General features: G+C 44.6%; 62 protein-coding genes and 2 pseudogenes (1 of these 64 running past the window's edge). 19 read left to right on the plus strand and 45 right to left on the minus strand.

The window, feature by feature from the left end; all coding sequences use genetic code 11:
- The first annotated feature begins 335 nt into the window (after window positions 1-335).
- The gene (locus HOP45_RS18285) at window positions 336-1205 is read left to right on the plus strand and encodes an AraC family transcriptional regulator (RefSeq protein WP_181350831.1); all 870 of its coding nucleotides are present in this window, start codon (window positions 336-338) and stop codon (window positions 1203-1205) included.
- Window positions 1206-1303: 98 nt separating this feature from the next.
- On the opposite strand, the gene HOP45_RS18290 is transcribed toward HOP45_RS18285, so the two are convergent.
- The 4 genes from HOP45_RS18290 to HOP45_RS18305 form a co-directional block, all read right to left on the minus strand.
- On the minus strand, window positions 1304-3322 hold the full coding sequence (locus tag HOP45_RS18290; RefSeq protein ID WP_181350832.1) for a penicillin-binding transpeptidase domain-containing protein: 2019 nt from the start codon (window positions 3320-3322) through the stop codon (window positions 1304-1306).
- A gap of 224 nt (window positions 3323-3546) precedes the next feature.
- Window positions 3547-4101 carry a DUF1697 domain-containing protein gene (locus HOP45_RS18295; RefSeq protein WP_181350833.1) on the minus strand — a complete coding sequence of 185 codons (555 nt, stop codon included), beginning with the start codon at window positions 4099-4101 and terminating at the stop codon, window positions 3547-3549.
- A gap of 215 nt (window positions 4102-4316) precedes the next feature.
- Complete coding sequence (locus HOP45_RS18300) at window positions 4317-5177, minus strand: AraC family transcriptional regulator (RefSeq protein ID WP_181350834.1); 861 nt, start codon at window positions 5175-5177, stop codon at window positions 4317-4319.
- A gap of 150 nt (window positions 5178-5327) precedes the next feature.
- On the minus strand, window positions 5328-6125 hold the full coding sequence (locus tag HOP45_RS18305; RefSeq protein ID WP_181350907.1) for an AraC family ligand binding domain-containing protein: 798 nt from the start codon (window positions 6123-6125) through the stop codon (window positions 5328-5330).
- A 110-nt stretch (window positions 6126-6235) separates the two neighbouring features.
- On the opposite strand from HOP45_RS18305, the gene HOP45_RS18310 reads away from it, so the two are divergent.
- A complete protein-coding gene (locus HOP45_RS18310; protein WP_181350835.1) occupies window positions 6236-7156 on the plus strand; it encodes an EamA family transporter in 921 nt (306 codons plus the stop codon).
- 6 nt (window positions 7157-7162) lie between these two features.
- Here HOP45_RS18310 and HOP45_RS20805 read toward each other — a convergent pair whose 3' ends face one another.
- Window positions 7163-7264, minus strand: a complete 102-nt coding sequence (locus HOP45_RS20805) for a hypothetical protein (protein WP_370458064.1) — start codon at window positions 7262-7264, stop codon at window positions 7163-7165.
- A 16-nt stretch (window positions 7265-7280) separates the two neighbouring features.
- Window positions 7281-7577, minus strand: coding sequence for a YrvL family regulatory protein (locus HOP45_RS18315; protein WP_370458065.1), 297 nt, complete (start codon window positions 7575-7577; stop codon window positions 7281-7283).
- A 300-nt stretch (window positions 7578-7877) separates the two neighbouring features.
- Here HOP45_RS18315 and HOP45_RS18320 point away from each other — a divergent pair, with 300 nt between their 5' ends.
- Window positions 7878-8150: a hypothetical protein gene (locus HOP45_RS18320; RefSeq protein ID WP_181350836.1), complete on the plus strand. Its 273-nt coding sequence runs from the start codon at window positions 7878-7880 to the stop codon at window positions 8148-8150.
- A gap of 55 nt (window positions 8151-8205) precedes the next feature.
- Here the strand turns inward: HOP45_RS18320 and HOP45_RS18325 are convergent, their stop codons facing one another.
- The 13 genes from HOP45_RS18325 to HOP45_RS18385 form a co-directional block, all read right to left on the minus strand.
- The gene (locus tag HOP45_RS18325) at window positions 8206-8427 is read right to left on the minus strand and encodes a hypothetical protein (protein ID WP_181350837.1); all 222 of its coding nucleotides are present in this window, start codon (window positions 8425-8427) and stop codon (window positions 8206-8208) included.
- Window positions 8428-8454: 27 nt separating this feature from the next.
- Window positions 8455-8826, minus strand: coding sequence for a cytochrome C oxidase subunit IV family protein (locus HOP45_RS18330; RefSeq protein ID WP_181350838.1), 372 nt, complete (start codon window positions 8824-8826; stop codon window positions 8455-8457).
- Between the two features lies 1 nt (window position 8827).
- The gene (gene qoxC, locus HOP45_RS18335; protein ID WP_181350839.1) at window positions 8828-9433 is read right to left on the minus strand and encodes a cytochrome aa3 quinol oxidase subunit III; all 606 of its coding nucleotides are present in this window, start codon (window positions 9431-9433) and stop codon (window positions 8828-8830) included.
- A gap of 1 nt (window position 9434) precedes the next feature.
- The gene (gene qoxB / locus HOP45_RS18340) at window positions 9435-11369 is read right to left on the minus strand and encodes a cytochrome aa3 quinol oxidase subunit I (RefSeq protein ID WP_181350840.1); all 1935 of its coding nucleotides are present in this window, start codon (window positions 11367-11369) and stop codon (window positions 9435-9437) included.
- A 23-nt stretch (window positions 11370-11392) separates the two neighbouring features.
- The gene (gene qoxA, locus HOP45_RS18345; RefSeq protein ID WP_181350841.1) at window positions 11393-12331 is read right to left on the minus strand and encodes a cytochrome aa3 quinol oxidase subunit II; all 939 of its coding nucleotides are present in this window, start codon (window positions 12329-12331) and stop codon (window positions 11393-11395) included.
- Window positions 12332-12866: 535 nt separating this feature from the next.
- Entirely contained in the window at window positions 12867-13355 is a 489-nt protein-coding gene (locus HOP45_RS18350) for a cupin domain-containing protein (RefSeq protein WP_181350842.1), read from the minus strand.
- Between the two features lie 74 nt (window positions 13356-13429).
- Complete coding sequence (locus HOP45_RS18355) at window positions 13430-14917, minus strand: tripartite tricarboxylate transporter permease (protein ID WP_181350843.1); 1488 nt, start codon at window positions 14915-14917, stop codon at window positions 13430-13432.
- A 26-nt stretch (window positions 14918-14943) separates the two neighbouring features.
- A complete protein-coding gene (locus tag HOP45_RS18360; RefSeq protein WP_181350844.1) occupies window positions 14944-15465 on the minus strand; it encodes a tripartite tricarboxylate transporter TctB family protein in 522 nt (173 codons plus the stop codon).
- Window positions 15466-15523: 58 nt separating this feature from the next.
- A complete protein-coding gene (locus HOP45_RS18365) occupies window positions 15524-16513 on the minus strand; it encodes a Bug family tripartite tricarboxylate transporter substrate binding protein (protein WP_181350845.1) in 990 nt (329 codons plus the stop codon).
- A 22-nt stretch (window positions 16514-16535) separates the two neighbouring features.
- Complete coding sequence (locus HOP45_RS18370; protein ID WP_181350846.1) at window positions 16536-17567, minus strand: 4-hydroxythreonine-4-phosphate dehydrogenase PdxA; 1032 nt, start codon at window positions 17565-17567, stop codon at window positions 16536-16538.
- A gap of 28 nt (window positions 17568-17595) precedes the next feature.
- Complete coding sequence (pdxA, locus tag HOP45_RS18375) at window positions 17596-18579, minus strand: 4-hydroxythreonine-4-phosphate dehydrogenase PdxA (protein WP_255437757.1); 984 nt, start codon at window positions 18577-18579, stop codon at window positions 17596-17598.
- Between the two features lie 19 nt (window positions 18580-18598).
- Window positions 18599-19921: a four-carbon acid sugar kinase family protein gene (locus tag HOP45_RS18380; RefSeq protein WP_181350848.1), complete on the minus strand. Its 1323-nt coding sequence runs from the start codon at window positions 19919-19921 to the stop codon at window positions 18599-18601.
- A 4-nt stretch (window positions 19922-19925) separates the two neighbouring features.
- Window positions 19926-20660, minus strand: coding sequence for a DeoR/GlpR family DNA-binding transcription regulator (locus HOP45_RS18385; RefSeq protein ID WP_370458066.1), 735 nt, complete (start codon window positions 20658-20660; stop codon window positions 19926-19928).
- A gap of 675 nt (window positions 20661-21335) precedes the next feature.
- Between HOP45_RS18385 and erm the strand changes: the two are divergent.
- The 3 genes and pseudogenes from erm (at window position 21336) to HOP45_RS18400 (ending at window position 24345) form a co-directional block, all read left to right on the plus strand.
- Window positions 21336-22176 (plus strand): annotated as a pseudogene (gene erm / locus HOP45_RS18390) (23S ribosomal RNA methyltransferase Erm).
- Between the two features lie 148 nt (window positions 22177-22324).
- Entirely contained in the window at window positions 22325-23281 is a 957-nt protein-coding gene (locus HOP45_RS18395; protein ID WP_181350850.1) for an L-lactate dehydrogenase, read from the plus strand.
- Between the two features lie 137 nt (window positions 23282-23418).
- A complete protein-coding gene (locus tag HOP45_RS18400) occupies window positions 23419-24345 on the plus strand; it encodes a prenyltransferase (RefSeq protein WP_181350851.1) in 927 nt (308 codons plus the stop codon).
- Here HOP45_RS18400 and HOP45_RS18405 read toward each other — a convergent pair.
- Both HOP45_RS18405 and HOP45_RS18410 read right to left on the minus strand, forming a co-directional pair.
- Window positions 24338-24820, minus strand: coding sequence for a DinB family protein (locus HOP45_RS18405; protein ID WP_181350852.1), 483 nt, complete (start codon window positions 24818-24820; stop codon window positions 24338-24340). The genes HOP45_RS18400 and HOP45_RS18405 overlap by 8 nt on opposite strands.
- Window positions 24821-24833: 13 nt before the next feature.
- Entirely contained in the window at window positions 24834-25328 is a 495-nt protein-coding gene (locus HOP45_RS18410; RefSeq protein WP_181350853.1) for an NUDIX hydrolase, read from the minus strand.
- A 151-nt stretch (window positions 25329-25479) separates the two neighbouring features.
- Here HOP45_RS18410 and HOP45_RS18415 point away from each other — a divergent pair, with 151 nt between their 5' ends.
- Window positions 25480-26022 carry a PadR family transcriptional regulator gene (locus HOP45_RS18415; RefSeq protein WP_181350854.1) on the plus strand — a complete coding sequence of 181 codons (543 nt, stop codon included), beginning with the start codon at window positions 25480-25482 and terminating at the stop codon, window positions 26020-26022.
- 11 nt (window positions 26023-26033) lie between these two features.
- Window positions 26034-26516 carry a DUF4188 domain-containing protein gene (locus tag HOP45_RS18420; RefSeq protein ID WP_181350855.1) on the plus strand — a complete coding sequence of 161 codons (483 nt, stop codon included), beginning with the start codon at window positions 26034-26036 and terminating at the stop codon, window positions 26514-26516.
- A gap of 36 nt (window positions 26517-26552) precedes the next feature.
- Here HOP45_RS18420 and HOP45_RS18425 read toward each other — a convergent pair whose 3' ends face one another.
- The gene (locus tag HOP45_RS18425) at window positions 26553-27026 is read right to left on the minus strand and encodes a GNAT family N-acetyltransferase (protein WP_181350856.1); all 474 of its coding nucleotides are present in this window, start codon (window positions 27024-27026) and stop codon (window positions 26553-26555) included.
- Between the two features lie 189 nt (window positions 27027-27215).
- A complete protein-coding gene (locus HOP45_RS18430; protein WP_181350857.1) occupies window positions 27216-28748 on the minus strand; it encodes a BCCT family transporter in 1533 nt (510 codons plus the stop codon).
- 552 nt (window positions 28749-29300) lie between these two features.
- Between HOP45_RS18430 and HOP45_RS18435 the strand changes: the two genes are divergently transcribed.
- From HOP45_RS18435 to HOP45_RS18465, 7 genes are all read left to right on the plus strand, one after another.
- Entirely contained in the window at window positions 29301-30371 is a 1071-nt protein-coding gene (locus HOP45_RS18435) for an amidohydrolase family protein (RefSeq protein WP_181350858.1), read from the plus strand.
- 3 nt (window positions 30372-30374) lie between these two features.
- A complete protein-coding gene (locus tag HOP45_RS18440; protein ID WP_181350859.1) occupies window positions 30375-30734 on the plus strand; it encodes a Rieske (2Fe-2S) protein in 360 nt (119 codons plus the stop codon).
- Between the two features lie 21 nt (window positions 30735-30755).
- Window positions 30756-31757, plus strand: coding sequence for an NAD(P)/FAD-dependent oxidoreductase (locus tag HOP45_RS18445; RefSeq protein ID WP_181350860.1), 1002 nt, complete (start codon window positions 30756-30758; stop codon window positions 31755-31757).
- Between the two features lie 4 nt (window positions 31758-31761).
- Window positions 31762-32346: a chromate transporter gene (locus HOP45_RS18450; RefSeq protein WP_181350861.1), complete on the plus strand. Its 585-nt coding sequence runs from the start codon at window positions 31762-31764 to the stop codon at window positions 32344-32346.
- A gap of 5 nt (window positions 32347-32351) precedes the next feature.
- Window positions 32352-32885 carry a chromate transporter gene (locus HOP45_RS18455; RefSeq protein WP_181350862.1) on the plus strand — a complete coding sequence of 178 codons (534 nt, stop codon included), beginning with the start codon at window positions 32352-32354 and terminating at the stop codon, window positions 32883-32885.
- A gap of 16 nt (window positions 32886-32901) precedes the next feature.
- Entirely contained in the window at window positions 32902-34371 is a 1470-nt protein-coding gene (gene betB, locus HOP45_RS18460) for a betaine-aldehyde dehydrogenase (RefSeq protein ID WP_181350863.1), read from the plus strand.
- Window positions 34372-34521: 150 nt separating this feature from the next.
- Window positions 34522-35397 carry a vanadium-dependent haloperoxidase gene (locus HOP45_RS18465; protein ID WP_181350864.1) on the plus strand — a complete coding sequence of 292 codons (876 nt, stop codon included), beginning with the start codon at window positions 34522-34524 and terminating at the stop codon, window positions 35395-35397.
- Between the two features lie 310 nt (window positions 35398-35707).
- Here the strand turns inward: HOP45_RS18465 and HOP45_RS18470 are convergent, their stop codons facing one another.
- The 7 genes from HOP45_RS18470 to HOP45_RS18500 form a co-directional block, all read right to left on the minus strand.
- Window positions 35708-36259 carry an NUDIX hydrolase gene (locus HOP45_RS18470; protein WP_181350865.1) on the minus strand — a complete coding sequence of 184 codons (552 nt, stop codon included), beginning with the start codon at window positions 36257-36259 and terminating at the stop codon, window positions 35708-35710.
- A gap of 90 nt (window positions 36260-36349) precedes the next feature.
- The gene (locus HOP45_RS18475; RefSeq protein ID WP_181350866.1) at window positions 36350-37042 is read right to left on the minus strand and encodes an alpha/beta fold hydrolase; all 693 of its coding nucleotides are present in this window, start codon (window positions 37040-37042) and stop codon (window positions 36350-36352) included.
- Window positions 37043-37079: 37 nt separating this feature from the next.
- Window positions 37080-37538: a GNAT family N-acetyltransferase gene (locus tag HOP45_RS18480; RefSeq protein WP_181350867.1), complete on the minus strand. Its 459-nt coding sequence runs from the start codon at window positions 37536-37538 to the stop codon at window positions 37080-37082.
- Between the two features lie 36 nt (window positions 37539-37574).
- Window positions 37575-37784, minus strand: a complete 210-nt coding sequence (locus tag HOP45_RS18485; RefSeq protein ID WP_181350868.1) for a hypothetical protein — start codon at window positions 37782-37784, stop codon at window positions 37575-37577.
- Window positions 37785-37821: 37 nt separating this feature from the next.
- A complete protein-coding gene (locus HOP45_RS18490) occupies window positions 37822-38580 on the minus strand; it encodes an aminoglycoside adenylyltransferase domain-containing protein (protein WP_181350869.1) in 759 nt (252 codons plus the stop codon).
- 138 nt (window positions 38581-38718) lie between these two features.
- The gene (locus tag HOP45_RS18495; RefSeq protein ID WP_181350870.1) at window positions 38719-40176 is read right to left on the minus strand and encodes an MDR family MFS transporter; all 1458 of its coding nucleotides are present in this window, start codon (window positions 40174-40176) and stop codon (window positions 38719-38721) included.
- 31 nt (window positions 40177-40207) lie between these two features.
- Entirely contained in the window at window positions 40208-40828 is a 621-nt protein-coding gene (locus HOP45_RS18500; protein WP_181350871.1) for a TetR/AcrR family transcriptional regulator, read from the minus strand.
- Between the two features lie 167 nt (window positions 40829-40995).
- Between HOP45_RS18500 and HOP45_RS18505 the strand changes: the two genes are divergently transcribed.
- Complete coding sequence (locus HOP45_RS18505) at window positions 40996-41427, plus strand: VOC family protein (protein ID WP_181350872.1); 432 nt, start codon at window positions 40996-40998, stop codon at window positions 41425-41427.
- Window positions 41428-41474: 47 nt separating this feature from the next.
- Here the strand turns inward: HOP45_RS18505 and HOP45_RS18510 are convergent, their stop codons facing one another.
- From HOP45_RS18510 to HOP45_RS18565, 10 genes and pseudogenes are all read right to left on the minus strand, one after another.
- The gene (locus HOP45_RS18510) at window positions 41475-42047 is read right to left on the minus strand and encodes a GNAT family N-acetyltransferase (protein WP_181350873.1); all 573 of its coding nucleotides are present in this window, start codon (window positions 42045-42047) and stop codon (window positions 41475-41477) included.
- 137 nt (window positions 42048-42184) lie between these two features.
- A complete protein-coding gene (locus tag HOP45_RS18515) occupies window positions 42185-42451 on the minus strand; it encodes a CD3324 family protein (RefSeq protein WP_181350874.1) in 267 nt (88 codons plus the stop codon).
- Window positions 42452-42689: 238 nt separating this feature from the next.
- Entirely contained in the window at window positions 42690-43721 is a 1032-nt protein-coding gene (locus HOP45_RS18520) for a MerR family transcriptional regulator (protein WP_181350875.1), read from the minus strand.
- Between the two features lie 110 nt (window positions 43722-43831).
- Window positions 43832-44425 (minus strand): ATP-dependent Clp endopeptidase proteolytic subunit ClpP, encoded by a 594-nt coding sequence (gene clpP, locus HOP45_RS18525; RefSeq protein WP_181350876.1) that lies wholly within the window; start codon window positions 44423-44425, stop codon window positions 43832-43834.
- 18 nt (window positions 44426-44443) lie between these two features.
- Window positions 44444-45247, minus strand: coding sequence for an RNA polymerase sigma factor (locus HOP45_RS18530; RefSeq protein WP_181350877.1), 804 nt, complete (start codon window positions 45245-45247; stop codon window positions 44444-44446).
- Window positions 45248-45338: 91 nt separating this feature from the next.
- Window positions 45339-45860 carry a GNAT family N-acetyltransferase gene (locus tag HOP45_RS18535; protein WP_181350878.1) on the minus strand — a complete coding sequence of 174 codons (522 nt, stop codon included), beginning with the start codon at window positions 45858-45860 and terminating at the stop codon, window positions 45339-45341.
- Window positions 45861-45882: 22 nt separating this feature from the next.
- Window positions 45883-46893: a phosphotransferase family protein gene (locus HOP45_RS18540; RefSeq protein WP_181350879.1), complete on the minus strand. Its 1011-nt coding sequence runs from the start codon at window positions 46891-46893 to the stop codon at window positions 45883-45885.
- 88 nt (window positions 46894-46981) lie between these two features.
- Window positions 46982-48214, minus strand: a complete 1233-nt coding sequence (locus HOP45_RS18545) for a dicarboxylate/amino acid:cation symporter (protein WP_181350880.1) — start codon at window positions 48212-48214, stop codon at window positions 46982-46984.
- A 390-nt stretch (window positions 48215-48604) separates the two neighbouring features.
- Window positions 48605-49776 (minus strand): annotated as a pseudogene (locus tag HOP45_RS21125) (IS3 family transposase).
- A 174-nt stretch (window positions 49777-49950) separates the two neighbouring features.
- Complete coding sequence (locus tag HOP45_RS18565) at window positions 49951-50463, minus strand: RDD family protein (RefSeq protein WP_181350884.1); 513 nt, start codon at window positions 50461-50463, stop codon at window positions 49951-49953.
- A gap of 247 nt (window positions 50464-50710) precedes the next feature.
- On the opposite strand from HOP45_RS18565, the gene HOP45_RS18570 reads away from it, so the two are divergent.
- From HOP45_RS18570 to HOP45_RS18580, 3 genes are read left to right on the plus strand one after another with little or no spacing between them, the layout of a single operon-like run.
- Window positions 50711-51286 carry a TetR/AcrR family transcriptional regulator gene (locus HOP45_RS18570; RefSeq protein WP_370458068.1) on the plus strand — a complete coding sequence of 192 codons (576 nt, stop codon included), beginning with the start codon at window positions 50711-50713 and terminating at the stop codon, window positions 51284-51286.
- 14 nt (window positions 51287-51300) lie between these two features.
- Entirely contained in the window at window positions 51301-52200 is a 900-nt protein-coding gene (locus tag HOP45_RS18575) for an ABC transporter ATP-binding protein (RefSeq protein WP_181350885.1), read from the plus strand.
- Window positions 52201-53805, plus strand: a complete 1605-nt coding sequence (locus HOP45_RS18580) for an ABC transporter permease (protein ID WP_181350886.1) — start codon at window positions 52201-52203, stop codon at window positions 53803-53805.
- 71 nt (window positions 53806-53876) lie between these two features.
- On the opposite strand, the gene HOP45_RS18585 is transcribed toward HOP45_RS18580, so the two are convergent.
- The 5 genes from HOP45_RS18585 to HOP45_RS18605 form a co-directional block, all read right to left on the minus strand.
- Window positions 53877-54641 (minus strand): hypothetical protein, encoded by a 765-nt coding sequence (locus HOP45_RS18585; RefSeq protein WP_181350887.1) that lies wholly within the window; start codon window positions 54639-54641, stop codon window positions 53877-53879.
- Window positions 54634-55560, minus strand: coding sequence for an ABC transporter ATP-binding protein (locus HOP45_RS18590; RefSeq protein WP_181350888.1), 927 nt, complete (start codon window positions 55558-55560; stop codon window positions 54634-54636). The genes HOP45_RS18585 and HOP45_RS18590 overlap by 8 nt, the downstream gene beginning before the upstream one ends.
- Window positions 55557-56324: a MerR family transcriptional regulator gene (locus HOP45_RS18595; protein ID WP_181350889.1), complete on the minus strand. Its 768-nt coding sequence runs from the start codon at window positions 56322-56324 to the stop codon at window positions 55557-55559. Before HOP45_RS18595 ends, HOP45_RS18590 begins: the two co-directional genes overlap by 4 nt.
- 226 nt (window positions 56325-56550) lie before the next feature.
- Window positions 56551-57048 carry a DinB family protein gene (locus HOP45_RS18600; RefSeq protein WP_181350890.1) on the minus strand — a complete coding sequence of 166 codons (498 nt, stop codon included), beginning with the start codon at window positions 57046-57048 and terminating at the stop codon, window positions 56551-56553.
- A 15-nt stretch (window positions 57049-57063) separates the two neighbouring features.
- Window positions 57064-57671, minus strand: partial view of a metallophosphoesterase family protein gene (locus HOP45_RS18605; RefSeq protein WP_181350891.1) — the 3' portion only. The gene runs 1 nt beyond the window's last position; only the last 608 of its 609 coding nucleotides appear in the window; only part of the start codon is in view: it crosses the right edge, with 2 bases visible at window positions 57670-57671; it ends in the stop codon at window positions 57064-57066.

Below are 57671 nucleotides of genomic sequence, written 5' to 3' on the forward strand. Positions count from 1 at the left end.
TCTTGCGTTGATGATCTTTATTTAACTATACCATTATCCATCCAATTAATTCCATTATCGATCAAAGTAATTATTTTTGTAATTATCTCGAAACTGAGTCTTCCACAAACCTGCCCTATTCTTTAAGACTCAGTTTCGAGATAAATACCTTTGAAGAACGACTTTAAGTTACAATGAATAAATAACCCGCCATTACCCAAATAAATTGAGTATACGAGTATTTATAATATGTACTGACGACCCCTACAACTCTAAAACCTGCAATAACGGGCACGGATTGTCGGGTTTTTCGATCCTTGCCTTGGTAAGCTGTTTATGAAGAAGGAGGGCATAGTATGGATTCACTTTCAGGTATGAACCGCGCTTTAGCGTACATTGAAGAGCACCTTGCGTGGGAAATCGATATCAAAAAAGCTGCTGAACTGGCGTTATGTTCTGAATATCATTTCAAACGGATGTTCTCGACGTTGGCGGGCGTGACAATGTCTGAGTATATTCGGCTGAGACGATTAACCTTAGCGGGGCTTGAATTAAAGAATGAGAATACGCGTGTCATTGATCTTGCGCTAAAATATGGCTACACTTCACCGGACGCGTTTACCAGAGCTTTTCACCATGTACATGGCATCACGCCAACGGAAGCGCGGCACAGCAATCACTCTCTGAAAGCGTATCCTCCGATGTCCTTCCAGCTTACAGTCAAAGGAGGGCAAGAAATGAACTATCGTATTGAAGAAAAAGAAGCGTTTCGGATTGTTGGGCTCAAAAAAAGGATTCCTCTGATCTATCAGGGGATGAACCCGGATATCGTGGCGTTATGGAAATCAGTAGATGCAGATACAAAACAACAGCTTGAGCAGCTCTCGAATGTTACGCCGCGTGGTTTGCTGAATGTGAGCGCAAACTTTTCAGAAGACAGGTCTGAACAAGGCGAGCTGGATTATTATATTGGCATCGCTACAACGCATGCGGCCCCTGCCGATATGGCTGAGCTCGAAGTCCCGGCGCTGCAATGGGCTGTTTTTGAACTGGAGGGTCCCTACCCTGAAACCATTCAAAATGCCTGGGCCCGCATTTTCTCAGAATGGCTCCCGTCTTCAGGGTATGAGCTGGTGGAAGGGCCAGAAATATTATGGAATGAAGATAATTACCCGGAGTCCACAACCTTAAAAAGCGAACTTTGGATACCTGTGACAAAAAAATAAGTCTAACGTTTAATCGGAGAGCTGCACACATGCAGCTCTCCGATCTTTAATTCAACGAGAAGCTCTTCTCATGCGGAAGAGCTTCTTCTCTCTCTCAATCATCTTGATTGATCAAATACGTTTTTCACTTTCGGGACGACATAGCCGCTCCCGCCTTCAACATCTTCTATCATCATAGAAATCAGTAAATCCTGTGATTCCGTATTCCAGGCTGTGAACCAGCCATTTTCCTGGCCATTTTTATCCTCCAGGGACTGCTTCAGCTCGGCTGTACCGGTTTTTCCTGCTAAATCCATTCCCTGCAGCTGGGGTTCATATCCGGAACCTGCTGAATTCTGAACAACCGCTGTTAAATCATCTTGTATAATCGAAGCCGTTTCGGCGCTCATCACATTTTCATGCCAGGCTTGCCCCGTTTCTGCATCAGCCCGAAGCGTCGGCTTTAACAACGTTCCCTCTGTAATAAAAGGCGTATAGGAGAGCGCGAGATGAAGGGCGCTCATTTGTACCTGACCTTGCCCGTACCCTGTATCGGCTAGTAACACTTCGTGATCGCCGAACGACTCATCATTTAAAATTTGCGACGGGTCGGGCGGATAAGCAAATGGAATTTCCTCATCAAAACCATACGAGCTGGCTTCATTCAAGAAGGTATCTCCTCCTATTTCAAGAATGGAACGGGCGAAATAAATATTATCGGAACGAAGCAGTGCATCGCGAAGATTCACCTGTTTTTCCACATTAGCGCTGTCCACCCGTGTTACAGAGTAGCCGCCCCAGCCGTCCTGGGTATACGTTTTTTCTGGGATGGACATTTCGGCTTCTGGGTCGATTGCCCCTGACTCCAAACCAATGGCCGCGGTAATCGGTTTAAACGTGGACCCCGGTGCATACGTTTTGGTGAATTTATTGATCAACGGACGTCCATCACCCTCCTGCAAGTTCGTGTAGCGTTCGTTGCTCATCCCTAAAATAAATTCATTCGGATCATAGGCAGGCGAGCTCACCAGGGCATTCACTTCGCCAGTTGAAGGGTTTAACGCTGTAGCTACGCCGGAATCTCCCTTCATTTCGTTGTAGAGAGATTGCTGCAAGTCGGCACGAATCGTCAGCTTGACATCTTCCCCGTCCACAGCAGCGGTTTCCGCTAAGACTTCCTTTTCCTCATCATCCTCATTTAAAATGGATACTCTCCCTCCGGAAGTCCCTCTCAATTCATCTTCCAGTACACTTTCTAAACCTGTCTTGCCAATTTGGTCATTTGCTGTATAGCCTTGTCCCTCGTTATCTTCCAGATCTTGTGCTGTAACATCCTTCACGTAACCTGTTAAATGGGCAGCTGCTTTGCCAAGCGGATACACGCGTGCGGTCTTTTCCTGAAATTTCGTGCCATTTAATGCTTTGATTTTTTCAATCTTTTTCTTAGCATCATCTGAAACCGAAGCCAATGGTACAAAAGAGGAAGCTTGCACCCAGGATTGATCCAACTGCTGATCAATATAATCCACGGATATGTCTAGTATGTCGGCGAGCTTTTTCTTCATCTCTTTTTCATCATCTTCTATCCATTCCGGCACCAGTCCGACTTCCTGAACGACACCATTAACAGCCAGACCTTTTCCTGACTGATCCATAATTTCCCCGCGTTCAGGTGAAAGCGTCTGGGCACGGATCGTATCGCCTTCCTCCATTCCGGCAAAAATCATGGAAGGGCTCCATTCGATCTTCCACTGGCCGTCTTCTTCATTTTCTTCAAAAACGAGTTCAGCTGTGTGAGGGAATTCAATACTGCCCGCTAATGAATCCATGCTCACATTGTAATCAAAGGTTTGTTTCTCTTCTTGATCGTATTCCTGTTCTTCTTCAGGCAAGTTATATGTAACCGAAAGGTCGTCCATATTGATTCCGCCGTATATCGTGGTGTACCTGTCTTTGAAATCCTCCTGACTAATGGTCTCCTTGGAACGTTCACTAAGCAAGGCGTACATCTCGTTGTATTGTTCGTTCTCCCAAGCGTCCATATATGATTCCAGCGTCTCTTCAGGTTTGGGTTGTTCAGAACAGCTGACCAATCCCAGAAACGCAAGGAAAAAGACAAGCATTTTAAGTTGCTTCACGTTGAGGCCCCCTAACTTTCACATGAGTTTAAAGACAAAATCTTCCTTCATACGAGTTATTATATCAAAAATCTTTCCACTTAAGGGCTGTAACGCCTTTCAATTATCACATTATCATATGAAAGAGCCTGTTTCGTTATGTAACATCCCTTAAGTCGAGAACGCTCGAATGTGAAAAACCAACCACCTCGCGCAATAGAAAGGGGTTGGCTTCATTCCTGCATTTATTCCATTGACTTGGCCATCTCATCGAGCTTGTTCATCGTTTTCCAATTTCGTACAGTTGCCGGAACGCCTAATTTGTGCAAATTATTCGCTAACTTAGAGTTTCTGATGCTCTCACTGAAAAGCAGGTAGACGACTCGACCTTCAAGCCGGAATGTTTCCTTATCACTTTTCAAAGCCGTGATAGCATCTACTCCTTCCTGCAAAGGCTCATCCAGTAACAAGGCAACATAAAGACTTTCTCCCGTTGAACTCGCTTCTGCTTTGGCAATGGCGTCGTTTGAGAAAGGACATTGAGCGAGAACATGCGCTACTTCACGCGCCGTTCTGATGACTACGGAAACCGTAAAACCGAAATCAGTCAAAATGGCATCCTCGATTTTATCACGCAGCACCTGTTCTGTTTCATCTGATTCAAACAATACATTACCGCTTTGGATATACGTTTTCACCTTGGGAATACCCATTGATTCGAAGGTGCCCCGTAATTGTGCCATCTTAATCTTATTCTGTCCGCCTACATTGATCCCTCTTAAAAACGCGATATAAATCATCCGCGTGTGCCCACCCCTTTTTGCGATGACGTCGTAGAGCGAAAATCAAGCTGTTACTCCTTAATTTATCACAAAAAAAGAGGCATGTGTTTACTCATCGTAATGATTATCTTCTGTTTCAACATAGTGTTTAAGCATGGACAGCTTGTTGTCATCCTCCGCCAGCAAAAAAGCGCCTTTTCAGCCAACTGAAAGACGCTCTTTCAAACGATAGGTTATTTTATGGGCACCCAAATTTCCGAATAAAAATCAGGACGCGAAGGATCTTCTTCAGGATGTACTTCTAACTCCGGTCCATCAGCGTGCTCATAGTGACTGGATGGAAACCACTCTGAGAAAATCTGCTTCCACGCTTCTTGCATCGCATCCGGCATCGGGCCATGCACTTCAAACACTGCCCACTTTGAGGCAGGGATCGTGCGTTGCGAGTAACCCGCCGGCGCATCACCCTCATGGGCAGTCGCGATCCAATAATCCATTTGCTGGGAGGACGATCCCTTGTCGGCGACACACACGCCCAACACACCCTTCACTGGGCCATTGTTTAACTCGAACAATACGCCGTCTGTACCATTTTCATTTACCTCCTGCCACATCTTCGGAATCTCTATTAAATTTTCATTGTCACGTAATGAAAATTCCCGTTTGAGACCAGTAATGTGAAACGATTCTTGCTCAACGATTTTGTACTGCATGGGGTCTGCTCCTTTCAGATTCACCTGAATCATCAGGCGGTTATAAGATTTCAGCTTTCCCGTATAGTTCCGAGCTTCGCGTGGTGATACCCCGTGCTGCTTGCGAAACGCTTTTGAAAAAGCCTCAGGAGTGTCATAACCATAGGTGTAGGCGATATCAATAATCTTGTGGTGTGAACGCTGGAGATCGCAGGCTGCCTGTGTTAAGCGACGACGCCGCACATATTCTCCGACTGTCATATCAGTCAAAATAAAGAAGACGCGCTGGAAGTGAAACACAGACGTATGAGCCTCCCTGGCTATATCGTCAATCGAGAGATCTTCCAGCAGATGTTCTTCCATATAGTCGATAGCCTTTTGCAACGATTCCACCCATGTCATGTCACTTCACTCCTTCTTATTTATTCTAGCAAGGACCTGCTTCATAATCCTGTCAACGTGTGCTTTGCTTGGACAGTTTATGGATAAGGTGAACGCGCCATTTTCCCACCATCTAAGCCTTATGGAATTTCTTTTTGTAAGCGAGGGGAGTCATATGCATTTTATTCCGGAAACTTCGGTCACGTTGCGCTCAGGTTGCTGAATAAGTACTAAACTTTGCTGAATCCGATAGTCTGTCACGTAGGTTAGTGGTGTTTTCCTAAGCATTGTTTTGAAATATCTACAACATTCGGCACGACTTAATTGCCCAGCTGTGGCAATATCGTCTAACATGATTTTTTCCCCATAATGCAGATGGATGTAATGTAGCATGTGCTTCATACGGCTTTGTTTTATCGCTTCTACTTCGTCATACTGTAATGGCATTCCATTTATTATAAGTTCTTTCCACGTTTGATTAATCAGCATAAATGTGTCCAGTTCAAAATAGAGGGGCTCTTTTTCAATTAATCGATGAATGCTAAGAATAGAGTTCAATATGAATTGCTCCCAGGCAGTGTTTGGCCCAATCCATAGGTAAGGCAAATTGGTTGCTTTGACATAAGGATAAACATACCTTGGATATAGCTCATGAGACAGCAAATAAAGGGGGGATATATTCAAGCAAATATAGTCACAGCCTGATTCCGGGTTTTCTTCAGCCATGTGCAGCTGCCCACTATTTATGAACAACCCCTCTCCCTCTTTCAATCCAATTTTCTCTTCATTAATTTGAAAAACACCTTCTCCCCTTGTTATAAGCACCAACTGTATCTCCTCATGCCAATGAAATGGAATGAAACCATTCACATTCCTAGAAATAGTTGTTTTATAACAAGCTATAGATAACTCAGTGGTTCGGTGATCAGTAAGTTCTTTTAATTTTTCATCTAACTTAAAATCTTTTATTTGCACCTAACCACCTCAATATAGTTATATTATTACATTCGATTTAAGTATTATCGTCTTCGTTTTGTAATTATTATAACACTATCGTTATATTATAGAGGTGATAGGAAATGTTACACACTCATATGAGAAGCAGAGGGTTGTTACTCGTTATAACAGGTGCCATTTTTTGGGGAATCGGGGGAACAGTTTCACAAAAACTCTTTCAGGATCACGCTATTGATGTCAATTGGCTCGTAACGGTCCGGCTGCTCTTAGCTGGCTGTTTACTTTTAATTTTGCAATGCTTTCGGAAAGATTATGCCCATATCATCCGTATTTGGAAGAATAAAAATACAGCTGTGCAAATGATCATTTTTGGATTGCTTGGTATGCTGGCGGTGCAGTATACCTATATGGCCTCCATTCATTATGGAAATGCAGCGGTTGCTACACTATTGCAATATCTCGCACCCGTTATGATTATCGTTTACTTACTCCTCCGTAAACAAACTGCCTTCGAAAAACGTGATGCGGCGACTGTTACGATTGCTTTACTCGGCACCTTTTTATTGCTTACAAACGGGTCAATTTCCGAATTATCAGTACCAGGTACCTCTATCTTTTGGGGCTTATTATCAGGGGTATCCCTTGCCTTTTATACCTTATATGCCATTCCATTACTTAAAGTATTTGATTCCCTAATCATTGTTGGATGGGCCATGGTCGTTGGAGGAATTTCCTTAGCGTTTATCCACCCTCCCTGGCAAGCGGAGTTTGTAGCCTTTACAACGGAAATGTATATGTATCTTATTTTTGTCATTATATTTGGTACAATGGTTGCTTTCTGGTTTTACATTGCGAGCCTCCAATATCTATTACCTAAAGAATCCAGTCTAATCGGCAACTTGGAACCCCTTTCCGCGGTATTAACAATGGTTATCTGGCTAAATGAACCCTTTGGCTTTTTTCAATGGGTCGGGATGGCCTGTATTATAGGGATGACGCTATTAATTGCTTTTAACAAAAAAGCTGCTCCTGCAGATCACTAGAGACATTCAATCCTTTTCATCGAAAACTATTTCTAATATAGCAAGCAGTAAAGCAACAATGATTTCTGTACTCATGGAGAGTGTCATGCCCCTCATAAACTCATCCACTGTAAACAGGACCAGCCTAGTTCGATATACTTTCAAAACCAATTCTAATAGCAAACACCTTTATATTTCCTTTTAAATTTCGAACGGTTAGCTTGAAAATTGCTTTGGAAAACAATTCGGCAATCATCCCTAAAATAAAGAAGCTGACTACAAAAACAGTTAAAGACCAGATAGATTCGTACTGAACGCCCAGCAATTCAAAAACCCCTGCAAAACCAACGAAGAAAAGCCCTACCACAAAGCCTGCCACCATTATAATAAGAAGTGCAATTCCAACAACGGCTGCACTCTGTTCCTTTATTTTTTTGAACACATTATTCACCCCAATAAGACATCAGGTTTTTTTCACATAAAATAATAGCGCTAAATCCTATTGGATAAAAGCCCATATTTTGGAAAATTCAGCATTAAGGTCATTGAATTTTAAAGAACAACTCCATGTTATGCCCTTGAGGCAGACGGATGTTATAGCTGTTTTCAAAACGTATTATTAAATTGGCACAATTTCTCATTAATTTGTGAACTTTCTGTGTCATTCATTTGAATAATTTGTTACAATTATAATAAGAATACGCTTACAAACAATTTCTTCCAACGAGAGGAGATGATTTTCATGGGTATGGTATTGTTATTTTTAATACTTGGAACAGCTTCCCCATTCCTATTTCTTGAAATGAAAAAAACTTATTGGGCAGTGGGCCATACGATTCTGCTTATCGGCATGTGGATGTATTTCTTTGAAACCATGTTCGTCTCAGCACCAACTGCCTTCTCCATTTTATGGATCATGTTCTATGCAAGCTTAGTCGTTTCACACGTAGCCTGGGTCATGTTCACGTTATACACGGTGAAAGAACATCAAGCTTACCAAAAAAGTTTTTCATAAAAAAACCCGCCATCTACTATTGTAGAGATTGGCGGGTTTCATTTTATATCAACGGCTATGGCCGTGTTTGAACTTTAAATAGCTGCAGCATAGCCTGGACAAAAGCCAGGACTGAAATGCCTGCAAACAAAGGTTTCGGCGTATAATTTGAATAGAATAAGCCCCACAGTGAAATGGATGTTAAGATGATCATGAGAGCGAAAATCACGACACTTTTCCATTCCATACTGCCTGCGTCGGTTTGGTAGACTTCAAAGACGTCCTTCTTTTTTTCCACTATAACCACTCTCCGTTTACTCGAAATTTAATGACCACCATGCTGTTCTTGTTGTTCCTGCTGCTCATGTTGATTATGGTCCTCCTCATCATGGTCATGACTGAACCCGAATGACATGGTAAATAGTGAACCTGCAACAAGAATCGCCGCCAAGACGAAGCCGTGCAACATCATGTTCCATGGTACGTGACCATTTTGGCTTTTGAATTCAACCATATGCATGAACATGAAAAGTTGAATACCTGCTTGAATAACGGCCAGTGTCAAAATCGCTATTATAATCCAAAGCGTTGGTAAACCGGAGCCAAGTGCAGCCCATGCAGCAAGCAGTGTCAGCGCAATGGATAGCACGAAGCCAACGAGGTGCTGGACAGGGATACGTTTACGTTGTTCTGTCATATTAAACCACCATCCCGATTAAATAAACACTCGTAAAAATGAAAATCCAAACGACATCAAGAAAGTGCCAATACAGACTGATTATAAAGAATTTTCGGCTTGTCACAGTTGTCAATCCTCGCTGTGCCAGCTGAATTAACAGTAAGATCGCCCAGCCTATACCTACCGTGACGTGCAAGCCGTGCGTTCCGGCCAGGGTGAAAAAGCTGGACCAGAATGCACTCGCCTGTAATGTTGCCCCTTCGTGCGCGTAATGAAAAAACTCATATATTTCGAACCCAAGGAAACCGAGTCCGAGGATTAAGGTGATAATCAGCCAAGTGGCGAGACCTTTTACTGACCCATGACGCATTTCATGGACCGCGATTCCACAGGTGAAACTGCTTGTCAGCAATAAAAATGTCATGATTAACACGGTTTCCAGCTCAAACAGTTCAGCTGGTGCAGGGGAATCTGCCGTGCGTCCGAACAAAACAGCGTAGGTAGCAAAGAGGGTCGAGAAAAGGACAATTTCTGCGCCTAGGAAGATCCAGAAACCGAGGATGCTCGATTGACCATGCTCGGTACGGTATTCCATCGGCCCTGATTGCAACTCGTGTGAACTCATGTTATAACCCCCTTGCTGAGCGTTCAGTACGCTTGATTTCATCGACTTCAACATGGAAGCCATCATCATAATCAAATGATCGAATTACCATCATGATAATGACACCAATCAGACTTGCTATGGCCAACCATATCCACTCAAACACGAGGAAGAAACTTGCCATGAACATAATCGCCATCATGATAATGGGCTGACCTGTATTGCTTGGCATATGAATCGGTTCAAGGTTCTTCTCGTCAAAGGTGGTTTCGCCTTTGCTTTTCATTTCCACATAAGCGTCATTACTTCTTATATGGGGAACTGTCGCAAAGTTATAGAACGGCACCGGCGTAGGAGTCGCCCATTCCAGCGTACGTCCATCCCAGGAATCGCCTGTCGTTTCCCTTTTGCTGTAACGGAAACTGTAATACACGTTGTAAATAAAGATTGCAAAGCCTGCACCCATCAGGAACGCGCCACAGGTTGAAATAATGTTCAGCGGCATCCATTCCAATACGATGGCGAAGGTCCGGCGCGGCATGCCGTCTAATCCAACAAAGTATTGCGGGAAAAAGCAGACATGGAAACCAATTACAAAGAACCAGAAACTGAGTTTACCGATTTTCTCATTGAGCTTGTGCCCGAACATTTTCGGATACCAATACACAAGACCTGAGAAGCAGGCAAACACCGTGCCGCTAATCAATACATAGTGAAAATGGGCAACTAAGAAATAGGAATTGTGAAACTGATAGTCCGCAGCAGCCATGCCGAGCATGACGCCGGTGACACCGCCGATGACGAAGCTTGGGATAAAGGCCAGCGACCACATCATGGCGGTTGTCGCTTGAATTTTCGATTTATATAACGTTCCTAACCAGTTGAATATTTTCACGCCGGTTGGAACTGCAATCAGCATCGTTGACACGGAGAATACCGAGTTCACAAATGCGCCTGCACCCATCGTGAAGAAGTGGTGCACCCAAACGAGAAAGCTCAATCCGGCAATTAAAATCATCGACCAGACCATGGCCTTGTAACCGAAAAGCTGTTTCCGGGCAAAGGTGGCGATCACTTCAGAAAAGATGCCGAATGCAGGCAGGATGACAATGTACACTTCTGGGTGACCCCACATCCAAAACAGGTTTGCCCACATCATCGGCAGGCCTTCGCCTGTCAGGGTAAAGAACTGCGCTCCAAAAATACGATCAATGGTCATTAGAGCAAGGGCCACAGTCAAAATCGGAAAAGCAAAAACGATGATGAATGATGTGACGAAAGTGGACCATGTAAAAATAGGCATTTGGAACATTTTCATACCAGGGGCACGCATTTTAATGATCGTGACCATAAAGTTGATACCGGTCGCTAATGTGCCGATACCTGAGAGCTGGAGTCCCAACAAGTAAAAGTTTTGCCCGGGGCCAGGGCTCATTGCAGCACCGGCTAGCGGCGTGTAGCTTGTCCAACCTGCGTCTGGTGAACCGCCGATGACAAATGAAATATTAAATAACAATGCCCCGAATAAAAAGGACCAAAAACTCATTGCGTTCAAATAAGGAAACGCGACGTCGCGCGCCCCGATTTGGAGCGGAACCACAACGTTCATTAACCCGATCAGGAACGGCATGGCCATGAAAATGATCATCACGGTACCATGGGTCGTAAAAATTTCATTATAGTGCTGAGAATTTAGGAAATTCATATCCGGAAAAGCCAGCTGGGTTCTCATCATGAGAGCATCCACACCGCCCCGGAATAACATCGCAAGCGCACTTAATATATACATGATTCCGATTTTTTTATGATCGACAGTCGTCAACCACTCCCGCCATAGCCATTTCCACTTTTTATAATACGTTAAGATGAACAGAATGGCAGCGGATACGAGCACTATAGACACCATAGCGCCGTATATTAGTGGTTCACCTGTGACAAAAAACTCATCTAGTTGCATCGTTGCTCACCTGCTTTCTGGAACTACTCATCTTGATCCTCTTCACTTGGACCGTTTTTTAAATGCAATAACTCACCGTAAGCATCGCGGTGACGTTCAATCGCATAGTCACGCCCAGCGTTTGACCCGTGGTCCACCCATTCAAGGTGCGTTGAGGAGAATTCCGCTTCTTCAGTCAATCCCGGCTCCAACAATGTCGTGTATTGGTCTTCTGTCAACTCTGGCGCCTGACTTTGTGTCTCCTCGACCCACTCTGAGAATGCTTCCTCACTCTCGGCATGAACATCGAACGTCTGCTTGGCAAAGCCTTCACCATTGAAGTTGGCGTTCCGACCGTCGTAAACACCCTCTTCATCGGCTTCGAGATAGAGCGTATTTTCCATTCCGGCCATGTTGTACTTTTGCCCGCCTAGCGCCGGAATCCAAAGGGCTGCCATAGAATCCGCAGAGGATAGCTTGAACTCAATCGGACGATCTGTCGGGATGTGCAAGTAATTCACAGACTCAATCCCTTGTTCCGGATAACTGAAAAACCACTTCCAGTCAGCAGCCGTGGCATACACGACAAGCGGCTCTTTTTCTTCTGCCGATTCCGGCGGTTTTTCCAAATCGAACAAGGTCTCGACCGTTGGGATGGATAATGCAACAACAATAATAAATGGAATGACCGTCCAGACGATCTCAATTTTTGTATTGCCGTGCATTTCAGGGTCATAATCCTGATCGCCCCGCTCCGGACGATCACGGAATTTCACTATCATATAAGCGAATAAACCGAAGACAACGACCACAATTACGAGCATAAACACGAGGGAATACATGATGAGGTCTTTTTGACTTTGTCCGACTGGCCCCTTCGGATCAAGTACTGTCAAGTCTCCACAGCCAGTTAAAAACAGGACAAAACTGAGGGACAACAGAGTGAGCCATCGTTTCACCTGATGTGTTCTTCTATGTTTCACTTGGCCATTCACTCCTTTTTGCTAAATTTTTTTATATATAATTGCTTTGAGTTTACTTTTACGAAATCACTGATACCAGTATATCAAAGTCATTCAACCTCACCACCCTCACAACAAAAATGTCATATAACAATCACCATTTATATAAAAAATCGCCACAAAATCTTCACACATCCGTCACATTTTTTCGCCTAATTTCGCGTACCTGGTACAAAAAGCGATATTTCAAATGAGCCGGGTGTGTCGTATTTGGGCATAAGAAGAGCGCTCCACGGTGTGGGGCGCTCGGATTGATGTTCGCTTTATTTTAGTTGTAAAGATGTTGTTAACGGACCCTGGCTGATAAATGAGTAGCGTCAGCTGATATATGCAGATTTAGGCTGATATTATGCTGTTAGACCGATATTTCCAGTTTGCGACTGATAAAAAGGGCAAATTGACCGATATAATCGGACTCGGACTGAAATATCTCACATTAGACCGAAATACTCAGCTAAAAGACTGATATGTCCTAGCCCACTCTCACAAACATAGGTCATTTCCGTTCATAGGCCATTTTCATGATGATGTCCTTATGCTGGGGGTATTGTTCCAGCAGCTCTGCTTGTGAAAACAGTTCGAAATCTTCAAAGTCAAAACCGGGTGATACCATACAGCCCACCAGGGAATAGTCCTCCTGCGCAGGCACGGACGACCCAAAAATAGTGTGCTTTGGCACGACAAACTGCGGTACTTCACCATTTTCAATATGTAATCCCAGGGTTATTTCCTCGTACTTTCCTTCCGGTGTAATCATATGGATTTTTAAAGAGCTTCCGGCATGGAAGTACCAGAGTTCGTCAGATTGTAACCGGTGGAAGTGAGAGATGTCCTCTGAACGAAGTAGAAAATAAATGCTCGTATACAATTTCCGTTCCCGGTTTTCCTGCGCTGTCCAACGACCAGATTCATAAGTCGGCCTATAAAAGCCACCTTCCGGATGCTCTGACAAGTTAAGCCGGTCGATCCAGTATTCAGCACTCATACGGTCTCCTCCTATTATATGTCCTAACACTTATATCCTAACATAGTCAGAAAACCGTCTGCCTTTTGTCACATTCAGGATGCTGCACCTGTTTTCTTTCTAAATCTATTCAATAAAGGAAGGATTAATGCAAGGAGGGCTAATCCTAACAATGTTGCACTGATTGGACGCGTAAAGAAAATACTCAGATCCCCATTTGCCATTTGCAATCCTCTTCGAAATTCCTCTTCGGCAATCGGGCCCAATACGACACCAAGAATAACAGCTGCTAAAGGAAACTTCATTTTATCCAAGTAAAATCCTAATACCCCGAACAAGAGCATGATCCAGATATCGAAGACAGAATTTCGAACCGCATACGTCCCGATGATACAAAAAATAACGATTGCCGGGCCTAACACTGAATAAGGAACTTTCATTATTTTGGAGAAGGCCATAATGAAAGGCTTGGAAAATAAAATTATTAAAACATTGACGAATAGCAAAGAGAGAAATATCGTGTAAACTAAGTCTGGCGAATCACTCATGAGCATCGGGCCAGGCTGCAGTCCGTGGAGGACAAATGCTCCTAAAATAACGGCGGTTGTTGCGCTTCCCGGGATCCCAAGTGAAAGTAACGGGACCATGGCTCCCATAGCTCCTGCATTGTTGGCAGACTCAGGGGCTGCAATGCCTTCCGGTACGCCTGTGCCAAATTCTTTTGGATTTTTGGACCATCTCGTCGCTTCACTATAACTGACCATCGCCGCCGTTGTTGCGCCTACGCCAGGTAAAATTCCTATAGCTACACCTAATAAAGAAGATCTTCCTATTGTTACTCTTATCCGCTTGAATATCTCTCTATCAAATATCTTCGTTTTAATCTTGTCCATTTTCTGTTGGATGGTATGGTCCTCTTTGCTTTTCCTAAGGACCTCTGATATCGCAAACAGCCCGATCAACACTGGAATGAGGTCTATTCCGCCGATTAACTCGAGCCTCCCAAAAGTGAAGCGCTCCACCCCTGTTAAAGGGTCCATTCCAAAAGTCGCTACGAATAATCCCAGACCTACGCCAATGAATCCTTTTATTAAATCCCCGCCACTTAGCGAGACGACCACGGTCAGCCCTAATACGGCCAAGGCAAAATATTCAGGGGATGAAAATTTCAACGCAAATGCAGCAAGTAACGGCGTAAGAAAGATTAAAAAGAGCGTTCCGATAATCCCGCCCGTTGCCGAACTTAATATTCCAATCCCTAAAGCCTGACCAGGTTTGCCTTTCTGGGCCATCGGATATCCATCTAAAACAGTGGCCACGGCTTCAGGCGTCCCCGGCGTCCGGAACAGGATCGCGCTGATTAATCCAGAGAAGACAGATGAGGCATAAATTGTGGTTAGCAAGATAAACGCAGATATTGTGTCTAAACCATAAGAGACAGGCAATAATATGATTACTAACATGGTTCCGCTGATGCCTGGTAACGCACCACCCAACAAGCCAATCATCATGGCAACCAATAAAATCAATAAATGAATTGGCTGCAGGAGGTTGTCCAACCCTAATAGGATCCCTTCTATCATCACTCATTTCCTCCTTTCTGAATCTATTAATAAACAAATAAACTTAGAGCACGGAACACACCTGTTCCTCTGGGAAACGGAATGCCGAGCAAATAAATAAACAACACCAGAAATCCCGCGCTTCCAGCAACTGTCATCGTAACCAGATGAGAAATCCTCCTTATGCCTAAAAACCACGCCAGGAAGACAAATAGTAAAGGCGTCACAATTAGAAACCCGACGATCGGCAATAAAAACACATAAGCAGCTATGGCCGCTAAAATAAACCAGTGACTATGGTCCATTCCTTCCTTTTCTTTCGCATTTACGTCCAATTCAGGATCTTGTCCAGTAGATTCCTCCGATACGTTTGTGCCTCTTTTCACCTCTAAAAAAGTCTTAATGAATAACATGATCCCCATGATCAGCATGAATGTTAAAACTATTATCGGCCATTCTGCCGGTCCTACAGGAGTTGATGAATTCGTTTCGGGCATTCTCAAGGCAACGACTAAGAAAAATAGTGAAAACAAGATCGTCATGATGGCCAAGGTGAAGTTCGCTTTCATAATCTAAGCCCCCTGTTGAAGAGGAGGGGGCCCTCCTCTTCTTTTTTGCATGTCCCTATTATTTAATGTCTTCAACGATTTTTTCATATTTTTCGATATCCTGTTTAAGTTTCTCGGTAAATTCTTCAGATCCCATCCAGCCATCACGTAAATCTAAGTAAGCATCAGCAGCATATTTTTGATATTTTTCTGTTTCCATCGCTTTTTTAGCTTCTTCCTCTAACAAATCAACAATTTCCTGAGGTGCATCAGCATGGATCATCAGATAACGTTCAACACCATCCGTCAGGTCCCAGCCGTTTTCAATTGTGGTCGGAACATCCGGGAAATCGTCGAGCCGTTCTTCAGCGAAAAATACGAGGGGTTGAAATTCGCCTTCCTCGATATAGGAAGCAGTCGGGCCTACTTCTTCCAAAATGACATCAATATGACCGCCAAGCAGGTCGGAATGCATTTGACCGGCCCCTTCCATAGGCACATAATTCATTTCGGCTCCTGTTTCTTTAATAAAACGACGTGCTGTAATTTCATCAATTCCCATCGTCCCTACGGCTCCGAGACGAACTTCTCCAGGGTTCTCCTTAGCGTAAGAAACCAATTCGTCGATGCTTTCAAACGAACCGTTCTTCACTTGCAAGGCGTACGTATCACTTTGAACGCGGGCAATAGGTTTCACTTCATCAAGGCCATATTCATTTGTGCCTGCTGCCGTCGTTACAGCATAAGCTGAATCCCCAACCAACGTGTAACCATCTGATTTTTCCTGCATGGCTGTCTGCATGGCGATAACACCAGATCCGCCTTCTTTATTGATGATATTAAAATCAGCATCCATACTGTCGGCCATAATGTCTGTAATCGTCCGGACGAATGTATCCGTACCCCCGCCAGGTCCATGGCCCACATACACTTGTATTTCTTGATCAGGGTAAGACTCCGCATCTCCATTTGCACTGCCACCTGCACTGTTTGCACATGCACTCGTCACTAAAAGCACTAACGTTGCCACCACCATCAGGAATGAACGCGTTTTCAATTTTGCTGTCATTTAAGTTTCCCCTCTCTAAATTTTATTGATCAAGCTGAGTTTGATACGCTTTCCTATTTGAACTCATTTGAACCACCATTTTCACCGCTTCTTTTGTTGCTCCCGGATCCGCAATTCCTTTTCCGGCGATATCGAATGCTGTGCCATGCGCAGGCGTCGTCAGTGTAACCGGCAAACCTCCACTCATCGTTACTCCTTTATTAAAACCTAATAATTTCATCCCTGTTTGGGCTTGGTCATGATACATCGCGAGCAAACAATCAAATGGATCTTTGCTCAACCGTAAAAATAGCGTGTCCGCCGGATAAGGGCCGGTGACATTTATCCCTGCCTCTTTCATTTCATTTATGGCTGGAATAATCGAATCGATCTCCTCATTCCCAAGCATTCCTCCCTCGCCGGCATGGGGGTTCAAGGCTGCTACTACAATCTTCGGGGCGTTGTAACCGGCTGTCGTTAATGTATCATGGGCAAAACGGATTCGTTCCATCACTTTCTCTTTTGAGATGTTATCGCTTACATTTTTTAGTGGAATATGGGAGGTTACCCGCGTCACCCAAAGGTCTTCCATCACATTAATTTCGCTGAACCCTTCCTTGCAGTCTAGTAAATCGGCGAAAAAATGAAGTTCATCCTGAAAATGATGGCCGCCGCGATGGAGAGCTTCCTTATTCAAGGGAGCGTACATGACCCCTTCAATGTGCTTGTCCTTTGCTAGTTGTAAAACATACTGCAGCGTTTCACCGGTCACCTTCCCTGACTCATTTGAAAGCTTGCCAAGTTCATAGTTTTCCGGGTTCATGTTTTGTAAGTCGATCAAATGGATCGTGCCCGCTTCTCTTCCAATTTCCTCCACCCGGTCTATCTCTTTCACATCTAACGTCAAGTTTGCTAAAGCTTGAGCTTGCAGGAGAACGCGTTTGTCTCCTACAAGCACCCAAGAAGCCAACGTTCGGGTATTTTCGTCTTGAAAAGCTTTAACGACCAGCTCGGGCCCAATACCGGTAGCATCACCCAATGTCAGGCCTATAACAGGTGTGTCTGGATTCTTCATGAAAGAACCTCCCTTTCATCTCACGTTTTTAACTTTGACTCACTTGGAAAAAAGACTGACTATATTTGGCTGCTAACTTAATACATTCTTCCATACTTACACTGCTTGCGATGCCTTGACCTGCTATATCAAATGCTGTGCCGTGGTCGACAGATGTTCTTAAGAACGGCAGTCCATTTGTAATGGAGATCGTGCGTTCAAAGTCTGTCATTTTTGAAGCTATGTGGCCCTGATCGTGGTAAAGCGAAAGGACGGCTGCATACCGACCATTCAAGGCATGATGGAAGACCGAATCAGCGGGAACAGGTCCTACCGCTTTGATGCCTTCCTGCACAGCTGCTTCAATGCCTGGGTTGATTTCTTCTATCTCTTCATGACCGAACAGTCCACTTTCTCCTGCATGCGGATTCAATGCTGCAACCGCAATCGTACGATCTTCTACACCTAATCGCTGCAGTGCTTCATCACAACGGTGCAAGTAATTTCGAACACGTTCCTTGGTCATTTGATTAATAGCATCCTTTAAGGATAAGTGTCTGGTTAAGAAGAAAATGCGCATATCTCTAACCTCAAACATCGTCAAAGGATCTTTGGAATCTGCTAAGGCTTCAAGCATTTCCGTGTGACCGATAAAGGGCACCTCACCGGCTTTCAAGGATTCTTTGTTGATTGGCGTGGTCGCCAAAGCTGAGACCTTCCCATCCAGTGCGAGCTCCACAGCCAATTTGATATAGTCATAGGCGGCTTTCCCGCACGTGGCGGATACTTCACCAATGGTCAACGTAGATGCATCAATATTATCTAACGAAATAACATCAATGGTTCCGTGTTCAAATTTTGCTTCACTAACGGAAGTAATCGCATTAATATCCACCTGGACATCTGAAAAAGCTTTGGCATTGGACAGCACAGCTGCATTGCCAATCACGAGCGGGTTACAAGCATCATAGATATCTTTTTTTTCTAATGCTTTCACTGTTATTTCCGGGCCAATTCCCGCAGGATCACCCATCGGTATAGCTATAATGTTATTAGTCAACTAAGACCCTCCTATTGTTGTGAATCTTTTTTCTCAAGAATTGTACACTGTCATATATGGCTCGTTTGTCTCCAACTAATCCGCCTTTTGTTACAAGGGACAGCCCATCGAATTCGCCTCCCATTATTTCGCCATAGGCTGCAAGCGGCATGACTTCATCTAGCAGAACAATCCCTTCAGCCTCAGCGCGTTCACAAAAGGAAGCTGTTACATCTCCTCCACTAAAAAAGCATCCCCCGATCTGCCCGTTTGCTTGGCGGAGCAGCCGCTTGCTGATTTCTGCCAAACCTGACGTGATGCGTTTGGCCAACTTATCTTCGGAGACACCTTCCTGCTTTGCAATAACTTTAAAATCAACTAAGCAATGGTCCGGATGATTGGTCGTAATCACAATAAGAGAATGGTCCTCCAGTACACGGATCGCTTCATCTGTTGCACGAATGATTTCCTGTTCCCAGGTTGCACTGTAGGTAGCTAACCGATCTGGTTTGACGTAAACCGGCTGCATCTGTAATTCACTTGTCAAGTAGTCAAGCTGCTGCTTTGTAACAGACGTCACGCTACCAACCGAAACCAGCATTTTAGGAGAGCGCACAGGCTCTTGCCGTTCTCTGGTTTCCTGGATGTAATAATCGGTGAGCGGACCGGGATCTATCGGCACGAGCCGATTCGCTTTTATCTTCCTCATAGCACTGGCGATCATCTGAATGTGCTCCTCTGTCACGGCATCGCAGATAATAAGACGAGCACCAGCGTTTATCCTTTTAGCAATTTCTTGTTCAATCCCGTCACTTCCATGACTTATCGTATCAATTTCGATCAGTTCAATGGCATGCTTCGTTTGCTCACTTAAAATGTGTGGCAAAAACGAATGCTTCAGGGGTTGAACTGGATCATTTGCAACATCCGTTTCTTGGAGCGGAACGCCATTGACGAATAGATAACCGCCTGTAAGTACGCGTTGGGAAGCTGGATACGAGGGTACTAAAATGCCGACAGCACCAGATTCTATACTTTCTAATAATGCATCGACTTCCTGGCCGATATTGCCTCTAAATGTGCTATCGATGCGTTTGCAAATGATATCGGCGCCCCAGCGCTGCAATTCTTTGATCGTTCCTACTACTCGTTCTCTCGCCCTTTCTTGAGATATGTAACGACTGTCCGTATCGATGCAAACCGCTATATTATCCTGTTTGGCCTCTGTGATACGAGAAGTATGAAAGTGCGTAACGACTCGCAAGCCTTGTTTTGCCAACTTGACTCCTGTTCCGTTCGCACCTGTTAAGTCATCTGCCACTACACCGATTTTCATAGAATCAATCACCCCCTACCCAAATTGATATCTTACTCTCATAGTCTCTCAGGATTTCACCCTCAATTTGATCGTCGGTAATCAAACCTTCAAGTTGTGATAGTGCACAGACATTCGCAAAAGCTTTATTGTCAAATTTGCTATGATCAGCTAACAACCATGTCCGTTCCGCTGCTTTGATCATCATCTGCTTGATCAAAGACTTTTCAAATGTGGGCGCCGTCACGCCGTTATCTTTATCAATAGCATGAGCACCCAAGAAGAAAATGTCAGCGTGGATGACGTTTAACATTTGCTGAGTCGCTGAACCGTAAAGAGCTCCTACACCTTTCTGCAGTTCTCCACCGGTAACGATCACTTTCAAGGGGCTATCCAACAACTCGTTCGCAATTTTAATGTCATTCGTAACGACTGTTAAATCACTTCTGAGCTTTAAGAGCTTTGCCAATTCCAATGTCGTCGTGCCAGAATCCAGAATGATCGTAGAGCCTTCCTCAATCAGTGTCACCGCTTGCTTTGCAAGCGCTTTCTTTTGGGCGTTATGTTGACTCTTCTTAGATGAATACGACATTTCTTCCGTCAGTGATTTTGGGGAAATCGCGCCGCCATGAGTCCGGATAACTTTCCCTTCACTTTCTAACTCTTTCAAGTCCCGGCGAATGGTCATCTGGGACACATTCAATTGATGAGATATTTCTTCAATGTCTACCTTTTTATTAAGGAGGACTTGTCGTTCCAACCAACTTCTTCGTTCCAGTGGCAACATCTTAATCAACTCACTTACATTGTTAATTTCAAACATTCTGTATGTTATATTATGTTCGTTTTGTTTGTTAATGTCAATAAGTATTTTAAATATTTTAATATTTGGCGTCGATTAATAGAATTGAAAACGTGATTTATAGGGAGTTTTGAGGCGAAGGATGAGCAACGAAGTCCGCCGTTTCCCGCAGGAAATCGTGTTGTTGCATATAGGATCCGGAACAAGTGAGCTCATATGATAATTCAAATGTTCACTTTTAACATCTCACATTATTTCAGGGAAAAGGACTGCTTCTTGCTGCCCCACATAAACTTTTGTATAATGAAACTGCATTCCCATCAAAGGAGGATTATTAAAAAATGATTCATTCGATCAGACTACGTTCCCTAGCTTTGAACTCGTAACTTCATACGTTCAAAGGCTCTGTTTGTGTAGACAGAGTAAACGGGATAAGTCTGACCTTTTTTAATAATCTGTAATAACCAAAAGGAAGGTGACTCAGTCACCTTCCTTTTTTGTTGGAAAAAATTTCATCCGTTCGTGACAGGAGACGTGTCTCTTGTCTATGTCACTGTTCATCATCTCTATGTACGCCCGTTTACTCTGAATCACTGACATCCTGACATTTTTAATTTTGGAAGGGATGGCGTGATGATGAATAAGAAGCATAAAAAGAAGTTAGGTCGAAGCAAGCCCCCTAATTTTTCCGGCCAGCATTTCATGCATAATAAGAAGCTCGTAAATGAAATTGTGAATAGGGCTCATATAAAAAGCAATGAAGTCGTCATGGATTTAGGAGCAGGAAAAGGAGCTCTGACCATGGCTCTCAATAAAAAAGCGCTCCGCGTATTAGCGGTGGAATACGATGGTAAGCTTATCAATTCGCTTAAACGAAAGGCGATGGAAGAGGAAAATATTAAAGTCATTCATCAAGATATCAGGAGTATCTACCTACCGAATGAACCTTTCGTAGTTGTGTCCAACATTCCTTATGCCATCACCACGCCGATTATGAAAATGCTGCTTGGCAACCCTTCGAGCGCTTTCCAGAGAGGGTGCATTGTAATGGAGAAAGGCGCAGCAAAACGATTTACGTCAGCGTATGTAAAAGATGCTTATGTGCTGACTTGGAAAATGTGGTTTGATATTCACTATATAAAAGGAATTTCCAAAGTTAATTTCTCCCCGCCTCCAAAAGTGGATGCTGGCTTGATTAAGATTACAAGAAAAAAGAAACCGCTCATTGCATATAAACATGCTAAAACGTTCAGGGGGTTGGCGCAATATGGCATGAGGTACCCTAACGCCCCTGCTGAATCTGTGCTGAGAAATATTTTCACAGCCCCGCAAATGAAACATTTAAAACGAAATTTAAACTTAGATGAAGGTGCAACAATTACAAGCCTAAACAAGTGAACAATGGGCGCTTGTTTTTCAAACAATGATTCGGTTTGTTGAACGCCCTCTCTGGCCAAAGGCTAGGAAACATTAAACAAGTATCACGGCTGTCCATTATCCTCTAGGACAGCCGTTTCTATTAAAGCATCCCCTTATTATTTAAATTGACTTTCCATAAAAAAAAGGATACATTTTAATTGTGATATATTTCACAAATGATAATAAGAAACGGAGGGTCAACTATGGGACAGGAACATGTTAATCGCGTGGTTGTCATTGGAGCTGGGGCAGTAGGAAGCAGTTATGCTTTTTCTTTGCTTAATCAATCCATAACTGAGGAGCTCGTCATCCTTGATTTGAATGAAGATAAAGCGATGGGCGATGCGATGGATTTGAATCATGGAAAAGTCTTCGCTCCACATCCAACGAAAACGTGGTATGGCCAATACGCCGATTGTAAGCATGCCGATATTGTCTGTATTTGTGCCGGAGCCAATCAAAAGCCGGGGGAAACACGGTTAGACCTGGTGAAAAAGAACGTGGGAATTTTCAAGGGAATCGTTGAGCACGTCATGGCGAGTGGGTTCAAGGGCATATTCTTAGTGGCAACCAACCCTGTAGATATTCTCACCCATGCAACGAGGGCATTCAGCGGGCTGCCGAAGGAACGCGTTATCGGCAGTGGTACGATCCTGGATTCCGGTCGCTTTCGTTTCTTATTAAGTGAATACTTTAATATTGCACCTGCTAATGTGCATGCCACTATCATCGGGGAACACGGCGACACTGAATTACCCGTATGGAGCCATGCGTACATCGGGGGTACACCTATACGTGAACTCATTGAAAACCATCCCGAATATAGCATGGAAGATCTCGAAGACCTATTCATTAACGTTCGCGATGCAGCTTATCATATTATCGAGAAAAAAGGGGCGACCTATTATGGGATTGCTATGGGGTTGAGCCGAATTACGAAAGCTATCCTGCATAACGAAAACAGCATTCTGACGGTCAGCGCTCATCTTGATGGAGAATATGGCGAAAACGATATCTATATCGGGGTGCCGGCCGTTATCAATCGGCACGGTATCCGTGAAGTGATTGAATTGTCCCTTAACGCACACGAACAACAGCAATTCCATCATAGCGCCTCAGTTTTAAAAGATATAATCAGTCAACACGTTCAAACCAGCTAGGAACCACTTGCTCCCCGTTTCATCTGATACAATAGGAGTGCCGGCAATTAACCGGCACTCTATATTTTCGGCTTTATTTTCGTTGCAAAAGGGAATAGCCTTACATATGTAAAATTGCTCATAAGGGGGCGTAAATATTGTCTAATCAGGCCTTAACCTCACTTAAAGGAGTTTGGCTGCTCCTTCGATCCATCGCCGTCATATCATCAAGTGTGGCCACCATCATATCGACTATTCTTCCATTGTACCTCTATTTCCCTGCCACAGCTGATACATTGCTCCCGATTTTTTTGATGTTAGTCCTGGGTGCCTTCATCATTCACGGCGTGCTCACCCATATCCTGAATGACTATGTGGATGATCTATCAGGTACGGACGCTGAAAGCCCGGCTATATTATCAGGTGGCAGCCGGGTGATCCAAACAGGCTTCATTACCTCCGCCAACCTCTGGAAACTGGGAAAGGGACTCATTGTGCTATTAAGCATGGTCACCCTTGTGTTCATTATATTCGGTTATTATAAACTGGCCCTATTATTGGGAATTGGCTTGTGGGGGGCTATCTCTTACTCACTTCCCCCGTTACGTCTGAGTTACCGCCCGTTTATCGGCGAGTTGCTCTCCACGTTTCCATCGGTTCTATTTCTCGGTTTAGCAGGGGCCTGGCTTACATTAGACTCTATGCCAACATGGGTTTTGCAAAATGCCGTCATCAACGCTTTGTTTTGCGTCGCCTGGGTGATGGTCCATCACATACCTGACCGTGAGGCTGATAAAGGCGCAACACCGATGAAACAAACGAGTGTCGTATGGGCTGCGGATAAATTCGGAACGCCTTTCAGCCGGTTACCCGCATTATTGTATTTTGGATTAGTAGGGGTATGTGCTTTGTGGCTGGGTGTAGAGCGACTGTGGGCAATGGTAGGGTTGTTAGTGATTGTCGGTGTGGCTTATGCCTTAATTATAACGATGGACATCCATAATCATCAGCAAGTATCCGCTTACGAAAAGCTGTTGCTTATTTTAGCAATGGTCAACGCCGTGTGGCTTGGTATTTTCATATAACATCTGGTGAGGTTTTAGGAGGCTGAGTGATAAAAAAAGGCGGATCGGTTACACCGGTCATTCGGGCGTATGTAAACAGCTGGCCTTTGTGATGGATTTCATGATCCCTTGCGTTTTCGAGCCACTCCCCTGCTGGTGCATAAAAGTGATTCATTTCAATGATCGTTTTCAATTGAGCATCTGAAATCAAGGCCATCTGCTGGCGTGTAAAATTGGTGTAATCGTGGACGATTTGACGAACATCGCGCATCGTTTCAAACTCAGGGGTATGTTCCGGTAGCATTAATTCACCGCTTTTAATCGTCTGGACGAACATGTCCATGGACGTTGCAATATGGACGCCAAGCTCCCCCATTGAAAAGGCACCCTCCCAAGGCTTGAAGTGGGTATGTTCATCACCGATTTGTTCAAGTAACTTATGGAGCACAAGCCTGTGACGCAGCCATCCTTCTTGAACCTCAGCAACTTTACTCATGTGCAAACCTCCATTAATTTTTGTCGGATGTGGCATCCGCTAATATGTGCTGATAGACATCATGCCAATTATGAGCGTAATCATTAATTTCTATGGGGTTAATAAACTGCCGCTTACGTGATTCGTGCTCTGCTTTAAAAGGATGGAGGTAATGAATCTGCATGCGGTAGAATACTTGATATCCAACCTTAGGATAGGGGCTTTTATGATCCCACCCAGGGTTTTCGGTATGATCAACTTCAATATACCCGAGCTGATGACAATCGCCTTCCACATAGCCTTCTTCCATGACTTCACGTTTACAACAGTCAAGCGGGGACTCGTGTGCTTCGATATGTCCTCCAGGCAGATCCCAGCCTCTGTTTGCCAAATCTATCACCATCAAGCTATCTTCATAAAAACACACCCCGTGAACGCTCGTCACATTCGCTATGTCCGGGAGTTCCTGAGTAGAATGCCAGGTTAATTTAACAGTTGACGTGCCCCAGTTCACATACGATGTTGTCATGTGATCTCCTCCCCCTTATTTACTTACTTCTCTCTCCTTCGTGTATTTCCTCTTTTCTGTTCTTGAAAAATGTCGACTTTACACGCTATGTTTCTTCATGTATCATATAGCTAACTGATATATATCTTTTTGATACATGGAGGTGAACGTAATGAAAGAAAGTCATACTAAATACGCTGTACTCGGCCTATTGACCACCGGCTGCCATACTGGCTATTCTATCAAGCAAATGATTGATGGGAGTTTAAACCATTTTTGGAAAATCAGCTATGGTCAAATTTACCCCACCTTAAAAAAGCTGACCGATGAAGGGCTGGCAACAGCAAAAGATACGGCGCAATCGGGCAAACCTGACAAAAAGGAATATGCGATCACGTCTGCTGGCAAAGAAGCTTTGCAAACATGGCTGCAATCACCTGTGGAGACCCTTTCAACAGAAAAAAACGAATTTTTATTGAAGTTGTTTTTCAGCCGCCACCAGCCTCACGAAACCACCCTGATGCATCTAGAGCAATACTTAGCAAAGCTGCACGAGCGGTACGAAACCTATCAAGCGATCGAACGCATGATCAACGAAACGCTCTTTGACAAACAGGATGCTGATTATTGGTTAATCACACTGAATTACGGTAAAAAAACGACGCAAGCCGCCATCGAATGGTGTGAGGAAACCATCCAATACTTTAATAATTAGGAGGAGTACCCATGAAACCGTCGATTTTCACAGGGCGTTATACGTCATGTCAGGAAGACGATGTCGTTGTTTTTATCATTGGGATGCGGGTCAATAAGCGGTGGGCTGTCCATAAATGGCTCCCTGTGTTCGCAGCCATGCCAACGATGATTCGAGAGCTTTCTATTCAAAAGGAACATGGATGTTTATCGATGGAATCCTTCTTTGGCCTGCGTACCACGTTAATGGTCCAGTATTGGCGATCCACAGAAGACTTAATGGCCTACGCACGAGGCCCAAAACATGCCTCTGCCTGGAAACGATTCAATCAAAAAGCGAGAAACAATGATGCGGTCGGCATCTACCATGAAACGTACAATGTACCAAAAGGATCGTATGAAAGTATCTACGCCAACATGCCGCAATACGGACTCGCCAAAGCTATCGGGCATCACCCCATTACCCCGTCCCTGCACACAGCCCGCCAAAACCTTGACACACATAAAACATACTAGCCATTCTGATCACTGTTTTTACTATCTCACTATAATTTAATCCATTGATTCACTAAGCCGTTTCGCCATCATGTGATCCGTCATTTTATAGCCCATTTGTTCATAAAGAGAAATCGCATGCTGATTGTGAGCGAAGACATGCAAACGGACTTGTTTGACGTTATTAGCACGACAAAAGGAGTCGACCGCTTGGATGGCCCCTTTGCCGAACCCCTTACCGCGATGCACCTCTTCCACTTCTATATCATAAATGAAAGCATCCTGAAGCGTGATGTTGAGCCACAAAATGCCGACATCACCTTCTTTTTCATCGTGAAGCTTGAATAGATGATGCTGCTTTGTATGTACTCCGTCAGGTAATAACGAATGAAACTGCTCATCGGCAAGGCGAGGAGCTTCATCGTCTTGCCAATTTCCCGCTTTTACATGTTCATCGGCGTAATTTTTTACTGCGTATTCGCGGTATTGTTGGAAATCAGCGTCTGTCATCGGTTTTAACAATTTGGTCATATCTATCTTCCACCTTTCCTTTTCATATGTAAAATTCGACGGGAACTGTCTATTTTCCTTCACTGAACGTTTCATCTAACACGGGGTTATTTTATTGGGAAAGTTTTTTGGCATGGGATATAGAACTCACAAAATAACAAAAAACAGGCCGCCTCAAACATTCTGAGACGGCCTGCTTTTTGTTTTATGTTACTGTGCTTGCGCTTCATTTGCTTTCTTTCGTTTCCTTAACTTTCTCTTCTCCACTTTCACTTCCTGGTTCGCTGCTCGATAGAACGAGTAGCCCATCAGAAGGACTATCACGGAGAACGGAAAGGCGGCAATAATGAGCACATTTTGTAAGCCCTGTGTCCCGCCAAAGTACATAATGACCGCAGCCATTGCTGACAGGCACAATCCCCACAAAATTTTCACCATGCCTGAAGGGTTGATTGACCCATCCGTCGACAACATACCTAAGACAAACGTAGCCGAGTCGGCAGACGTTATGAAAAAGATGGCGATGACGAATATGGTGATAAACGACATGAGCGCTCCAAGCGGATAATGCTGTAGAACGGCGAACGTAGCGGTTTCTTTCGGATAATCCGAGATGGCTTCAAGGCCTTGCTGCTGGATGTCCAATGCTGATACACCGAACACCGTAAAGAAGATGAAGCAGACGATCGCGGGTACGAATAAAACCCCGAGCATAAACTCTTTGATCGTACGACCTTTTGAAATCCTGGCGATGAAGATACCGACGAATGGTGACCAGGAAATCCACCAGGCCCAGTAAAAGATTGTCCAGCTGTTAATCCAGGAGCGATTTTCATCGTTTAATGGGGCGATCCGAAAGCTCATATCAAAAAAGTTCGTAATATAACCCCCGACAGAGTGGGTGAACATGTTCAATATATACAATGTCGGACCGACGATAAGAAGCATGAACATCAGCACAAATCCAAGGATCATGTTGACGTTACTCAAGTGTTTGATCCCTTTGCTTACACCGGACCATGCCGAGAAAATGAATAACACGGTCGATATAACTAAAATCGTCAGTTGGACGCCGTAATTACTTGGAACATTAAACAGATAGTTAAGTCCTTCGTTTATTTGAGCCGAACCAAATCCTAGCGTGGCGGCCACACCCACGACTGTGGCAACGACTGCCAGGATATCAATGATTTGACCGAGGGGACCTGCCATCCGTTTTTCCCCGAGTACAGGTCTCAGTGTGGCACTGATCAAACCCGGATACCCTTTATGAAACTTGAAGTAGGCAAGCGCCAATGCGACGAGCGCGTAAACCGCCCACGCGTGAATGCCCCAGTGGAAAAAGGCGAATTGCAGTGATTCTTTGATGGCTTGAGCGGAGCCCTCTTCGGCGTTCGGGCTGCTTTTGAAGGCGTGGGAAATCGGCTCAGCTGTCGTCCAGAATACCAGCCCCATGCCCATACCTGCACTGAATAACATTGCAAACCAGGTGGGAAGCTTGAATTCGGGCTTGTCGTTTTCCTTTCCGAGCTTTATTTTATTGAATCGTGAAAAGATCAAATAAACACAGAACGCAAGCATCACCATAATAATTAATAAGTAATACCAGCCAAATCGATTAGATATAAACGCGGTGGCACTAGACGTCACGCTTTGCAAATTCTCCGGAGCCACTGACCCCCATAGTACCACGAGGCCGCACACAGCTAGCCCGTACCAAAAAACGAGTGTTGCATTTTTCATATACTCACCTCTCATATAGATTTTTTTAATGAAAAAAATGCTTGTACTTCAGCCGGAATTCTTCAACATTTTCACATGTTACATACGTCAACTAGGAATTGCAAATCCACTTCCCCATTTTTTGTAAAGGAAATTGGCTGATTGACCCCCACTTTTCTATTCATCTGCTGAGCACTTTAAACCCCGCCATGACGCATTTCTATCTCACTTACTCTGTTAATCTGACAAAAAACCAGAAATTACAATAAATTTTTTATCACGCACGGATAAAATTCGGTTTATTCATAAAGTAGATTTCGAGAGTACGACAACGTTTCGCCTTTCTTACGAGGGTGAACGAGGCCCGGCAATGAGAAGGCGTCGGCATAGGGAAAGGTTGTTCAGTGCCAACTTTATAAAAAAAACAAATAGTTGTCACTGAACGTTACTGAGCTTCACTGAACGTCACTGAGCTATCTCAATGCCACTGAATGCCACTCAGCGAGTTTGGTGATCTTCACACGGCATTGTTACGATTTAAAGTATCGTCAACAAAACAAGGAGGAATTGACATTGCCAAAACACCAGATTCCCATTATCGATACTGACATTCATGAACGTGTCCAATACGAGGATATTCTAGATCGGTTGGAGGAACCGTTCAGACACTATATTGCTAATTGCCATTGGATTCAGGAAAAACATATGCCTTATACTCAGCCATCCGTGGCCGGAGTTGACCGGGCTGACGCTAAACTGCCTGATGGACGGCCTGCCGGTTCAGACCTTCCTTTCATGCAGGAGCAGCTGTTAGACGACATCGGGCATGAAGCTGGCATCCTAACGAGCGCCCTTGACCCATCCCCGTCATCGATGCACGGGTGGCATGAAATGGCCGCTGCGTTAGCAACGGCTTATAATGACTGGCAAATTGAAACGTGGCTCGATAAAGATGAACGCATTTACGGGTCTGTTCACATTGCAGCTCAAGAACGAGACGCAGCGGTGAAAGAAATTGAACGCGTAGGTCCGCATCCTAAAATGGTCCAGGTCCTGCTTCCGATCGACGACATTATGTGGGGCGACCCCTACTATCATCCGATCTTCGAAGCGGCGGAAAAGCACAACTTGATGATCGGCATGCACCATAATGAGCCGCCTGTTTATTACGGGAAATGGCCGCGCTATTTCATCGAGTGGCATACCTTGATCCCGACGGCTCACATGAAGCAGATTACCAATCTCATGTTCAACGGAGTGTTCGAAAAGTTTCCAAACCTCGGGTTGATCATGATCGAAGCCGGTTTCACTTTCATTCCGCACTTGATGTGGAAAATGGACCAACAGTATCGCGATTTACGCCATGAGGTCCCATGGTTGAAGCGGAAGCCGAGTGACATTATGAGAGAACAGGTTCGCTTTACAACACAGCCTGCCGAGGAGCTGACGAAAAAAGAATTCATGTCCTTGATTGAGCAAATGGGGTCAGATGAGATGCTCTGTTTCTCAACAGACTACCCGCACTGGGACTTCGATGCTCCCGATCGCGCTTTGCCGAACATGGACCCAGAACTGAAGCAAAAAATATTTGCTGATAACGCCAAGAACTTTTATCCGAAATTGCCGAACCCGAAGGAGGGATAATCGATGAAAGAACAAGTTGTATGTAAAACGTCGGAAATTCAACCGGGTGAAATGATGAAGTCGACGTTCGGCAAACAAAATGTTTTAATTTGCCGAACGCCTGATGGCGATTTTCACGCCTTTATGAACCAATGTATTCACCAGGGCGCGCCGCTCGATAAAGGCATGATGTGCGGTGCCACCACTGAATCTAGTGAACCCGGCGATTATCAATACTGTCATCAGGGTGAAATTTTGCGCTGCCCCTGGCATGGAAGAGAATTTGATATAAAAAACGAAGGCAGAATGCTCGCGAACCCGGACAAAAAGATTCCAAGTTTCAAAGTGCGCGTTGAAGATGAAGACGTGATCGTATATAAATAACCACGCAAGAAGGTGATACCCATGCATAATACAGAAAATATAGACGATACCATTATCATTGGCGGAGGTCCCGCTGGATTGTTTGCTGCCTTCTACGGCGGCATGCGGGAAATGTCCGTCAAAGTCATCGACAGTCTGCCACAGCTGGGAGGCCAGCTGATGGCGCTGTACCCGGAAAAATATATATACGATGTGGCCGGATTTCCTAACGTCTTAGCTAAAGATCTGGTCCATCAGCTTGAAGAACAAGCGAATCAATTCGACCCAGCGTATTGCCTGGAAGAAAACGTACAAAACGTCGAAAAACTAGAAGAGCAGCTCTTCAAAGTCACCACCACTAAAGACGTTCACTACGCCAAAACTGTGTTGATCACCAGCGGCGCAGGGGCGTTCCAGCCGCGTCGTCTCAAGCACGAAAGAGCAGCCCAGTATGAAGGGAAAAACCTGTTCTATTCCATTACGGATTTAGAAGCGCACAAGGGCCAACGCGTCTGCATTTCAGGAGGCGGTGACTCCGCAGTCGACTGGGCACTTATGCTCGAAGGAGTAGCGGATGAAATCACGCTCGTTCACCGCCGTAACCAATTCCGAGCCCATGAACACAGTGTCAATCAATTGAACAATTCCAGCGTGCAAGTCAAAACACCTATGATGATCGAGGAACTAGTCGGCACCGAAGAGTTTATCAACTCCATCGTGCTTAAAGAAAATAAAGGCGAGTCTTCCGAGAACCTTGATGTTGACTCATTGATTGTCAACCATGGCTTTTTATCGAGTCTAGGAGCCATTAAAGAATGGGGCCTTGAGCTTGATAAAAACTCCATTGTCGTCAATCAGAAGATGGAAACCAACATCCCCGGTATTTACGCAGCCGGAGATATCACCACCTATGACGGTAAAGTGAAATTAATCGCAACTGGATTCGGCGAAGCTCCCACGGCCATCAGTCAGGCAAAACATTACATTGACCCGGATACGAAAGTCCAGCCGCCTCATAGCACTCGCGTGTTAGGCGGAGCATAAACGCGTGCATCTCCAAGGGGATAAAAGCAGCGCATCCGGAACATGGGCGCACGATTTGCTTCACATTTTCATTAGCTTTTTGAAAATCAGTCCCCTCACCTTTGGGGGCGGGATTGCCATGATTCCTCAAATAGAAAGTGAAATAGTGAACAAAAGAAACTGGCTGAGCAGCGCCGAATTACCCAATATCCTAGCGGTGGCGCAATCCGCACCAGGCTCCATCGCCATCAATGCCGCTATTTATATTGGTTATACTGTAAGAGGCGTATGGGGATCACTTGCCGCGATGTTCGGCATGTTGTTACCGGCGAATCTGATTATTATCCTATTAACCTACTTGTTTCTTACCTATCACAACCTGCCCATGGTACAGGATGCGTTCCAAGGTATTCGCCCTGCCATTATTGCGCTCATTTTATTTGCTGCCTTTAAAATTGGCCGTCATGCGATTCAAGATCGGTTAACTGCCGTTTTGTTTATCTTGGCGGTCAGTCTGCTGGTAGGGCTTGCCATATCTCCTGTTTTTATGATTATCGGAGGCGGTTTAATCGGGTGGATGCATCATTTATGGAGCCGTAAAAGGGGTTAACGTTTATGACGATGCTCTATCTGTTTCTCGAGTTTTTTAAAATAGGCTTATTTGGCTTCGGCGGCGGTTATGCCATGATCCCTCTGATGGAACAAGCCGTCAGAGACCACGAATGGCTATCCCAACAGCAATTCACCGATATTATCGCAATCGCCGGATCATCTCCCGGGCCGATTGCTGCGAATTCTGCTTTATTTATTGGCTATCAAACTGCTGGTGTGTGGGGAGCCATCATCGCAGCGGGAAGCAACGTGCTTCCCTCTTTAATTATTGTGCTCGTGCTGATCAAATTGATCGCCCGCCACGCTGACACCCACATTCTAACGTCCAGCTTATATGGGATACATCCCGTGATTACAGCACTTATTCTCTATGCCGGCATTCGGATGGGTATTCAAATCGACTTGTTTTCCTTATCAGCTGACTACTCCCAGTATGTCATCATGCTTGGAGCACTAGGGTTGTTGTTTAAAAAGGTCTCCCCTGTTTGGGTCATTAGTCTGGCGGGAATTATAGGAATGGTCATTTACGGAATATAACGAAGGAGGTCATGACATGAAAGTAAAACAGATGTACATCAATGGTACCTGGCTAGATGCACAGAACGGGGAACGACGTACCATCATCAACCCTTACAATCAAGAAGCCATTGCAGACGTACCTGAAGGGGATGAAACAGACACCCAGGCAGCCATTGACGCTGCCCGAACGGCTTTTGATCAGGGCGAATGGCGCCAAACCCCTGCATCTGACCGCGGACGCATTGTTTTAAAAATAGCCGAATTGATTGAACGCGATAAACAAGAATTGGCTGAACTTGAAACATTAGATTCAGGTAAAACCGTCAGTGAAAGTTTGGATGATATGAGCGATATCGCTGAAGTGTTTCGTTACTATGGCGGTCTTGCCGACAAAGACGGTGGTGAGGTCATCGAATCTCCTATTCCTGATTCGAGAAGTAAAGTCGTGCGGGAGCCAGTCGGCGTTTGCGGCCAAATTACACCGTGGAACTACCCGTTACTCCAGGCTTCATGGAAACTGGCCCCAGCTTTGGCAGCAGGCAATACCATCGTTATTAAACCAAGTGAAATCACACCGCTTACGACCATTAAAGTAACGGAATTGATTGAAGAAGCTGGCGTTCCTCAAGGCGTCGTCAATCTCGTCTTAGGTGCCGGAGCGAAAACCGGTCAATTGTTGGCTGAAAGTCATGCCGTTGATCTCATATCGTTTACCGGGGGCATCGAAACGGGGCGCAAAATCATGACCGCCGCTACGGGGAACTTCAAAAAGATTGCGCTGGAACTAGGCGGTAAAAACCCTAACGTTGTCTTTGCAGATTCCGACTTCGAAACCGCGCTCGACCAAGCTTTGAACGCCGTCTTCTTTCACGCTGGCCAAGTCTGCTCTGCAGGGGCACGCTTGATTATCCAAGACGACTTGCACGATCAATTTGTTGAAGCGTTAGTGGAACGCACCAAACGAATCAAGCTTGGCAGCGGCTTTGAGGAATCAACCCAATCAGGTCCGTTGATATCCCGAGAGCACCTCGAAAAAGTTGAGAATTACGTTAAATCTGGAATAGAGGAAGGCGCCAACCTGTTAATCGGAGGGAAACGACCTGAAGACCCAGAGCTGCAGAACGGTTTCTTTTTCGAACCGACAATTTTCACTGATTGCGATGCTTCCATGCAAATTGTACAAGAAGAAACCTTTGGCCCGATTTTAACCATTGAACGCTTCCATTCCGAAGAAGAGGCTGTCCAACTCGCGAATGACTCCATTTACGGTTTGGCCGGAGCTGTCTGGACCACAGATATTCGCAAAGCCGAAAGGGTCTCCCATCAATTAAGAATGGGCACCGTATGGATTAACGACTTCCACCCTTACTTCGCCCAAGCGCCATGGGGAGGCTATAAATCCTCCGGCATCGGCCGTGAACTCGGCAAACAAGGGCTTGAAGAATATACTGAAGTCAAGCACATCTTTGAAAATACCCATCCGCAACCGCTTCATTGGTTTTAATAACAGACAGGCTGCCTGGCATGATTTCACCCCTCATGCCGGGCAGTCTATTTTTGTAATAACTTCCTCTATAGGCCATTATCCCTTACAAATCGTATGGCGTCCGCATTTACTAATAGATGACAGTAAATTGAAAATAGGTGATAACGTATGGTAAACGATATATTATACTGGTCCGACCTCCCATATGGCGGCGAAGACCATCCGCCGCATGACCCCGTCGATCCCGAAGCAGGCTCATGGCCAACCTTTTATTTAACACGAACCGGCAACCGATTCGCAGGTCCTCGAGGCCCGATCGATTTCAAAGTGCGCCACCCCGATACCATTGATTGGCGAGAGCAATTACACCTCGTGCACGAAACCATCGCCAACTTGACCAAAAAACAAATCCAGATCGCAAAATACTGGGGAACCGGCCCCGCCACAAAACAATGGACCCCGATCATCGACCGACTCATTGACACATACAACCTCACGCCCACACGAGCCGCACGCGTTTTAGCCGCCGTCCAGGCAGGCATCAACGATACGTTCGTCGTCGTCTGGCACTATAAGTACCTGTGGAACATCGCCCGCCCGAATCAATATGACCCATCCCTAGCGCCCGTGCTATGCACACCACGCTTCCCGACCTATGTATCAGGGCACGCCTCGATCTCCGGCTGCGCCGAAACCATTTTAAGCTACTTTTTCCCAGGCGAAGCCAAACGCCTAAAAGCCCTGGCCGAAGAAGACGCAATATCCCGACTATACGGCGGCGTACACTTCCCGATTGATAATGATGAAGGCCTCTCATTAGGAAGACAAATTGGCACCATCATTACCAAAGAACTGGCACGCCAGCGCGATAAAGAAGGGAATCGCATCGACACACCATTCCGAACCGATTTAAAAGCTGAATTGCAGCCACCGCCTTACACCCAGGGCATTCCGTATGAGTTTGACAACTCCTGCAGTTCACGAACGGCTCAAACGGAGCGCCCCCATACTGATGGCCCTTCGCATCCGAGACTCTACATTTAATGATGGGGCACTATAACCGACCAAATAAAGATCAGAATCGCCCATGCTGGGGGCAAAATCGCCCAAGGTGGACGTAGAACCGCCCATGCGAGGACGAATTGCCCAAGCAGTGGGGATAACCGCCCAAATAGAGTTCACAATCGCCCATGTTGAGTGCAAAATCGCCCAAGGCAGGCGCAGAACCGCCCATGCGAGGACGAATCGCCCAAGTAAGACGAAAAACCGCCCATGCGGAGCCGAAGCTCACTTAATCTGTGGTCAATCCTATCTTAATCCCTAAACATAACGGCTAGAGCGTCAAACAACTGCTCTAGCCGTTATGTTTCATTAAGAACGCTTTTGCCATATAAAAAGCACTGACGGTAAAAAATTGCTGGATATCTTGTTGAGCAATCATTCCCTCGACTTCATCGAGATCGACCAAATGAACATCGATAAACTCAGTCGGGTCAAGCTCCTGTTCGTAATTATGGTACGCGTCCACTATAAGGTACGAGATGACTTTATTCGTTTGGGTAGCGGGGTTTACAAAGAATTCACCTAGTAAATGGGGAGCCTGTTCAGAAACAAAACCAGTCTCTTCTCTGACTTCCCGCATAACTGCATGGTCATTTGGCTCCTCGCCTTCTGGTTTCCCGGCTGGGATCTCTAAAAAAAAGTCCTCACCTGCCTGGCGATACTGCTGCACAAGTACCACCTGGTGAGCCTTCGTCAGAACAATCGCATTCACCCAATCGGGATATTCATTCACATAGTAATCGTCTATGATTCTTCCATCTGGCAGTTCACACGTATCTTTTCTTATGTTTCCAAATGGGGAATTAACCACATAGTTCGATTCTAACGTCCTCCACTTACTCATTCGTAAGCCTCCTCCTTATCTAATGTTATTTATCGTTACCCTTTCGCTCATTCATAAGCCTCTTTAAGTTGGCGTTGATATTATTAAGACTCAACAAGATAAACCCCAGCATGACGAAGGAACGCAATTCTTCTTCGATATGTGAATAGTGAGCGGAATGCTGCAATCTTCTAATGCTTGCAATAAATAGTCAGGGTATTCGACTCTACAATAAAATAGCCTGTTACACTTATTTGTAAACTTTTCCATTTCTTTCGAGGAAGGTTTATACCCTTCTCTTACGATCTTCATAAACTGTTGCAATTCATCAGGAAGATGCGCCTTTTCAAACGTTTCTCTTTCCTCCAGGCACTTTTGCCAGTGAGCAATACCGCTATGTAATATGAGGCTCTTTGTTTTGTCTGGATATTCCAAAGCAATGTTTGCGCCTAAAATTGTACCCCAAGAATGACCCAGAAGATGGAATTTGTTTAAAGCTAATTCTGACACGATCGCATTAAATTGTTCCATAAAATCCTTTATATGTAACGAGCTGAAATGTCCGGACCGCGTTGTTTTTCCGCTTCCTAATTGGTCATAGCCTATGACTTGTCTTCGTTCAGCTAAATTAAACAACGGGGTTAACGTGGTAAAGGAGAGTCCAGGGCCACCAGCCAATAGTATAATGGGAGCTGAATCATCGAAGTTATTGCATGGCGTATGGATCTCGTAGTAAGTTTTGTCGTTTTTACTTTCTATTAATCCTTCTTTCTTTTCGACTAAAACCCGCATTTCACTACTCAATGTCCCCCTCCTAGCGACTACTATTTAAATTTGAGACTTATAAACTCTTTTCCATTTTAATATTTTTTTCTATGTAGCCTAATTTTCCATATAAATCTCGTGCAATAGCGTTGTGTGCAAAGACGTGTAGACCTATACTTTTCAATCCGCGTTTCTTGGCTATAACCTCAATTTCTTGCAACGCTTTTTTGCCATAACCTTTTCCTTGATTGCCTTCCCAAATATGAATACTATAAATAAAGCCTTTCTCATGTGTTTTGTGTGCGAGCCAAATCATTCCAACTTCTTTGCTTCCATCCCGGATTGTAAATAGATAATTATTTCCCGTGTCTTGTCCTGCTGGGAGCAACTTTTCATATTCTTCTGCTGCCTTCCGATATGCCTCTTCCGGCTTCCAATTACCAGATTTAATGTGTTCTTCTGCAAAATGTTTAATTGCAAAACCTAAATAGTCTTGGAATTCCCCTGAAGTCATTGGATCCAATTTTAATGTCATTTTTCCCTTCCCCTTTTTAGACAAAAATCTATAATTTTACATCCAACTGGCCAGAATTTGAAAAATACCTACAACAACAGCTAAAGCAGGCCCTAAAATGAAAACGCCTATGAGCAAAGACTTTATAATGTCCCAAATAATAGAGGGTGGTTTACTGTCATTATCGATTTTTTCATTCATATCTTGTAATGATTGATTTATATTGTTTAGTTCATTTAAAATTTGACGTTCTGTTTCTTTTTCCACTGTAGATCCTCCAACTCCCAATTTTTCTCAAAACCATTCAACATGACCTGTTCATTAATTCTTCAACTTGCGCTTGAACATAATCACGCAGCGACAACAGCGCCCCTTCATCCACCCACTCACTCGTTTTTCGTCCTTGATACCGGCTCAGGATGTTTTGAATAACCGGCTTGTATTTAATAGGTAAATAACGGAGCCCCCATTCACCGCCTTCAAGCTTCGAATATACGCCTTCTTCACTTAAATAACGGTAAACCCTCAGAACGTTAAGGGTGCAGTAGACGGGGTCATGCTTAATCTGTTGCAGGCAACTCTGGTAATCTCCCAGAATAGAATCCCAGTAGTGCTCACGAGGAATCTGCGGCAACACCTCATGAATGGCTGCGCCTGTTAAGCAGATACCTCGCTCATTCACGACTGTGAGATGTGCAGCTAAGTCGGTATCTGTCAGCTGTTCATGCATCAAGGCTTCATGGCTCTTCTCATAATGGTCTCTCCAATGTTCGCTGAAATGGTAGTCAAATGGGCTGGGATGACGCCAATTTTCCAGTTGTTCCTTATTGAGAATACTAACCTCTATAGGGAAGGGGTGATTGGAGCGGCGTAAAAACAAGGCTGTCAGCTTTTTAGCTTCCTGTGCGGTCAAAGCTTTCTCAACTACCCCAATCAAATCAATATCGCTGTCTTCCGGGTTAAACCCGCCCATAGCCAGAGATCCGTGAAGGTAGAGCCCTGTAAGGTTACCTGCCAAACTCGTGCTTATTTCCTCTACTAGTGTATGTAAGTGTACATGCATTACTTTCCCCCTCCCATTCTAGCAAAAAATCCCCTTGTTCATGATGGAACAAGAGGAAATTTTTTCTTAAAGACGACGGTTCAATAACGGTTCCGCCACGTCAATCTCTATTTTAGCACACTGGAAATCGTGTTAATTTCAGTTTTCGTTAACGGCTTGGGCTGTTTCTTCGCTCTCTTCTGAGGTTGGTTCGTCCACTTCAGGGCGGGAATTTTTAATAAAGAAAGCTAACACCAAACCGACAACGGCCGTTATCCCTGCGACTACAAAGGATATGTTGACACCATGCACCATACCGGCTACACCATTGCTAGGCTGGGCAGCCGTCGACATAACGGTTACGAGCATAGCGGTGCCGACCGCCCCGGAAACTTGGCGCATGGTATTGTTCATTGCTGTGCCATGCGGAATCAAGCTAACAGGGAGTTGATTCAAACCAGCTGTAGTCACGGGCATCATGACCATCGCCACCCCTAGCATCCTGACAGCATTGACGACTGCTAAATACGTGAACGTCGTTTCAGGGGTCAAATCAGTGAACATAAAGGTGGTCACAGAGACGATGGCGAGCCCGATTACAGCGAGCCATTTCGCGCCGAATTTATCGAACAGCCGGCCAGTCACCGGGTTCATAATTCCCATGATCAACGCCCCGGGCATTAACATCAAGCCGGACTCAAATGCTGTGAAACCTAACATATTTTGCATAAGAAGCGGGAGGACTGTCGCTGCCCCGATCATGGCAATAAAGACAATCATCCCGAGGGCTGTCGTCAAGGTGAACATTTTCTTCTTGAATACGCGAAATTCGAGAATCGGTTGTTTTAATTTAAGCTGTCTGAGAATGAACCACGTCAGAGCAAGTGCGCCAATTATCATCGAAATGACGACTTCTTGACTGCCCCAGCCATGGTTGCCCGCTACACTGAATCCGTATAATAACCCACCAAATCCTAATGACGATAGTATAATAGATAAAATATCAACCTTCGGATAGGTTTGTTTGGTCACATTTTGTAGGATGTAATAGGCTACGATAAAGTCGACGATCACGATAGGGAGAATCACGTAAAACAAACTTCTCCACGGAAACTGTTCCACCAGCCACCCGGATAACGTCGGGCCAATCGCTGGTGCAAACGAGATGACGAGCCCGAACATGCCCATGGCGGCCCCTCGCTTTTCGACAGGGAAAATCAAGAACAGGATCGTTTGCATGAGCGGCATGATGATGCCCGCTCCGGAAGCCTGGACAATCCGACCGACCATTAAGATCGGAAAGTTAGGGGCGATCGCACAAATCAAAGTGCCGCCTGCGAATAATCCCATTGCCGAAAGAAACAGTGCTCTCGTTGTAAATCGTTCAATTAAAAAGGCCGTGATGGGAATCATCACGCCATTGACTAGCATAAAAATGGACGTCAGCCACTGAGCCGTGCTCGCTTCCAGGTTCAAATCCCGCATGATATGAGGCAATGCGGTTGCTAGCAGCGTCTGGTTTAATATCGCCGCAAACGCCCCAGAGATCAGCACTAGCATCAGGGGGACTTTATTAAAAGATTCCAAAGATTGTTCAGAATCGTTAGTGTTCGTCATAGTTTCACTTCTTTCCATATACGTATAATGATTAAGTCGAGCTCTTTGCAAGCCCCGTTTTCAGCAAATCTAATTCGACTCGATATTTTTTCATAGCTTCCTCGATCGTCAATTCCTTAGACAGGCTATGAACCAAATTATGGAACATCACCGCGGTGACAATCTGCAAGACATGATATAACGCGTCCTGATCAGAAATGTTCAAATGCTCTATATCAACTAATTGGAAAAGGTCATCGTAATGGTTGCTGAACGTTCCTTCACTCAAAAAACGTGTGAACGTGTTTTCAATTTTGTAATTCATATTCAATACGACATTACGGATAAAATTGCTCTGGCCTCTATCATGCGAATATTCCAAAACGGATTGGAACATATCGGCCATGGCTTTAAACAAGTCGCCATCATGATGCTTTAAATGGGCAATGAAATGCTCATACCGTTCTTTTGCATGTTCGTTCAATAAATAGTAAAACGCATCTTCTTTATCTTCAAAGTATTGATAAAAGCTGCCTCTCGGAATCCCGGCTTCATTCAAAATATTTGCGATCGATGCCTCGTAGAGCGAAACACGGGAAAATTCCGATTTAGCCGCCGCTATCAGGGTTCGCCGCTTCTCTTCCTTCAAATTGAAAAACGTCGGTTTGGGCATTTGCATTCCTCCCTCCCACTCAAATGTGACACGGTGTCATATGATAACAAAAACTACTATAAGTGACAGCGTGTCACATGTCAATCCAGACAGGTTTAAATAAGCCTTGAAGGATATAGAAAAATATGTAACGTTTATTGAGAGAAATGAATAAAGGAGTGATTGCAATGTTTAATTTAGGGAGCGTCTTTATCCCTGTAACCAATCTCGACACAGCTAAGCAATGGTACGAAGACAACTTAGGCGTCATAAAGGTAGATGAATGGTCCAACGGAGACGATGAGGGAGCTGGCTACTGCTTCAAGAACGGGGCTGCAGGCTTGGCCTTAATTAAAGTAGAAAAACCACAACCGACGGAATTCACAATTAAAGGACGCAAGAAAAATGTCTATTTCAATTTTTCTGTGGAAGACATCGACGCTGCGCATACACGTTTAAAGCAGAACGGCGTTAATACCACGGACATCGAAGATCACGGTGATATGAAAGGCTTCGATTTCTTTGACCCGGATGACAATGCGTTCAGTGTGGTCAGCGAATCAATCCACTCCCCTTACCATCACGCCAATATAAAAAAACGCCAGGAGGAGAAAACGTAATAACAAGCAAAAGCTCAGAGTGCTATTAAAGCCAGCTCTGAGCTTTATCATTGATCTGTCATTCTTCGAAATTCATCGCGCTTCACTCCCATTAATATGGAGTCATGGTAGGCGCCCTCATAGAATAAATCTTCTCTGATGCAGCCTTCTTCGATAAAGCCTAATTTTTTGTAAGCCTGCTTACCTCTTTCGTTATAGGCGAAGACATCCAAACCCACTCGGTTTAAATTCATGATATCAAAGCCGAATTCCAATAATAGCGACATCGCTTCCGTTCCGTAACCATTTCCCCAATAGCCCTTATCGAAAATGGAAATTCTCACGATCGCTTTCCGATTCTGATGGTCAATATCCAACATGGCGATATCCCCGATCATCCCGTCAGTTTTTTGTAAACATATGACCAGATCGATTCTGCTTGCATCGGTTGAAATGCGCTCAAACCAATTCTGGACGCCTGAGCGGCTGAACACAGCTTGCGTGCCAGTAAGACGTCGCCCTTCTTTATCCCAGAGCGCATGCTGATAAAAGAAATCCAAGTCCGCTTGTTCAATCGGTCGTAAATAGACGCGGGGGCCTTCTAAAAACTTGATAGGTTGTGATCGTTCTGTTTCGCTCATGCCTATCCCTCCTCTCATGAATTTACGTTACAGCGTCCTGGACTAAACCTATATGGAAAGAATCACTCAGAAGCATTATCGCCATAAAAAACACTGATTATCTAGCGTTAATAGATAATCAGTGTGCGTGTCATTATTTATTCCTTAACATAGACCAGTTTCTTAATTGTCTCGGGTGAAAGAAAATAAAGGTCTGCTAATTGATCAATGGATTGTCCATTCTTGTAACGCTGTTTGATTTCTCGGTTCCGCTCATTGATCCGCTTTCTTTCTCCAGAACACGTTCCCCATTCTTGATGCATGGCTTTTGGTTTCGGAATATAAAGGGTTTCTCCTTGAATATATTTCTGGAGTTCCGTTATGAGTTCTTTGGGTAAAACCTGGTTTGCGTTCACATATTTCATGTCAGCCAGCTCCTTATTTGTTTTGTTATCTACTAAATAAGGTGCAAAGCCTTCATGATTAGAAATATGCGGTTACAAAGGCGAGCTGAAAAAATCCCCCCTCATGCAAAGTGCCGCCTTCTAATCATAGGCTTTGCATGAGATGCTCCCGTTTTCGTCAACGCGGCTGCTAGCAGCATTTTTTCACATCCTTTATACCGGCTATTTCATATAGTATAAATCAATTCAGCCTTACTTTTCACGGTTTTTGCGCATACAAAATATGTAATATAGGCGTGAATTGAAAGGACTCCACCGCAAAACCGCGTTGCTCCAACCATCGGATAAGCCTAGAGCGATCAGCATAATACTCATCCAGGATCGCTTCAACCGCTTCCGTGTTTCCTTCCCGCTCATACTCAGCGAGGACAGCTTCTTTTGCTGATTCGTCTTCAAACATTAAGTCAGCGATGGCTATGCGACCGCCTGCTCCTAATATACGATCCATTTCACGTAATGCCAGTTCTTTTTCCTCGTCCGGAAGGTGGTGCAGCGCATAACTCGAGACAATGAACTGGACGTCATCATCCATGATAGGAAGCGAAAGGAAATGCCCCAGACGCACATCTATCTCCGGATGTTTTTCCCCGCAAACCTTCAACATTTGCTCGGACTGATCAACCCCGATCATCGGTATGCCTTGGGACAGGAATTTTGCCGCCAAATTACCTGTGCCTGTTCCTAGATCAACACCCTTTTCTCCCGGCACAGCCTGCACAAGCTCCACCACTTTTGCTAAAGCATCGTGATAGTAAGCATGAACATTGAAGCGATAACCGGTCGTTTTGATGTTTTGATCATAAGATGCAGCCTGGTCATTAAAATTCCATTGATCTTGCCAGCTGCTACGTAGTCCTTTCATCGTTTTCAGCTGATTGGACAGGGTGAATAAATCCTCGGTTGTAAGGTGGTTCTCCTGCTGTTTAGCCAGCATGTCATCTACCGTCTTAATCATATCTTTGAGTTGCAGCCACTCTTCATACAGGGCTGATCGTTGCAAATCAAGGTACGTATTGATTTCATCTTCTCCTTCTAACGCATCTTTGATGTCTTCTGTAGACATACCGACTTCACGCAGCGCCAAGATGGTTTGCAGCTTCCACAAATCCTCCTCCTGATAATAACGATAGCCATTTTCACCTTTTTCAGGATGAAGGAGGCCTTTTTCTTCGTAAAAACGAATGGTCCTGGGCGTTGTATTCAATGCGTTAGCTGCTTCTGTGATTTTCATGCTCATATCTCCCCTTTCCTGTATGAGTATAGACGTTCACGCTACGTGAAGGTAAAGAGTAAATTCAAAAAAAGCACAGAGCATCCCTTCTGCTCTGTGCTCACCTCTTGTCAGACTTTATCTTCCGACTGCACAATTTTATCAATCAACCCATATTCCAACGCTTCCTCCGCCGTCATGAAGTAATCGCGATCGGTATCTTTTTCTATTTTTTCAAGTGGTTGATCGCTCCGATCAGCCAGAATCTTATTCACACGTTTACGCATCTGAATAATACGACGAGCACTGATCTCAATATCACTGGCCTGGCCTTTTGCCCCGCCAAGCGGCTGGTGAAGCATCACCTCGCTATTTGGCAAAGCAATCCGCTTACCTTTCGCTCCTGCTACAAGCAGCATAGCGCCGAACGACGCTGCAAAACCAGTGCAAATCGTTTGAACATCCGGCTTGATAAACTGCATTGTGTCATAGATGGCAAATCCGGCAGTGATAGAACCGCCCGGACTGTTGATGTACAACGAGATATCTTTATCCTTATCTTCAGCTGCCAAAAATAACAACTGGGCCACAATACTATTGGCCACTTCATCATTCACTTCTGTGCCAAGAAACACAATTCTGTCCTTCAGTAACCGCGAATAAATATCATACGATCGTTCGCCGCGATTGGTTTGTTCCACGACATATGGAATCACATTAGCCATTCTACATAACCCCTTTTCCTATGCCGCGAATGAAACCTCCTCCGTCAACGTTGTGAACAGAGCGAACCTCTCTGACCGATAAAATGGCATGACCACTGATTTTCCCTGTTTTGTTTGGATTGTTACAAGCACGTATGAAGCCTCTGATCCTGCAATCGACTGAATGATCATCTGTGGGTTAAACGTTGACTGAACCTGATGATCACCCATACGCGGGGCTCCGATTTCTTTTTGGAAAAGGTCGATAAGTGTTTCAGGTTTGCCTGTTTGGAAGGCGGTGATATACGTCGTGACGTTATCATCATCCGAATAACTGACAGCCTGATCGTTCCCTTGTTTTATTTTCCTGCGCGCTCGGTGAAGAACCGCCTTCAGCGCCCCCTCCTTCGACCCGATCATGTTTGCCGCTTCTCGTACCGAATAGTCTAATCCATCTACGAGCAGCATCGCGATGCGCTGTTTTGGCGAGAGTTCCTGCAGTAATAACTGCATGCCCTCCACCAAAGCCTCTGAGTCGCTTTCTTTTCCTACCGGGAGTTCGGAAACATCTTCATGAAGGTCTTCAGGTGGCTTGCGCTTTCGATGCCCATCCACCCACGCATTGTAGGCAATTCGAAATAAATAGGATTTGGATACGGGACGAAAAGTGGTTGACCAACGCTTAAATGCCTTAGCCAATGCTTCCTGCATCAAGTCTTCTCCGTCCCAGCTAGATGTCGTCAGGGAACAGCAATAATGCTTCAAGTCCACCATGTACGGTTGAACAGCGTTTTCGAAGATTTCATTCGCTTCCTTAGGAGCGTTTTGAACAAGCGGCCGCATTGCAAATGCCTCCTTTATTTTGCCTTTCAGTAGTATAAACGAAAAATGAGAGCCAAAAGATACGAAGCCCGGAAAAAAAGTTGAAATAAGCTTATACGTACTTTTCCATGCGGATATCTGCCCACATTTTATTTTGCCAGAAGGTGAAATCTGCGATACGCCCGATTTCTTTGTAGCCCAGCTTCTGATATAAATGATGAGCATTCTGATTAAATTCAAACACGCCCAGCTCAATACGTCTGAGACCTTGTTTTCTGACTTGCTCCTCTAAAAACTGTATTGCCTTAAAGCCGATCCCTTTGCCTCGGCCTTCAGGTTCCCCAATCGTAATGCCTACCCACGCTGTTCCCGGTACTTTTTTATAGAGATGACCTGGATCCACCATAAAGTTCATTTCGCCGATGAGCTGATCGTCCAAATAGATCAGGTAGATGCGATGGTTATTCAGACGTTCGATTAAATGATCCAAGGTCATGGTTACCGGTTCTTCTACTTCTGACTGACTTTGGTTCGGGCGCGTCAACGGAATCAAGGTACGATCGTTTTCCCACCGATTAAAAGCGTCCGCATGCTCCTGGGTCGGTTCAGTTAATTCGATGAATGACGTACGCATGACAACCTCCTTTCTGAAATCGTCAGGGAGATACAAACGTTTCCTGAATGCATTCATATTGCTCCCACTGTTTCATTGTATTTAGAATAAGCTGCTTTAAATCACGTATTCTGACTTCATCGCATTTATCTTTATTTAATAAATCGCACAACGCAATAAGGTCGAGCAATTTTGCTTTCTGCAACCATTTATCTGGTAAGACCCCGCCATGATCGAGGTAGCTTGATATGAATGACGGCAGGAATGCACTGTTCGTTGGATTCTCGTATCTTAAGATATTACCTATATCCATTAAGGGGGATCCGCTCATCGCAAATTCCCAATCTAAAATGGCCGTGATGTCCAGTTGGCTTCCCCGCTCCTCGACCAAAATATTCAACGGATTAAAATCGCTGTGCACTAACGTGTGGTGCTGCCCGAGGGAATCGATCAGATACGCTTGTTGGTTAGCGAACGTAAGCACATCCTGAGAAAGCTCGTGCCCCGCATGCTTCGCAACGTGTCCTTCCTTAATCATGTCCTCTATGAAATTGATAAATTGATGGCGATCCATTGTTATCGTGTCGTTGATCATTAAATTTTCATCCAAAAAACCCGAGGAGGGGAATGTAACGTTATGTATGCGCGCTAACATTTTTCCCGTTTCGCTGGCAGCCCTATTCGTGTGCCCTGGAGTCTTGTCCATCACCTCAGATAACTGACGACCGGGCACCCAGCTTAATAATGTAAGCGGCGCTTTAAATGTTGAACAGGAAAAATCAGCGTAAAGCACTTCAGGGACCGGAACTCTCCCCTTCATTTCTTTTAAAACGGCGGTCTCGACTGCCATGCTGGTATCCGGCTTACTGTTTATACGAAGCACATATTTTTCCTGGTCACGGGTCGTGATGCTTACATTCGAATGAGATAAGCCGCCGTTTAAAGGAGTTATCTGTGTGATCTGCCGCCCCTTTAAAACAGGCTGCAGCATGTGGCTCACTGTTTCCACGTCCGGTATGATCCATTCATTGGAACGTTCCCAGCCTGCCTTCATCTTACCCCTCCATTTTAATCGTTTACATCTAATATAGCACGTTCAAAAAAAATGACCAGCCCCTTCTCTAAGGGACCGGTCCTGCCCATCACGATGATACGGCTTCTTCTTGATGATCCTCTGTCTGATTGATAACGGACGTGCCCACGAGGTCGCCTGTCACATTTAACGCTGTCGCGCCCATGCCGACCAGGGCATCAATCGACGTGAGCACGGCAACGACTTCAATCGGCAGCCCAACCTGCGTAAACACCGTCGCAATCATCACAATCCCGGCTCCCGGGACACCCGCGGTTCCAATTGAAGCAAGCGTCCCTACAATGACGATGGCAAGCAAGCTAGAGAAGCCAAGTTTGGTATCCGTATAGTTCGCCGCAAACACAGCCGACACCGCGATACGTATAGCCGCTCCGTCCATATTGATCGTCGCACCAAGCGGCAAACTGAATCCATACAAGCTCTTAGACAACCCCAGTCTATCTGCCGCATTCAACGTCACCGGCAACGTACCCGAGCTGCTTTGCGTCACAAACGCCGTGATCATCGGCGTACGTGCCTGAGCAAAAAAGCGTCTAGGGCTCACTTTGAAAAGCATCATGATCAAAATATAAATTCCGATTTGGACAAACAAGGCAATATAAAGCACACCCACCATATTACCTAAAGATAAAATAGTATCCATACCTTGGTTGCCGATGGTTTCCGCTATAATGGCAAAAATCCCGATCGGCACATACTGAAGAATGGCATTCATGATGACAAACGTCGCTTCGTTCAACCCGTTGATCACCTTATACACATGCTCCCCAAGCGCAGCGTGCTCTTTAGAGCCACGCAAAGCCGAAATCGCAATACCAAATACAAACGCCGTAAAAATAATCCCGAGTAGGTTCATCTCATTGAAAGCCGTCACGATATTGTTCGGCACAATATTCAATAGAACACTCGCCACACCAGGATGCTCATTCGCTTCTATCGAGTCATCTGCCTGCTGCGTAACCCCTTCGCCCGGCTCCATGATACTGGCCACTATCAACCCGATCGTAATAGCCAGAGCCGACGTCGCAAGATAATAAAGGAACACCTTGCCCCCCATACGACTCAAATTACCCAGCCGCGTCTGGTTCACACCAACGATCAAGGTGAACAGAATCAGCGGAATAATGATAAACTGCAGCAAACGAATCAACAAATCGCCAAACGGCGCTAATACAGCTGCATCCTCACCAAAGATAAGACCTACAATAATACCAATTACAAGTGCCACCGTAATTTTAACAATTAACGACACATCTCTATAACGCTTCCACAACGCGCTCATTCACATTCCCTCCCTCTAAATATTAATCCCTACTATTCTAATCGGATTTTTACGCCCAGGTCAAAATATCCGTCTTATTACTACCATTAACGTTGCCCACAAAAAAGAAACCCATGCATGTGCGTGGATTTCTTGTTGGTTGGGGGAGGTCGGTCCTCGCTTGGGCTGTTCTCCACCCTACTTGGGCGATTGCGGCTCTATTTGGGCGATTCTTGCCTTTGCTTGGGCGGTTTTTCGCCTTACTTGGGCGATTATGGTCTTCTGTCAAGAAAGTGGACACTTCTTTAAGAGGGATAATCCTTTGAACCATCATCAACATCGTCTATGTTCCCAGACTAAATTTGACCCTAGTATATATAAAACGTATTAAGGGACATACCAGGGATATTATTAAGCTAAAAGAGATATAGGTTTTTCTTTATAACTCCTCTCCCATTGGTTAGGCGATTTATAACCAATTGTGGAGTGCTTTCTTTTGGCGTTATAAAACATCATAATATATTTCCATACTTCCCATTTTGCTTCTTCACGCGTCTTGAAGCGGGTTCTGTATATGAGCTCTTTCTTAATTGTCGCATGGAACGATTCAATACAAGCGTTGTCAAAGCAGTCTCCTTTTCGGCTCATACTGACTTGAATATCATGTTCATTTAAACGTTCAATATATTCTTTTGATGTGTATTGGCTGCCACGATCTGAATGATGAATTAACGCTTCAGTTGGCTTTCTCATCATGATAGCTCTGTCTAGTGACTGTAATGCCAGTTCTTTTGAGAGGGTCTGACCAATACTCCAACCAACAATTCTGCGAGAAAACAAATCCATAATACTAGCTAAATAAAGCCACCCTTCTAAGGTCCAGATATACGTGATGTCCGAAACCCACACACGGTCAGGTGCTTCGGAATAGAAGTTACGCTTTAATATATTTGAATAAATCGGGTCGCTATGATTTGAGTTCGTTGTCTGTATATAGCTCCTCTTAGGAACGGCACGAAGGTCCATTTAATTCATGTATCGGCCTACTGTTTTCTCGGAGATACTTACCCCGTGGTCATGTAGCTCATCCGTGATTCTTGGACTACCATATACGCCTCGGTTCTCTTGAAAAATTCTACGTATCATCTTCAAGATTTTTTGCTTCCTATCTTCACGATCACTTGGTTCGTTCAATATCCACTTATAGTAGCCACTTGTTGAGACGTTAAGGATTTCGCACATCTTCACAATTCTGAACTCTTCACGATGTTCAAAAATAAACGTAAATCTTACTTCTTTTGATTCATGAAGATGTGCGCCGCCTTTTTTACGATTTCATTCTCCTCTTCCAACTCTTTTATACGATCTAACAATTCCTTCTCACGTTTTTTATGTTCGCCAGGTGTAATATATTCAAGCTGTTCTGCTTTGGCTTCCTTCTCTTTACGACATTCTCTTACCCACCGATTCATCGTTTTATATGGAACATCCATCTCCCTGGAGACTTCTGAAGCTTTTCTCCCTTCATCGACTACCAACTTCGCTACATGATCTTTAAACTCTTTATCATAACTTCTCCCCATTATATAAACACGCTCCATTCTTTTATTAATTCTATCTTAAGAATTCTCTCTGAAGCATGTCCACTATTTAAACTAACTCTAGTTTCACGCTTCACTTGGGCGATTCTCACCTCTACTTGGGCGGTCCTGCCAGATCTGGGCGCACGGACACTCATTTTGGACGATCCACACGCGTTATTTCTTCATAACAACTGTATTCGCCACTCGATCATAAAGCGACTGATTCTTTTTTGTGAATATAGCTGTAAAAATATAAAGGAACACCAAGGCGTAGAGGAGGAAGCCAATTAAGTAATATAGCACAGGCATGGCAGCATCGCCTAAATCCACTAGCCGATAGACAAGAAAGTGGGAGAGCTCCCAGGGCAAAAATTTTAGGAGTGTTCGGGCGGTGGAACGCAGGAGCGAAGGCGGTTCTCCTTTTTCAGTTACCACTTGGATGCGTTGTTGCTTTTTTCCCACCGATTGACCAGCGAGAACAGAATCACTGATGATGAAATAAATCGATACAGGAAGGGTCACCATAAAAAAGCCTGCTAATTGGGCTGCAGCAAGTGAACCTGTAAATAACGTTTGCAACGCAGGAAATACAAAAATATTCAGGATGAAGAGCAGGGTCAAATAAGCTGCTATCAGCAGATAATCGATCAAAAATGCTTTGATCCGTTGCATCAATGTCCCGTACATGGTCTCCCCTCTTTCTGAATCAAGGTCTTCTCACTATATCACAGTTCCGCCGCATAAGAATCCTCGTCAGAAAACCGCCCAACATTATCCATAAAATATATGTTGACCAGGATGGTCTAATGGCGTTATACTTTATTCGACCAGGTTGGTCTAGTTAAAGAATCTTAAAAATACACTGAATCAAAAGGGATGATGGAACATTACGAAATCATTTTCAAACCTAGAAGATGACAAACAGAGGCGGATCATAAATGCTGCCCTTGATGAGTTTGCCGAACAGGGTTATAAACAGGCTTCAACCAACCGGATTGTAAAAAATGCCGGCATTGGGAAGGGGATGATCTTTTACTATTTCAAAAATAAGAAAGAACTTTACCTCTACCTGGTCGATTACAGTCTTAATATTATTCAAAATGAGTATTTGATTATGATTGATACGGAGGAGAGGGATTTTATCGAGCGTCTGAAGCAGGCTGGTAATCTCAAACTCCAAGCTCAACTTAAGCATCCTAATGTATTTAACTTCATGGGCACGCACATGCTTGCTAACGAGACTGAGGTGCCGGAACATTCACAAAAGCGGGTCGAGGGACTGCAGAAACTGGGGAACGAAAAGCTCTACTGCAATATCGATAAAAGCTTATTCCGGGATGATGTTGACCCCAGTAAGGCGTTTCAGCTGATAACGTGGACGATTGAAGGGTATCAGAACCATTTAAAATACACCCTTAAAGGCGAATCGTTGACGACGATCGATTTTGATGCTTTATGGCAGGAGTTTTACGATTATCTCGACGTATTAAAGACGATTTTTTATCGATAAGAGGAGGATGCGATATGGCCATTTTAAAGACGAATCAGTTAACGAAACAGTTTGGAGATTTTAAAGCATTGGATGGCGTCAACATAGAGGTTAACGAAGGTGAAGTGTACGGATTCATAGGACCGAATGGAGCCGGGAAATCGACGACCATCCGTGTCTTGCTTGGCGTATTAAAAGCTTCGTCTGGGGAAGCGACGATATTCGGCCAGGATGTCTGGAAAGATGCGGTCGCTATTCATAAGCGCATTGCGTATGTACCAGGCGACGTCAACTTGTGGCCCAATTTGACGGGCGGCGAAGTGATCGATCTGTTCGTTAAGCTGCGGGGTGGAAATAATCAATCGCGCCGTGAAGAACTGATTAAGAAGTTCGACTTGGACCCTACTAAAAAATGCCGTACCTATTCCAAAGGGAACCGCCAAAAAGTTGCGCTGATCGCTGCCTTCTCTTCCGATGCTGATCTTTATATTTTGGATGAACCGACGTCTGGGCTCGACCCTTTGATGGAACGCGTTTTTCAGGAAAGTGTCATCGACTTGAAACGCGAAGGCAAAAGCATCCTATTATCGAGCCATATTCTTTCTGAGGTTGAAAAATTGTGTGACCGTGTCGGCATCATCCGCCAAGGCCACATCATCGAATCCGGCACCCTGCATGAATTACGTCATTTAACTCGCACCCATTTACTGGTGGAGACAAAACAGCCTATTACGTCTTTAGAAGGGATGAAAGGCGTCCATGATATTGAGGAATCAGAGAAAGGGCTCTCTATTCAAGTTGACTCGGAAGAACTGGATCAAGTCCTTCAGCATATCAGTCAATTTGGCGTTGTAAAGCTGGAGAGTGCTCCCCCGACGCTTGAGGATTTATTTATGCGCCATTATGAATCAACAGGGGCTGGAGGTGCATCGTAAATGGCTAACCCATTATTTAACCAAACATGGAAGCTGTCCCGGTTTATTTTACGCCGCGACCGCTTCAAACTACCGATTTGGCTGCTCTCCTTAACTGGCATAACCATCTTGATCGCCGAATCTTTCACAGGGTTGTATCCGACCGATGAAAGCAGAGAATCCATCGCTCAAACCATGGTTAACCCCGCAATGACGGCGATGGTCGGACCTGGATACGGGTTGGACAATTACACAATTGGCGCCATGATGGCCCATCAAATGCTATTGTTCACAGCCATCACAGTGGCAATCATGAGCATTTTGATTGTCGCTAATCACACCCGAGCTGATGAAGAAGACGGCAATTTAGAGATGATCCGTGCCCTCCCGACAGGTCGCTTATCGAATTTAAGTGCCACAATCGTCGTCCTGTTGGGTGTAAATGTAGTATTAGCGATGGCCTCGGGACTTGGTCTCTATGCACTCGGGATTGAAAGCATGGATTTACAGGGTTCCTTGCTATACGGGGCGGCCCTGGGAGCCACGGGCTTTTTCTTTACTAGTGTCACAGCCTTATTCGCGCAGCTCTCGGAAAGTTCTCGTGGCACGATTGGTTTGTCCTTCACCGTTCTCGGTGTTGCGTATTTTCTCCGGGCCATTGGTGATGTCAGTAACGAAGCCTTCTCCTGGGCATCGCCTCTCGGTTGGATATTAGGAACAGAAGTTTATGTCAACAATTACTGGTGGCCGATCGTGTTAACGTGTGGGGTCTCGGTGCTTTTCATCCTAATAGCGCTTTATTTAAGTTCCATTCGCGATTTAGGCGCTGGCTTTTTACCTTCAAAACCCGGTAAAAAGAACGCGTCACCCTTTTTACAAAGCCCGCTTGGACTTGCGCTGAGACTTCAGCGCACAGGATTAATTTCGTGGGCAGTGGGCATGGTTTTTCTCGGAGTATCTTACGGGTCCGTGTTCGGTGATTTGGACTCGTTTTTTAACGATATGGAAGTAATGGAAGAGTTTCTGTCTCCCGTGGCTGGTGTCTCGATCACAGAACAATTTACGGCCAAGCTCATGTCCATCATATCCATGATTTGTACCATCCCGGCATTAATGGTCTTGTTCAAACTTAAAGGTGAAGAAAAAAAGAATCGGGTCGAGCATTTATTAGGCCGGGCGGTCTCGCGCACGCGTCTGTTGGGAAGCTATTTTGTGATATCGCTCATCACAGGCTTCGTGATGCTTTCCCTTGCTGCCCTGGGCCTTGGCTCAGTTGCCCTATCTGTTATGGATAGCAGCATGTCGCTCGGCACCTTCTATAGTTCAGCAATGGTTTACATGCCGGCCATGGCTGTGATGATCGGAATCGCCGCTTTGTTAGTCGGTTTTCTCCCGAACATCACCGGTTTCACCTGGCTGTACCTGGGCTACTCCTTTTTTGTTGTGTATCTGGGCGGCATGTTCCAATTTGAGGAGTGGGTAGGGAACATGTCACCGTTCGCTCACGTTCCTCAACTTCCTGTCCAGGAGATGGAATGGGGCAGCACATCTGCGCTTATCGTCATCGCCGTGGCGTTAATCGTCGCCGGTTTTGCAGGCTATAACAAGCGCGATATTCAAGGATAATAAAGAGGCACCCTGCTTCTTTCAACTGATCGGGTCTGCTCCTTTAACAGGAAACAGACCCGATTAGTTATTTAGAAATCCGTTTTATTCAGTTTCATCATCCCTCCTGCATTGGTAACGATGAGCCATGCCAACAAGATCGATCCGGCACTTACCATCTGACCATTGAATTGCCCCACACTCATGTCAGCGATGGTATGCAAGGACCTTTCTGGTAACGCCATTAACACGTTTCCTGTAACTTGCGTGGGGAACAGATCAACGAATGCTGGCAGAAACATGATACCGATTGCAAATGTGACTCCCCCTGCCATTGATCGCAAGTAAAATGTGCCGGCTATACTTAATAGACTATAGAATAACGGCATAACAGCAGTCCCGAACAGCTTCAACAGTACCGCCTGGCCCCCTAGTGACAAGGCATGCATGTCATTTCCCAGGAGAATGAGCTGGTCCATTACCACGATGGATAGTGTTAAAGTGATACACAAAATGATTGACACAGCGGTGATAAACAGGACTTTTGCAAGGTAAAACTTTTGCCGGAGCGGCATAATCGCCAAAGCGGTATGAATAGAACCCTGCGAAAAATCAGCAGAAATAAAACGCGCTGAAAACACAATCAACATGATGGCCGCTACATCCATGCCCAGCAATGAAATATCCAGGACTTCTAGCTCTCGTAGTTCTGTCAGCTCTTTTCCTTGAGTCACGCCAATGGTAAATACAAATGTTAAACCTAATACGACGCTTAATATAAAAGTCGTTATTAAATAATTCCGATAGCTCGCAAGGAAAACAATCTTTTTTAAATCAGCTTTGATGAGATTAACCATTTTCATCAACTCCCTCTAGGTCCGAAGCTTTATAATCAACCTTTCCTTCTGTAATTTCTGTAAATAAATGTTCTAATGTTGGTTGAACGTTTTTGAGTTGATGGAGAGCAATGCGATGCTCATGTGCTAACCGCCCTATTTCTTTTGCATTTAAGTGTCGGACCTCTAACCCCTCATTCAGTTGAATCACATCCGCATGATGTTCCTTTAAAACCTGTGCGATCTCAGCCAGATCATCTGCTTCAACATAGACATAAGAACTTAAACTTTTTTGGTTCATTTCCTCAACCGTCATATCAGCTAGCAGCTTCCCTTGGGCTATGATAATGATACGGTCGGCCACAGCTTCGATTTCACTCATCAAGTGACTCGATACGATGACCGTTTTCCCTTCCTCAGCAAGCTGCTTAAGTAAAGTCCTCAGCCATTTTATCCCGTCTACATCCAGCCCATTAAATGGTTCATCAAATATGATTGTATCGGGGTCACTGAGCAAAGCGGAAGCTACACCTAACCGCTGTTTCATACCTAATGAGAAGGACTTGATTTTATGGTTTTGCACTTTTGCTAACCCTGCTTTGTTTAACAATTTCTCAACTCTGCCTTTTTCAAGATTCGCAGCTGTAGAAATTAAGTTAAGATGTTGCCGTGCTGTTAGGTTCACATCCATAGCAGCGGGGTCAATTAAGGCCCCAATTTTCTGTATGGGACGTGTGAAAGAAGCGTATGTTTCGCCATCAAACGAAACGTCTCCAAACGTCGGGCGTACGAGTGAAATCATCATTTTCATTGTCGTAGATTTACCGGACCCATTAGGGCCTAAGAATCCAGTCACCACCCCCGGTTTAAATGTTACATCCAAGTGATCAACGACTGTCTTCCCGTCATATTTTTTCGTCAAATTGTTCAGTTGTATCATTGCTGATCACCTGTTTTTTCACAATAATAGTGATGTGCCCCTTCAATAAAATCGTTACAAAAATGGAATAGAAATAGATCCTCTTCAGGCCATTGGTGGCGTTGTTCAAGACCGCTGGTATAGGCTTCAATCATTTCGGGATCATGGTCAGTCGCTCTTCCGATAAATTCATGCCACTTTTTTCCGAACTGGTAACCCGTATCACTTTTATAATGCAGGGCATTTATCTTATGATAAGCGGCCTCTAAAACAAGCTTTTTCCAAAGCCAATACACTTCAATAATCTCTTTTTCGTTCACGTTCTTTTCTTTAAAGAGGTCCGAGGTTTTTTGATCAAAGGACACGTTGGAATAATCAAAAATCGTCTCTTTATTCAGTTTTAGCGCAATTTTTATGACCTCTCCCAGATCAAAATTTGAGCTCTCCGAATCCATTGTGGCGACTATAGCTTCAATAATCGCAATATTCATTTTGATTTCCATCTCTTTTTGAAAAAGGATATTGGATTGGGTCTTTAATGCATTTTTTATAGCGCTTTTATTATTTGAATTGACCAGATGGTTTTTTATCTCTTTTAAAGGAAGCCCCAATTTTTTATAAAAAAGAATTTGCTGCAGGGTTAACAAATCATGTTGGGTATAGTACCTTAGATTATTTTCGCGCTTGGCCACGAGTAAACCGATTTTATCGTAATATTGAATGGTTCTTATGGTCGATCCTGATAATTCAGCGAGCTCACCCACGGTATAGAGTTTTTCAGACATATCCTCACCTCTTACATCATTAAACCACGTTACGTAACGTCATCTGCAAGCTTTTTCTATCATTAAAAAGCCCTGATATCTGCTTCAATTAAAACGTTGAAGGGGATAACAAGGCTTAGAATAACCATCAATTCCGTTTTATTATGTGTAAAAAGAAAGCGGATACTCAGTATTGATTCATGAGCTATTAAAAAGGTGAATGTTCAAATCACGAGCAAACCAAGCCTCAGAAGAGCTGGTTTAAATCAGAGGGTGTCAGAAGGTCAGTGTCAATCGGTTCATAGCCGAGCTGGCGTGCCATGGAAACAATCTGGCCTTTGTGGTGAAATTCATGGGTGATGGTGTGGGTCATGAGCCATAAGACAGAGAGCGACTCTTCAGCTTCCTGCCAGGAAACGGTGCCGCTAATTTCAGTTTGATACGCTCCGTCATATGCTGCGAAGAAACGATCCACTAACGCATCAACCTCGGTAAACAACGCTCTCATCTCTTTAACATGAACGATATGGCTTGAATCACGCGGCAGACTGGCATCCTTCAAGCCGAATCTCCCGAGCCAAGACTGGTAGCACTCAGCAACATGGCCGTGCAAGTTGCGAATCGAGCCCCAGCCGAATCCGGCGATTTCTTTCGTATAATCCTGCTCGTCAATTCCTTCGCAAAACCGAAACAATTGTTCTCTCGTGTATTTGACTAAATCATATTGCGCTTTCAGTACATCCATTTATTCACCTCCAGATTAGGCCGTGTATACCTCATGAGTGGGCAGTTCCAACAGTGTGAGTTTCCCCCCGTAAACGGCGCCTGTATCGATATCGATTTGATCCTCGTAGTAAGAAATGTCGCGGACGGGCGTGTGCCCGTGAATGACGGTCTTGCCTAGCCCGATCTTATCGGAATGACGCGTCCACAGCATTGTGGCCTCCTCTTGTTCGGCTAACGGTTTATTTGGCAGTAAGCCGGCATGAACGAAAATATACTCGTCTGTCTCATAATACAGGAGCAGGTTATGTTCCAGCCATTCCTGATGCTCCTTCAGCTCTTCATAATTCCCTTCGTATGATTTAAGGGTGCTGGCAGCTCCATTGATTTCCCAAAGCTCCATAGCCTGTTCATCATACTTGGAACGGATGAACAAATCATCATGGTTGCCTTTAATGGCGATCGCTCCGTCTTCTTCGACTAACTGCTTGACTTTGGCAACCACTTCTCGAGATTGTGGCCCCCTGTCCACATAATCCCCCAGCAGAATGAGTTGATCCTCATCCGGCCTATAAGCGGCTTTATCGAGCACAGCTTCTAATTTGTGAATTTCTCCATGGATATCGGAAATAACAAGATAACGCA

This window comes from Thalassobacillus sp. CUG 92003 (genome assembly GCF_013618635.1).
Classification (GTDB): Bacteria; Bacillota; Bacilli; order Bacillales; family Halobacillaceae; genus CUG-92003.

What these genes read in the sequence shown, in the direction of transcription:
- HOP45_RS18285 (WP_181350831.1), top strand. Translation starts at nt 336, where the DNA reads ATGGATTCACTTTCAGGTATGAACCGCGCTTTAGCGTACATTGAAGAG.
- HOP45_RS18295 (WP_181350833.1), bottom strand. Translation starts at nt 4,101, where the DNA reads ATGATTTATATCGCGTTTTTAAGAGGGATCAATGTAGGCGGACAGAAT.
- HOP45_RS18300 (WP_181350834.1), bottom strand. Translation starts at nt 5,177, where the DNA reads ATGACATGGGTGGAATCGTTGCAAAAGGCTATCGACTATATGGAAGAA.
- HOP45_RS18310 (WP_181350835.1), top strand. Translation starts at nt 6,236, where the DNA reads ATGTTACACACTCATATGAGAAGCAGAGGGTTGTTACTCGTTATAACA.
- HOP45_RS18320 (WP_181350836.1), top strand. Translation starts at nt 7,878, where the DNA reads ATGGGTATGGTATTGTTATTTTTAATACTTGGAACAGCTTCCCCATTC.
- HOP45_RS18330 (WP_181350838.1), bottom strand. Translation starts at nt 8,826, where the DNA reads ATGACAGAACAACGTAAACGTATCCCTGTCCAGCACCTCGTTGGCTTC.
- qoxC (WP_181350839.1), bottom strand. Translation starts at nt 9,433, where the DNA reads ATGAGTTCACACGAGTTGCAATCAGGGCCGATGGAATACCGTACCGAG.
- qoxB (WP_181350840.1), bottom strand. Translation starts at nt 11,369, where the DNA reads ATGCAACTAGATGAGTTTTTTGTCACAGGTGAACCACTAATATACGGC.
- HOP45_RS18350 (WP_181350842.1), bottom strand. Translation starts at nt 13,355, where the DNA reads ATGAGTGCTGAATACTGGATCGACCGGCTTAACTTGTCAGAGCATCCG.
- HOP45_RS18355 (WP_181350843.1), bottom strand. Translation starts at nt 14,917, where the DNA reads ATGATAGAAGGGATCCTATTAGGGTTGGACAACCTCCTGCAGCCAATT.
- HOP45_RS18360 (WP_181350844.1), bottom strand. Translation starts at nt 15,465, where the DNA reads ATGAAAGCGAACTTCACCTTGGCCATCATGACGATCTTGTTTTCACTA.
- HOP45_RS18365 (WP_181350845.1), bottom strand. Translation starts at nt 16,513, where the DNA reads ATGACAGCAAAATTGAAAACGCGTTCATTCCTGATGGTGGTGGCAACG.
- HOP45_RS18370 (WP_181350846.1), bottom strand. Translation starts at nt 17,567, where the DNA reads ATGAAGAATCCAGACACACCTGTTATAGGCCTGACATTGGGTGATGCT.
- pdxA (WP_255437757.1), bottom strand. Translation starts at nt 18,579, where the DNA reads ATGGGTGATCCTGCGGGAATTGGCCCGGAAATAACAGTGAAAGCATTA.
- HOP45_RS18380 (WP_181350848.1), bottom strand. Translation starts at nt 19,921, where the DNA reads ATGAAAATCGGTGTAGTGGCAGATGACTTAACAGGTGCGAACGGAACA.
- HOP45_RS18395 (WP_181350850.1), top strand. Translation starts at nt 22,325, where the DNA reads ATGGGACAGGAACATGTTAATCGCGTGGTTGTCATTGGAGCTGGGGCA.
- HOP45_RS18405 (WP_181350852.1), bottom strand. Translation starts at nt 24,820, where the DNA reads ATGAGTAAAGTTGCTGAGGTTCAAGAAGGATGGCTGCGTCACAGGCTT.
- HOP45_RS18410 (WP_181350853.1), bottom strand. Translation starts at nt 25,328, where the DNA reads ATGACAACATCGTATGTGAACTGGGGCACGTCAACTGTTAAATTAACC.
- HOP45_RS18415 (WP_181350854.1), top strand. Translation starts at nt 25,480, where the DNA reads ATGAAAGAAAGTCATACTAAATACGCTGTACTCGGCCTATTGACCACC.
- HOP45_RS18420 (WP_181350855.1), top strand. Translation starts at nt 26,034, where the DNA reads ATGAAACCGTCGATTTTCACAGGGCGTTATACGTCATGTCAGGAAGAC.
- HOP45_RS18425 (WP_181350856.1), bottom strand. Translation starts at nt 27,026, where the DNA reads ATGACCAAATTGTTAAAACCGATGACAGACGCTGATTTCCAACAATAC.
- HOP45_RS18430 (WP_181350857.1), bottom strand. Translation starts at nt 28,748, where the DNA reads ATGAAAAATGCAACACTCGTTTTTTGGTACGGGCTAGCTGTGTGCGGC.
- HOP45_RS18440 (WP_181350859.1), top strand. Translation starts at nt 30,375, where the DNA reads ATGAAAGAACAAGTTGTATGTAAAACGTCGGAAATTCAACCGGGTGAA.
- HOP45_RS18445 (WP_181350860.1), top strand. Translation starts at nt 30,756, where the DNA reads ATGCATAATACAGAAAATATAGACGATACCATTATCATTGGCGGAGGT.
- HOP45_RS18455 (WP_181350862.1), top strand. Translation starts at nt 32,352, where the DNA reads ATGACGATGCTCTATCTGTTTCTCGAGTTTTTTAAAATAGGCTTATTT.
- betB (WP_181350863.1), top strand. Translation starts at nt 32,902, where the DNA reads ATGAAAGTAAAACAGATGTACATCAATGGTACCTGGCTAGATGCACAG.
- HOP45_RS18465 (WP_181350864.1), top strand. Translation starts at nt 34,522, where the DNA reads ATGGTAAACGATATATTATACTGGTCCGACCTCCCATATGGCGGCGAA.
- HOP45_RS18470 (WP_181350865.1), bottom strand. Translation starts at nt 36,259, where the DNA reads ATGAGTAAGTGGAGGACGTTAGAATCGAACTATGTGGTTAATTCCCCA.
- HOP45_RS18480 (WP_181350867.1), bottom strand. Translation starts at nt 37,538, where the DNA reads ATGACATTAAAATTGGATCCAATGACTTCAGGGGAATTCCAAGACTAT.
- HOP45_RS18490 (WP_181350869.1), bottom strand. Translation starts at nt 38,580, where the DNA reads ATGCATGTACACTTACATACACTAGTAGAGGAAATAAGCACGAGTTTG.
- HOP45_RS18495 (WP_181350870.1), bottom strand. Translation starts at nt 40,176, where the DNA reads ATGACGAACACTAACGATTCTGAACAATCTTTGGAATCTTTTAATAAA.
- HOP45_RS18500 (WP_181350871.1), bottom strand. Translation starts at nt 40,828, where the DNA reads ATGCCCAAACCGACGTTTTTCAATTTGAAGGAAGAGAAGCGGCGAACC.
- HOP45_RS18505 (WP_181350872.1), top strand. Translation starts at nt 40,996, where the DNA reads ATGTTTAATTTAGGGAGCGTCTTTATCCCTGTAACCAATCTCGACACA.
- HOP45_RS18510 (WP_181350873.1), bottom strand. Translation starts at nt 42,047, where the DNA reads ATGAGCGAAACAGAACGATCACAACCTATCAAGTTTTTAGAAGGCCCC.
- HOP45_RS18515 (WP_181350874.1), bottom strand. Translation starts at nt 42,451, where the DNA reads ATGAAATATGTGAACGCAAACCAGGTTTTACCCAAAGAACTCATAACG.
- HOP45_RS18520 (WP_181350875.1), bottom strand. Translation starts at nt 43,721, where the DNA reads ATGAAAATCACAGAAGCAGCTAACGCATTGAATACAACGCCCAGGACC.
- clpP (WP_181350876.1), bottom strand. Translation starts at nt 44,425, where the DNA reads ATGGCTAATGTGATTCCATATGTCGTGGAACAAACCAATCGCGGCGAA.
- HOP45_RS18530 (WP_181350877.1), bottom strand. Translation starts at nt 45,247, where the DNA reads ATGCGGCCGCTTGTTCAAAACGCTCCTAAGGAAGCGAATGAAATCTTC.
- HOP45_RS18535 (WP_181350878.1), bottom strand. Translation starts at nt 45,860, where the DNA reads ATGCGTACGTCATTCATCGAATTAACTGAACCGACCCAGGAGCATGCG.
- HOP45_RS18540 (WP_181350879.1), bottom strand. Translation starts at nt 46,893, where the DNA reads ATGAAGGCAGGCTGGGAACGTTCCAATGAATGGATCATACCGGACGTG.
- HOP45_RS18545 (WP_181350880.1), bottom strand. Translation starts at nt 48,214, where the DNA reads ATGAGCGCGTTGTGGAAGCGTTATAGAGATGTGTCGTTAATTGTTAAA.
- HOP45_RS18565 (WP_181350884.1), bottom strand. Translation starts at nt 50,463, where the DNA reads ATGTACGGGACATTGATGCAACGGATCAAAGCATTTTTGATCGATTAT.
- HOP45_RS18575 (WP_181350885.1), top strand. Translation starts at nt 51,301, where the DNA reads ATGGCCATTTTAAAGACGAATCAGTTAACGAAACAGTTTGGAGATTTT.
- HOP45_RS18580 (WP_181350886.1), top strand. Translation starts at nt 52,201, where the DNA reads ATGGCTAACCCATTATTTAACCAAACATGGAAGCTGTCCCGGTTTATT.
- HOP45_RS18585 (WP_181350887.1), bottom strand. Translation starts at nt 54,641, where the DNA reads ATGGTTAATCTCATCAAAGCTGATTTAAAAAAGATTGTTTTCCTTGCG.
- HOP45_RS18590 (WP_181350888.1), bottom strand. Translation starts at nt 55,560, where the DNA reads ATGATACAACTGAACAATTTGACGAAAAAATATGACGGGAAGACAGTC.
- HOP45_RS18595 (WP_181350889.1), bottom strand. Translation starts at nt 56,324, where the DNA reads ATGTCTGAAAAACTCTATACCGTGGGTGAGCTCGCTGAATTATCAGGA.
- HOP45_RS18600 (WP_181350890.1), bottom strand. Translation starts at nt 57,048, where the DNA reads ATGGATGTACTGAAAGCGCAATATGATTTAGTCAAATACACGAGAGAA.